Annotated in this window: 60 protein-coding genes (1 of these 60 cut by a window edge); 31 read left to right on the top strand and 29 right to left on the bottom strand. The window is 31.6% G+C overall.

The genetic code is table 11. The features are described from left to right. Positions 1-742, bottom strand: partial view of a transcription-repair coupling factor gene (gene mfd / locus SLH33_RS06710; RefSeq protein WP_320418313.1) — the 5' end (the start) only. The gene continues 2,594 nt to the left of window position 1, outside the view; 742 of the gene's 3,336 nt are visible here — the first part of the coding sequence; its start codon is at positions 740-742; the stop codon falls past the left edge of the window. 93 nt (positions 743-835) lie between these two features. Here mfd and SLH33_RS06705 point away from each other — a divergent pair, with 93 nt between their 5' ends. Then, positions 836-1,270, top strand: a complete 435-nt coding sequence (locus SLH33_RS06705) for a TerB family tellurite resistance protein (RefSeq protein ID WP_320418312.1) — start codon at positions 836-838, stop codon at positions 1,268-1,270. A gap of 58 nt (positions 1,271-1,328) precedes the next feature. Beyond that, positions 1,329-1,922 carry an outer membrane beta-barrel protein gene (locus tag SLH33_RS06700; protein ID WP_320418311.1) on the top strand — a complete coding sequence of 198 codons (594 nt, stop codon included), beginning with the start codon at positions 1,329-1,331 and terminating at the stop codon, positions 1,920-1,922. A 31-nt stretch (positions 1,923-1,953) separates the two neighbouring features. On the opposite strand, the gene SLH33_RS06695 is transcribed toward SLH33_RS06700, so the two are convergent. Continuing rightward, positions 1,954-2,676 carry a DUF481 domain-containing protein gene (locus SLH33_RS06695; RefSeq protein ID WP_320418310.1) on the bottom strand — a complete coding sequence of 241 codons (723 nt, stop codon included), beginning with the start codon at positions 2,674-2,676 and terminating at the stop codon, positions 1,954-1,956. Between the two features lie 33 nt (positions 2,677-2,709). Continuing rightward, on the bottom strand, positions 2,710-4,227 hold the full coding sequence (gene gltX, locus SLH33_RS06690) for a glutamate--tRNA ligase (protein WP_320418309.1): 1,518 nt from the start codon (positions 4,225-4,227) through the stop codon (positions 2,710-2,712). Positions 4,228-4,335: 108 nt separating this feature from the next. On the opposite strand from gltX, the gene SLH33_RS06685 reads away from it, so the two are divergent. The 8 genes from SLH33_RS06685 (at position 4,336) to SLH33_RS06650 (ending at position 14,541) form a co-directional block, all read left to right on the top strand. Next, on the top strand, positions 4,336-5,283 hold the full coding sequence (locus tag SLH33_RS06685; protein WP_320418308.1) for an alpha/beta hydrolase: 948 nt from the start codon (positions 4,336-4,338) through the stop codon (positions 5,281-5,283). Positions 5,284-5,286: 3 nt separating this feature from the next. Continuing rightward, positions 5,287-5,967 (top strand): TatD family hydrolase, encoded by a 681-nt coding sequence (locus tag SLH33_RS06680; protein ID WP_320418307.1) that lies wholly within the window; start codon positions 5,287-5,289, stop codon positions 5,965-5,967. Beyond that, positions 5,960-6,679: a tRNA threonylcarbamoyladenosine dehydratase gene (locus tag SLH33_RS06675; protein ID WP_320418306.1), complete on the top strand. Its 720-nt coding sequence runs from the start codon at positions 5,960-5,962 to the stop codon at positions 6,677-6,679. The genes SLH33_RS06680 and SLH33_RS06675 overlap by 8 nt, the downstream gene beginning before the upstream one ends. A 38-nt stretch (positions 6,680-6,717) precedes the next feature. Beyond that, entirely contained in the window at positions 6,718-7,362 is a 645-nt protein-coding gene (locus SLH33_RS06670) for a hypothetical protein (protein ID WP_320418305.1), read from the top strand. 67 nt (positions 7,363-7,429) lie between these two features. Further along, positions 7,430-10,726, top strand: a complete 3,297-nt coding sequence (locus tag SLH33_RS06665; protein ID WP_320418304.1) for a DUF4175 family protein — start codon at positions 7,430-7,432, stop codon at positions 10,724-10,726. Between the two features lie 11 nt (positions 10,727-10,737). Next, on the top strand, positions 10,738-11,148 hold the full coding sequence (gene ybeY / locus SLH33_RS06660; RefSeq protein ID WP_320418303.1) for an rRNA maturation RNase YbeY: 411 nt from the start codon (positions 10,738-10,740) through the stop codon (positions 11,146-11,148). A 37-nt stretch (positions 11,149-11,185) separates the two neighbouring features. Continuing rightward, positions 11,186-13,063, top strand: a complete 1,878-nt coding sequence (gene mnmG, locus SLH33_RS06655; RefSeq protein WP_320418302.1) for a tRNA uridine-5-carboxymethylaminomethyl(34) synthesis enzyme MnmG — start codon at positions 11,186-11,188, stop codon at positions 13,061-13,063. Positions 13,064-13,686: 623 nt separating this feature from the next. Beyond that, positions 13,687-14,541, top strand: a complete 855-nt coding sequence (locus tag SLH33_RS06650; protein ID WP_320418301.1) for a class I SAM-dependent methyltransferase — start codon at positions 13,687-13,689, stop codon at positions 14,539-14,541. A 150-nt stretch (positions 14,542-14,691) separates the two neighbouring features. Here the strand turns inward: SLH33_RS06650 and SLH33_RS06645 are convergent, their stop codons facing one another. Both SLH33_RS06645 and SLH33_RS06640 read right to left on the bottom strand, forming a co-directional pair. After that, positions 14,692-15,279, bottom strand: a complete 588-nt coding sequence (locus SLH33_RS06645; protein WP_320418300.1) for a porin family protein — start codon at positions 15,277-15,279, stop codon at positions 14,692-14,694. Between the two features lie 105 nt (positions 15,280-15,384). Beyond that, positions 15,385-15,783: a DoxX family membrane protein gene (locus SLH33_RS06640; protein WP_320418299.1), complete on the bottom strand. Its 399-nt coding sequence runs from the start codon at positions 15,781-15,783 to the stop codon at positions 15,385-15,387. A gap of 122 nt (positions 15,784-15,905) precedes the next feature. On the opposite strand from SLH33_RS06640, the gene SLH33_RS06635 reads away from it, so the two are divergent. From SLH33_RS06635 to SLH33_RS06625, 3 genes are read left to right on the top strand one after another with little or no spacing between them, the layout of a single operon-like run. Next, the gene (locus SLH33_RS06635) at positions 15,906-16,832 is read left to right on the top strand and encodes an SPFH domain-containing protein (protein WP_320418298.1); all 927 of its coding nucleotides are present in this window, start codon (positions 15,906-15,908) and stop codon (positions 16,830-16,832) included. A gap of 41 nt (positions 16,833-16,873) precedes the next feature. Continuing rightward, positions 16,874-17,965, top strand: a complete 1,092-nt coding sequence (locus tag SLH33_RS06630; RefSeq protein ID WP_320418297.1) for a serine hydrolase domain-containing protein — start codon at positions 16,874-16,876, stop codon at positions 17,963-17,965. A gap of 1 nt (position 17,966) precedes the next feature. Next, positions 17,967-18,284: a heavy metal-binding domain-containing protein gene (locus SLH33_RS06625; RefSeq protein ID WP_320418296.1), complete on the top strand. Its 318-nt coding sequence runs from the start codon at positions 17,967-17,969 to the stop codon at positions 18,282-18,284. A 52-nt stretch (positions 18,285-18,336) separates the two neighbouring features. Here SLH33_RS06625 and SLH33_RS06620 read toward each other — a convergent pair whose 3' ends face one another. The 3 genes from SLH33_RS06620 to SLH33_RS06610 all read right to left on the bottom strand — a co-directional run bounded on the left by SLH33_RS06620 (position 18,337) and on the right by SLH33_RS06610 (position 21,585). After that, a complete protein-coding gene (locus tag SLH33_RS06620) occupies positions 18,337-18,516 on the bottom strand; it encodes a twin-arginine translocase TatA/TatE family subunit (RefSeq protein WP_320418295.1) in 180 nt (59 codons plus the stop codon). A gap of 37 nt (positions 18,517-18,553) precedes the next feature. Next, positions 18,554-19,234: a head GIN domain-containing protein gene (locus tag SLH33_RS06615; RefSeq protein WP_320418294.1), complete on the bottom strand. Its 681-nt coding sequence runs from the start codon at positions 19,232-19,234 to the stop codon at positions 18,554-18,556. 92 nt (positions 19,235-19,326) lie between these two features. Then, positions 19,327-21,585, bottom strand: a complete 2,259-nt coding sequence (locus SLH33_RS06610; RefSeq protein WP_320418293.1) for a ribonuclease R family protein — start codon at positions 21,583-21,585, stop codon at positions 19,327-19,329. 872 nt (positions 21,586-22,457) lie between these two features. Between SLH33_RS06610 and rpiB the strand changes: the two genes are divergently transcribed. Both rpiB and SLH33_RS06600 read left to right on the top strand, forming a co-directional pair. Then, positions 22,458-22,892, top strand: a complete 435-nt coding sequence (gene rpiB / locus SLH33_RS06605) for a ribose 5-phosphate isomerase B (protein ID WP_320418292.1) — start codon at positions 22,458-22,460, stop codon at positions 22,890-22,892. Beyond that, positions 22,892-23,332, top strand: a complete 441-nt coding sequence (locus SLH33_RS06600) for a GNAT family N-acetyltransferase (protein ID WP_320418291.1) — start codon at positions 22,892-22,894, stop codon at positions 23,330-23,332. Before rpiB ends, SLH33_RS06600 begins: the two co-directional genes overlap by 1 nt. 151 nt (positions 23,333-23,483) lie before the next feature. Here the strand turns inward: SLH33_RS06600 and SLH33_RS06595 are convergent, their stop codons facing one another. After that, positions 23,484-24,059, bottom strand: coding sequence for a pseudouridine synthase (locus tag SLH33_RS06595; protein ID WP_320418290.1), 576 nt, complete (start codon positions 24,057-24,059; stop codon positions 23,484-23,486). A 111-nt stretch (positions 24,060-24,170) separates the two neighbouring features. Here SLH33_RS06595 and recA point away from each other — a divergent pair, with 111 nt between their 5' ends. Next, entirely contained in the window at positions 24,171-25,178 is a 1,008-nt protein-coding gene (recA, locus tag SLH33_RS06590; RefSeq protein WP_320418289.1) for a recombinase RecA, read from the top strand. A 77-nt stretch (positions 25,179-25,255) separates the two neighbouring features. Beyond that, positions 25,256-25,795, top strand: a complete 540-nt coding sequence (locus SLH33_RS06585; RefSeq protein ID WP_320418288.1) for a GNAT family N-acetyltransferase — start codon at positions 25,256-25,258, stop codon at positions 25,793-25,795. 67 nt (positions 25,796-25,862) lie between these two features. On the opposite strand, the gene dut is transcribed toward SLH33_RS06585, so the two are convergent. Continuing rightward, positions 25,863-26,294: a dUTP diphosphatase gene (gene dut / locus SLH33_RS06580; protein ID WP_320418287.1), complete on the bottom strand. Its 432-nt coding sequence runs from the start codon at positions 26,292-26,294 to the stop codon at positions 25,863-25,865. Between the two features lie 95 nt (positions 26,295-26,389). Between dut and SLH33_RS06575 the strand changes: the two genes are divergently transcribed. The 3 genes from SLH33_RS06575 to SLH33_RS06565 all read left to right on the top strand — a co-directional run bounded on the left by SLH33_RS06575 (position 26,390) and on the right by SLH33_RS06565 (position 29,058). Then, positions 26,390-27,385, top strand: coding sequence for an NAD(P)H-dependent glycerol-3-phosphate dehydrogenase (locus SLH33_RS06575; RefSeq protein WP_320418286.1), 996 nt, complete (start codon positions 26,390-26,392; stop codon positions 27,383-27,385). Between the two features lie 235 nt (positions 27,386-27,620). Continuing rightward, a complete protein-coding gene (locus tag SLH33_RS06570; protein ID WP_320418285.1) occupies positions 27,621-28,280 on the top strand; it encodes a hypothetical protein in 660 nt (219 codons plus the stop codon). Between the two features lies 1 nt (position 28,281). After that, complete coding sequence (locus SLH33_RS06565) at positions 28,282-29,058, top strand: patatin-like phospholipase family protein (RefSeq protein WP_320418284.1); 777 nt, start codon at positions 28,282-28,284, stop codon at positions 29,056-29,058. Here the strand turns inward: SLH33_RS06565 and SLH33_RS06560 are convergent. From SLH33_RS06560 to SLH33_RS06530, 7 genes are all read right to left on the bottom strand, one after another. Further along, a complete protein-coding gene (locus SLH33_RS06560; protein ID WP_320418283.1) occupies positions 29,051-30,697 on the bottom strand; it encodes a glycerol-3-phosphate dehydrogenase/oxidase in 1,647 nt (548 codons plus the stop codon). The two genes, SLH33_RS06565 and SLH33_RS06560, sit on opposite strands and share 8 nt — an antisense overlap. Positions 30,698-31,042: 345 nt before the next feature. Next, complete coding sequence (locus SLH33_RS06555) at positions 31,043-32,245, bottom strand: alcohol dehydrogenase catalytic domain-containing protein (protein WP_320418282.1); 1,203 nt, start codon at positions 32,243-32,245, stop codon at positions 31,043-31,045. After that, positions 32,226-32,726 (bottom strand): cupin domain-containing protein, encoded by a 501-nt coding sequence (locus SLH33_RS06550; RefSeq protein WP_320418281.1) that lies wholly within the window; start codon positions 32,724-32,726, stop codon positions 32,226-32,228. The genes SLH33_RS06555 and SLH33_RS06550 overlap by 20 nt, the downstream gene beginning before the upstream one ends. Positions 32,727-32,736: 10 nt before the next feature. Next, positions 32,737-33,111 carry a cyclophilin-like fold protein gene (locus SLH33_RS06545; protein ID WP_320418280.1) on the bottom strand — a complete coding sequence of 125 codons (375 nt, stop codon included), beginning with the start codon at positions 33,109-33,111 and terminating at the stop codon, positions 32,737-32,739. A gap of 71 nt (positions 33,112-33,182) precedes the next feature. After that, positions 33,183-33,746 (bottom strand): sugar O-acetyltransferase, encoded by a 564-nt coding sequence (locus SLH33_RS06540; RefSeq protein ID WP_320418279.1) that lies wholly within the window; start codon positions 33,744-33,746, stop codon positions 33,183-33,185. A 68-nt stretch (positions 33,747-33,814) separates the two neighbouring features. Then, positions 33,815-34,690 (bottom strand): helix-turn-helix domain-containing protein, encoded by an 876-nt coding sequence (locus tag SLH33_RS06535; protein WP_320418278.1) that lies wholly within the window; start codon positions 34,688-34,690, stop codon positions 33,815-33,817. Between the two features lie 216 nt (positions 34,691-34,906). Then, positions 34,907-35,881, bottom strand: coding sequence for an acyl transferase (locus SLH33_RS06530; protein WP_320418277.1), 975 nt, complete (start codon positions 35,879-35,881; stop codon positions 34,907-34,909). Between the two features lie 87 nt (positions 35,882-35,968). Here SLH33_RS06530 and SLH33_RS06525 point away from each other — a divergent pair, with 87 nt between their 5' ends. The 5 genes from SLH33_RS06525 to SLH33_RS06505 are packed head-to-tail and all read left to right on the top strand — an operon-like array spanning position 35,969 to position 39,379. Beyond that, on the top strand, positions 35,969-36,370 hold the full coding sequence (locus tag SLH33_RS06525; protein WP_320418276.1) for a hypothetical protein: 402 nt from the start codon (positions 35,969-35,971) through the stop codon (positions 36,368-36,370). Between the two features lie 10 nt (positions 36,371-36,380). After that, positions 36,381-37,082, top strand: coding sequence for a hypothetical protein (locus SLH33_RS06520; protein WP_320418275.1), 702 nt, complete (start codon positions 36,381-36,383; stop codon positions 37,080-37,082). 11 nt (positions 37,083-37,093) lie between these two features. After that, positions 37,094-37,651, top strand: coding sequence for an RNA polymerase sigma factor (locus tag SLH33_RS06515; RefSeq protein WP_320418482.1), 558 nt, complete (start codon positions 37,094-37,096; stop codon positions 37,649-37,651). Continuing rightward, entirely contained in the window at positions 37,651-38,994 is a 1,344-nt protein-coding gene (locus SLH33_RS06510; RefSeq protein ID WP_320418274.1) for an outer membrane beta-barrel protein, read from the top strand. Before SLH33_RS06515 ends, SLH33_RS06510 begins: the two co-directional genes overlap by 1 nt. Positions 38,995-39,019: 25 nt before the next feature. Beyond that, positions 39,020-39,379: a DUF6970 domain-containing protein gene (locus SLH33_RS06505; protein WP_320418273.1), complete on the top strand. Its 360-nt coding sequence runs from the start codon at positions 39,020-39,022 to the stop codon at positions 39,377-39,379. Here the strand turns inward: SLH33_RS06505 and SLH33_RS06500 are convergent, their stop codons facing one another. Next, on the bottom strand, positions 39,380-40,420 hold the full coding sequence (locus SLH33_RS06500) for an isoaspartyl peptidase/L-asparaginase (RefSeq protein ID WP_320418272.1): 1,041 nt from the start codon (positions 40,418-40,420) through the stop codon (positions 39,380-39,382). A gap of 107 nt (positions 40,421-40,527) precedes the next feature. Here SLH33_RS06500 and SLH33_RS06495 point away from each other — a divergent pair, with 107 nt between their 5' ends. Continuing rightward, on the top strand, positions 40,528-42,069 hold the full coding sequence (locus tag SLH33_RS06495) for an aldehyde dehydrogenase family protein (RefSeq protein WP_320418271.1): 1,542 nt from the start codon (positions 40,528-40,530) through the stop codon (positions 42,067-42,069). Between the two features lie 76 nt (positions 42,070-42,145). Here SLH33_RS06495 and SLH33_RS06490 read toward each other — a convergent pair whose 3' ends face one another. Next, positions 42,146-42,526 (bottom strand): ankyrin repeat domain-containing protein, encoded by a 381-nt coding sequence (locus SLH33_RS06490; protein ID WP_320418270.1) that lies wholly within the window; start codon positions 42,524-42,526, stop codon positions 42,146-42,148. A 269-nt stretch (positions 42,527-42,795) separates the two neighbouring features. Here SLH33_RS06490 and SLH33_RS06485 point away from each other — a divergent pair, with 269 nt between their 5' ends. Both SLH33_RS06485 and SLH33_RS06480 read left to right on the top strand, forming a co-directional pair. After that, complete coding sequence (locus SLH33_RS06485) at positions 42,796-43,719, top strand: OmpA family protein (RefSeq protein WP_320418269.1); 924 nt, start codon at positions 42,796-42,798, stop codon at positions 43,717-43,719. A 20-nt stretch (positions 43,720-43,739) separates the two neighbouring features. After that, positions 43,740-44,306 (top strand): hypothetical protein, encoded by a 567-nt coding sequence (locus tag SLH33_RS06480; RefSeq protein ID WP_320418268.1) that lies wholly within the window; start codon positions 43,740-43,742, stop codon positions 44,304-44,306. Positions 44,307-44,348: 42 nt separating this feature from the next. Here the strand turns inward: SLH33_RS06480 and SLH33_RS06475 are convergent, their stop codons facing one another. The 5 genes from SLH33_RS06475 to SLH33_RS06455 all read right to left on the bottom strand — a co-directional run bounded on the left by SLH33_RS06475 (position 44,349) and on the right by SLH33_RS06455 (position 48,746). Continuing rightward, positions 44,349-45,488 carry an ATP-binding protein gene (locus SLH33_RS06475; protein ID WP_320418267.1) on the bottom strand — a complete coding sequence of 380 codons (1,140 nt, stop codon included), beginning with the start codon at positions 45,486-45,488 and terminating at the stop codon, positions 44,349-44,351. 3 nt (positions 45,489-45,491) lie between these two features. Then, positions 45,492-46,361 carry an aldo/keto reductase gene (locus tag SLH33_RS06470; protein ID WP_320418266.1) on the bottom strand — a complete coding sequence of 290 codons (870 nt, stop codon included), beginning with the start codon at positions 46,359-46,361 and terminating at the stop codon, positions 45,492-45,494. After that, positions 46,351-47,109, bottom strand: coding sequence for an SDR family NAD(P)-dependent oxidoreductase (locus SLH33_RS06465; protein WP_320418265.1), 759 nt, complete (start codon positions 47,107-47,109; stop codon positions 46,351-46,353). The genes SLH33_RS06470 and SLH33_RS06465 overlap by 11 nt, the downstream gene beginning before the upstream one ends. Before the next feature lie 131 nt (positions 47,110-47,240). Further along, entirely contained in the window at positions 47,241-48,176 is a 936-nt protein-coding gene (locus SLH33_RS06460) for a hypothetical protein (RefSeq protein WP_320418264.1), read from the bottom strand. A gap of 99 nt (positions 48,177-48,275) precedes the next feature. Then, positions 48,276-48,746: a hypothetical protein gene (locus SLH33_RS06455; RefSeq protein ID WP_320418263.1), complete on the bottom strand. Its 471-nt coding sequence runs from the start codon at positions 48,744-48,746 to the stop codon at positions 48,276-48,278. A gap of 96 nt (positions 48,747-48,842) precedes the next feature. Between SLH33_RS06455 and SLH33_RS06450 the strand changes: the two genes are divergently transcribed. Together SLH33_RS06450 and SLH33_RS06445 are read left to right on the top strand one after the other, a co-directional pair. Beyond that, a complete protein-coding gene (locus SLH33_RS06450) occupies positions 48,843-49,949 on the top strand; it encodes an FAD-dependent oxidoreductase (RefSeq protein ID WP_320418481.1) in 1,107 nt (368 codons plus the stop codon). Further along, on the top strand, positions 49,946-50,395 hold the full coding sequence (locus tag SLH33_RS06445) for a 3-oxoacyl-ACP synthase (RefSeq protein ID WP_320418262.1): 450 nt from the start codon (positions 49,946-49,948) through the stop codon (positions 50,393-50,395). Before SLH33_RS06450 ends, SLH33_RS06445 begins: the two co-directional genes overlap by 4 nt. On the opposite strand, the gene SLH33_RS06440 is transcribed toward SLH33_RS06445, so the two are convergent. The 5 genes from SLH33_RS06440 to SLH33_RS06420 form a co-directional block, all read right to left on the bottom strand. Then, complete coding sequence (locus SLH33_RS06440) at positions 50,388-51,311, bottom strand: ABC transporter ATP-binding protein (protein WP_320418261.1); 924 nt, start codon at positions 51,309-51,311, stop codon at positions 50,388-50,390. The two genes, SLH33_RS06445 and SLH33_RS06440, sit on opposite strands and share 8 nt — an antisense overlap. A 59-nt stretch (positions 51,312-51,370) precedes the next feature. Further along, entirely contained in the window at positions 51,371-52,243 is an 873-nt protein-coding gene (gene rimK / locus SLH33_RS06435; RefSeq protein WP_320418260.1) for a 30S ribosomal protein S6--L-glutamate ligase, read from the bottom strand. 2 nt (positions 52,244-52,245) lie between these two features. After that, complete coding sequence (locus SLH33_RS06430; protein ID WP_320418259.1) at positions 52,246-52,659, bottom strand: ATP-dependent zinc protease; 414 nt, start codon at positions 52,657-52,659, stop codon at positions 52,246-52,248. Between the two features lie 91 nt (positions 52,660-52,750). Next, positions 52,751-54,868, bottom strand: a complete 2,118-nt coding sequence (locus SLH33_RS06425; protein ID WP_320418258.1) for a M13 family metallopeptidase — start codon at positions 54,866-54,868, stop codon at positions 52,751-52,753. A 59-nt stretch (positions 54,869-54,927) separates the two neighbouring features. After that, positions 54,928-57,084 (bottom strand): prolyl oligopeptidase family serine peptidase, encoded by a 2,157-nt coding sequence (locus SLH33_RS06420; protein ID WP_320418257.1) that lies wholly within the window; start codon positions 57,082-57,084, stop codon positions 54,928-54,930. A 144-nt stretch (positions 57,085-57,228) separates the two neighbouring features. Here SLH33_RS06420 and trxA point away from each other — a divergent pair, with 144 nt between their 5' ends. After that, positions 57,229-57,588, top strand: a complete 360-nt coding sequence (gene trxA / locus SLH33_RS06415; RefSeq protein ID WP_320418256.1) for a thioredoxin — start codon at positions 57,229-57,231, stop codon at positions 57,586-57,588. Positions 57,589-57,671: the final 83 nt, after the last annotated feature.

Raw genomic sequence — 57,671 nt, 5'->3', positions numbered from 1 at the left:
AAGAAATATATTTCAAAAAGCTTTCACGATTTTCCTGCAACGTTTTATTTTCAACATTAGGCATAATGCTAATTTTCTTAAGCTTTTCAGTAGAAAGTTGCGTTTCTACATCAAACGTACGAATGCTGTCTACCTCATCACCAAAAAACTCGATACGATATGGTTCATCATGAGAAAACGAAAACACATCTACAATTCCTCCACGCACTGAAAATTCACCAGGTTCTGTTACAAAATCTACACGTTTAAACTTGTATTCAAACAGTACTTCGTTTACAAAATCGAGCGATACATTTTCACCAACTGTAACTTTTAACGTGTTTTTTTCCAACTCTTTTTTGGTCACTACTTTTTCAAATAAGGCAGTTGGATAGGTAACAATAATCGCCGGTTTTTTGCGCGAGTTAATTCTGTTTAACACCTCAGAACGCAACAAAACATTGGCATTGTCGGTTTCTTCTATTTGATAGGGACGACGATACGAACCCGGATAAAAAAGTACATTTTTATCACCCAGTAATTGTTCTAAATCGTTCAAATAATAAGCCGCTTCTTCCTTATCGTTAAAAATTAACAAGTAAGGTATATCTGCTTCTTTAAAAGTTTCTGAAATAACAAATGACAACGACGACCCGACCAAATTCGCAATTTGAAAATGGTTTTGTTCGCGTTGTATCTCCTGTAAAATCTGCTTAGTTTTAGCCGATTTTTGGTAGTGGTTTACAATCGTTTGCTTACTCAACGTACAGTGATTTTAAGCAAAGGTAAAGTTTTTCCTATATTTTATTTCTTTATAAAATTCATTTTCCTTTATTTTTGTTCAAAACAAAATATTATGTCAATATCAGATTTATATTCAAGTGGTCAGCAAAAACAAGCTTTAGGTCATTTTGCTAGCATTGTTAAAATTGCAATGACAGATGGTATTATTGCAGAAGGTGAGCAAAAATTATTAGATAGAACAGCTGATAATTTAAATATTGAAGAACTAGAATACAAAGAAATTTTAAAGAGTCCAGAAAAGTTTCCGGTAAACTCACCTGTGAGTTACGATGAAAGAATAGAACGTTTATACCGTTTAGCTAAAATGATTTTAGCAGATGATAATGTAAGTAAAGATGAAATGTTATTAATGAGAAAAATTGCTGTAGCTTTAAACTTTCCTATAGACAACGTAGAAAAAGTATGCGATGAGGCTATTCATTTAATTATAAATGACAATGATCTTGAAGATTTTACAGTTGCAATTAAACGTGTAAATGCTGTTTAAACAGCATGTTTACCTACTAAATTTGTAAAAAATAAGTTAAACATTAAATATTCCCCGCATGATGATTTTTAAAAAACTTTTATTCTTTACTGTGATCATGGTTGGTTTATGCAGTTTTGCACAAACTAAAAATAATACGTGGCAATTAGGTGTTGGTACTGGTGTTGTTAAATTTGCTGAGGAAGATGCTGCTTATATTGGCGATCAATATATGTTTCAAGTACCACGATTAAATTTAACCATTCCTATTTCTCATAGTTTAGCTTTTGATGGGGCACTATCTTTTAACACTTTTGATGTAGGGTTTATTACAAATTCTGCTAAGTATTTTTCTATGGATGGATCCTTACGCTATACCTTTAATTTTGATGAAAAGTTTTTTCCTTATGTGTTTGCTGGGGGGAGTATTGTAGACTCTGAAAGAAAAATGACTCCAACCATGAATATTGGTGCTGGTGCTAACTACTGGATTACAGATTCATTTGGTGTAAACAGTCAGTTATATTATAAACATTCTTTAGATTCTTTTGAAAGTATGCGCTCGCATATACAAGTAACTCTAGGTGTAGTTTTTGCGCTTAAAATCAAAGGACTTTCCTCTGGAGGCAGTAATAGGGTATCTCGAAGTGGATGTTATTACAATCCGTTATAAAAAATTAAAGCGCCATAAGGCGCTTTTTTATTTAATTAAACGAATACATCAATCCGTTTGTTAATACATATTGTTCATTAGGAATACCTATTACAGGAAATTTGTCATATTGATATGAAAAAGTAGCTGTAAACGATAAATTCTTTATAACTTCTACAGCTAAATAGGTTTGACTAGATACTCTAAAATCTGAAAACTGATCTAATCTTGGTTGAAAATATGTTGTGCTTACAATAGTTACATTCTCTTTTGGATATAAACTAAAAGAAAAGTAGGAGCTATTTCTCCAATCGTTTCGAATAGGTTCAGTTTCTCTATTTGATTTTTCATGTTCAAACATTAACAAACTTCCTAAATACAACTTATATTTCTCTGATTTGGTAAGCTTAAATCGTAACCCTGAACCCAACAAACCTCTAAAATTAATTGCTGAAATTTTATCTTGTTGTGATTGTGCAAATGTCTCAATTATAATTTGTGGTTTTAGTTTGTAATTAAAACGTAGATGTTGCGCATTTTTACTAACTAAAGTATTCGAATTTGCTTCTCTAAAATCAAGATCATTGATAAACAGCCAAAGCGTTTTTTCTTTTTTATGTTGAACACGAATTCTGTTAGAAAAACTAAAAATTTTATTGGTGTTTTTAATCAGCTGAAAATTAACTTTTGCATATCCAGACCACCCCGAAGTATCAGTTACTCTACGTAAATTTTCAACATTTATTATCTGAGACTGAGCAAAAAAACTGCTCAATAAAAGCAATATTACGAACAGTTTTTTATGCATTTATGATAGTTTTTCTATTGCGTTGTTTATTCTTTCTATAGTGGTTTCTTTACCAATCATGCTCATGATATCAAACAAATCGGGTCCAGCCAATCTACCTACTAGGCTTAAACGAAGTGGTTGCATTACTTTACCAAAACCTATTTCTTTTGATGTAATCCAGCCTTTAATTTCGGTTTGTGCATTTTCTATAGTAAAATCATCAATCTTAGAAATTATGACAACTAGTTCTTTCATTAAATCAGAAGTTCCTTCTTTCCATTGTTTTTTTACTGCTTTCTCATCATATTCAGTTGGATTTTCGAAGAAAAAATCAGATAATTCCCAAAAATCAGCTACAAACGTTGCACGTTCTTTGATTAATGAAACAACTTTTTGAACATAGTTTTTATCTATAGTTATTTCTTTATCAGCTAAAATTGGCAAAAATAAATCTGTCAATTCCTCATCCGATTTTAACTGTAAGTATTGCTGATTGAACCACTTGGTTTTATCCGGACTAAATTTTGCTCCTGATTTGCTTACACGAGCTAAATCAAATACCTCAACTAATTCTTCTAACGAGAATATTTCTTGCTCCGTTCCAGGATTCCAACCTAACAAGGCTAACATGTTTACAAAAGCATCAGCGAAATATCCGTCTTCTTTATATCCACGTGAAACATCACCAGTTTTTTCATTGGTGTATTCTAACGGAAAAACCGGAAAACCTAATTTATCACCATCACGCTTACTTAATTTTCCTTTACCAACTGGTTTTAAAATTAATGGTAAGTGTGCAAATTTTGGTGCTTCCCAACCAAAGGCTTTGTATAGCAATACGTGCAACGGCATTGACGGTAACCACTCTTCACCACGAATTACGTGTGAAATTTGCATTAAATGGTCATCCACAATATTTGCCAAGTGATAAGTAGGCATTCCATCAGATTTGAACAATACTTTATCATCTAACGTATTTGTATCAATTTTAATAGTTCCACGGATTTCATCTTGCATGATCAAGGTTTCATCTTGCGGTGTTTTAAAACGAACCACAAATTTTTCACCAGCTGCAATTTTTTGCTGAACTTCTTCCGCAGATAATGCTAACGAGTTTTGTAATTTTTCACGATTGTGCCAATTGTAAATAAACGTTTTGCCTTTTTCTTCATGATCTTTACGGTGCGCATCTAGTTCTTCCGCAGTATCAAAAGCGTAATATGCCCAACCTTTTTCAATCAATTCATCAGCATATTTCTTATACAACTCTTTACGTTCTGATTGACGGTACGGTCCGAACTTCTCATTCTTTCCTGGTCCTTCATCAAACGGAATGTTACACCATTCTAAAGAATCAATAATATACTGTTCAGCATTGGCAACATAACGGGTTTGATCAGTATCTTCAATACGTAGCACAAAGGTTCCGTTGTGTTTTTTTGCAAATAAATAATTGAACAAAGCGGTTCTTACACCACCCATATGTAAAGGTCCGGTCGGACTCGGCGCAAAGCGTACTCTTACGTTTTCTGACATTTTTATTCGATTTGAAAGCGCAAAGATAATTATTACATAGATTTTGATTGTTTTTTGACTAAAAAAAGGTGAACTTAGCCATAACTGTATTTTAAAAACTTAGTATTCATGAAAAACATTGGTAAATTTTTAAAAATAGTGCTTGTATCTATTCTCCTTTTATTCATTGCTATTTTGTTACTTTTCGGGTATGGAGACAAATCTGTTGGAGAACTTAAAGCTACCTATGCCACAACGCCTTCTCAGTTTATTTCGGTAGATGGAATGCAAGTACATTATCGTGATGAAGATAATCCGTTAGATAGTTTACCTCTGGTTTTGATTCATGGTACGGGAGCTAGTTTGCATACTTTTGATGCTTGGACGGAACAATTAAAAACAAAAAAAAGAGTCTTGCGAATGGATATTCCCGGGTTTGGATTAACCGGTCCTTTTCCGCATAAAAACTATTCTATTGATAGTTACGCTACTTTTATCAACAGTTTTTTAGAAGCAAAAAATATTGAAAAATGTGTAATTGGTGGAAATTCATTAGGCGGACAAATAGCATGGAATTTTACGGTAAAATATCCGCAGAAAATAGAAAAATTGATTTTGATTGATGCTGCTGGATATCCGTTTGAATCGGAAAGTGTTCCTGTAGCGTTTAAAATAGCTAAGACACCCGTTGTAAACCAATTACTCACATACTTAACGCCACGTTTTATGGTGAAAAAAAGTGTGGAAGATGTGTATGCTGATAAAACCAAAATCACTCCTGAATTGGTAGATCGCTATTTTGATTTAACCCTACGCAAAGGGAACCGACAAGCCTTGGTAGATAGAATGATGATGGAAAATCAAACCCCGAATATTGATAAAATTAAAACCATTCAACAACCCACATTGGTGCTTTGGGGTGATCAAGATTTTTTAATTCCTGTGAGTAATGCACATCGTTTTCATGAAGATCTACCTAATGACACATTAGTTATTTTAAAAGATTTGGGTCATGTACCTATGGAAGAAGATCCGGGAAGAAGTTTAGTTCCAGTTATAGACTTTTTAGAATTGTAGTTCATGCATCAACATCCTTTTGAAAATATTACATATTTAGATTTTCATACCCATCGAATGTGCAGGCAGAATGATGCAGAAATACTAGAAATTGTATCCATCCACTTAGGAAAAGAAACTGAATATGATTGGTATACCGTGGGAAAACATCCTTGGTGGACAGAAGAAGTGCTTTCAGAAGATGAAAAAGGTCAATTTTTAGCGCATTTAAGCAACAAGTATTGTTTAGCGATAGGAGAGATAGGTTTAGATAAACTTAAAGGCCCTGAGCTTACAAAACAGCTAGAAATTTTCAAAAGTGTGTTAGCAGTGGCTAATGAGCATCAAAAACCTGTAATTATTCATTGTGTTCGCGCTTTTGATTCTTTGATCAAAGTAAAAAAAGAATTTCCTGATATTCCGAATTGGTATATCCATGGTTTTTCTCGTCATACCGAATTAGCCAAACAATTGATTGATCAAGGATTTTATCTATCTATCATGCCCGTTTTTGAGGTGACTGAAAAATACCAAACGCTGTTACAATCACTACCAAAAGACCGGTTTTTTTTAGAGACCGATAGTATGCCCAATATCAAAATAGAGGATATATATTTGCAGGCGTCAAAAATTTTGAATGTTTCACAAGAAACATTGCAACAACAAATCATACAAAACGCAAAAACATTCTTTGGTTATGAGTAATTGGTTAGAACGTACAGAACTGTTAATAGGTAAAGAAGCTTTACAAAAGTTACAAAACACCCATATTTTAGTAGTGGGATTAGGCGGAGTAGGTAGTTATGCTGCTGAAACAATGGTACGATCGGGTGTTGGAAAAATTACGATTGTAGATGGTGATGATGTAGATCCTACTAATAAAAACCGTCAGTTGCAAGCGTTAGATTCTACTGCTGGTTTACAAAAAGCTGAAGTGTTACGAGATCGTTTTTTAGATATCAATCCGGAATTAGACATTACTGTGTATGATGAGTTTTTAACTCCGGAAGCCATGGAAAATCTATTAACACAAAATCCATTTGATTTTGTGATGGATTGCATTGATAGTGTGAGCCCCAAGTTGAGTTTGATCCTTACGTTACGCCGTATGAAATGTAAGTTTATCTCTTCTATGGGCGCAGGTGGTAAGTTAGATCCAACCAAAATTAAAATTTCAGATATTAAAAAAACACGCGAGTGTAAGTTTGCGCAAACCCTAAAAAAACAATTAAAAATTAAGGGGGTACGCGATGGTGTGTTAACCGTGTATTCTGAAGAAATACAGAAAAAAGAATCGTTACAACTAACAGATGGCAGCAACTTTAAAAAATCGTTTTATGGTACGATTGCCTATATGCCCGCTATGTTTGGGATGACCATGGCATATGAGGTAATTAGAAGATTGACGAGGGTTTAGTTTGATTTTGATATATTTGAATTCACAAAAAATGAAAAATGAAAAAAATTAAAAATTTTGCTATTTTATTAACTGTTTTAGTAATTGTTTCGTGTAAATCAAAAACTAATAATAATTTTGATTATGGTGGTTTTGAAGATAACACCTATATCAACAACTTCTTTAAAATCAAATTCGATTTACCTGTTAATTGGGTTATTCAAAGTAGGGAACAAACAGAAGCATTAGCTAAAAAAGGAAGAAAATTGATAGTTGGTGATGATGATAATTTAAAATCTATAATTGATGCTTCAGAAATTAATACAGCAAATCTTTTAACTGCATTTAAATACGAACAGGGTGCGGCAGTTGATTATAATCCAAATATAGCAGTTGTTGCTGAGAATATTAGTAATGCCCCTGGAATCAAGACAGGAGGAGATTATCTTTTTCATGCTAAAAAATTCTTGTCTCAAGGAAGTTTTAAATATGATTATTTATCTGAAAATTTTGAAAATGAAAAAATTAACGGTTTAGATTTTTATAGAATGGACGCAAGTATTAACCAATTGGGTATACTTATTAAGCAATCTTATTATTCTACTATTATAAATGGTTTTTCTTTAAACTTAATTGTTTCCTATTCGACAGAGCAACAAAAAAATGAGTTATTAAAAAGTTTGAATACTATTTCTGGTATTTAATCACAAAACTTTCTCAATACTAAAAATCAACTAACTAACCGGATTTTGCTAACTTTACGTGTTAGTTATGAGCGATTTTACCCTAATAGAACAAAAATTACAGCAATTTAGCCGTAAATATTACACCAATGAGTTAATCAAGGGAAGTATTTTATTCCTTGCTTTTGGCTTATTATACTTACTTTTTACAGTATTTATAGAGTATTTTTTATGGTTAAAACCTACTGCGCGCACCATTTTATTCTGGTTGTTTGTGGGAATTGAGTTGTTTTTAGTAGTCCGTTTTATTTGGTTTCCAATATTTAAATTATTCGGATTACAAAAAGGAATTTCATCTGAAGAAGCTTCAAAAATAATCGGGAGTCACTTTCCGGAAGTACAAGACAAATTACTGAATGTATTGCAATTACAACATTCCAACCAACATTCCGATTTGTTATTGGCTAGTATTGAACAAAAATCCAATGAATTACAACCAATTCCGTTTACCAAAGCAGTAGATTTTAAAACGAATACTAAGTACATAAAATACGCTTTTATTCCTATATTTATTTGGTTAATTACCTTATTTACAGGAGCTAACACAAAACTAAATCAAAGTTTTCAACGTGTTGTAAATCATCGTGTTGCCTACACACCTCCAGCGCCTTTTATATTGAGTTTGACCAACAATAATTTAGAAGTTATTCAAGGAAAACCGTTAACCATTTATGTAGAAGCGGTGGGAGAAGTTGTTCCACAAGAAGCAAAGATTTTTTATAATAATCAGCAATATTTTATAGAAAATAACGGAGCTGGATTATTCTCGTACACTTTTGAAGAGGTGAATGAATCTATTAACTTTTATGTTGAAGCAAACACCATACAATCAATTGATTATCAAATAAATATAATTAAAATTCCTGCAATTCAAAATGTGAGTATGCAATTAATATATCCGCGTTATTTAGGTAAAAAAAGTGAGATTTTACCAAATACAGGGAATATTACAGTTCCACAAGGAACAACGATTAAATGGAACGTAGCTACAACACAAACCGATAAAGTTTCTTTTATTTCTGATGAAAAAAGAGAAGATTTTATTTCGAAGGAAGCCAATTCCTTTGAATTTACAAAACGAATTTTACATAATGCGAATTATCAAATCACTACATCTAACAACAAACTAGAAGATTACGAGCAATTGCAATTTTCTGTAGATGTTATTAAAGACGAATTTCCTCAAATTGAGGTAAAATCTAATATTGACAGTGTTTCACGTGGATCCGCATACTTTGCTGGACAAATTTCTGATGATTACGGATTACAAAAGCTTCAATTAGTATATTATAACTCAGAAAATACTCAAAATCAACAAGTTAAATCAATTTCTATTACAAAAGAAGCCGTTCAAAGCTTCTTTTATGAATTTCCTGACGGATTAGAGTTAAAAGATGGTGTGAATTACGAAATGTTCTTCCAGGTTTTTGATAACGATGCTATTAATGGAAACAAAAAAGCTACTAGTAGAAAGTTTTCGTATCGACAAAAAACCAATCAAGAAGTTGAAGAAGAATTATTGGAAGAACAACGAGATTATATTCAAAACTTACAAAATTCATTAGAAAAACAGCAAAAAAGTAAAGAAGACTTGGAAAAAATTCAGTTTAATATTCAAAACAAGAAGAACATGAACTGGAATGATCAAAAAAAGGTAGAAAATTTGATTAAGCGTCAGCAACAATACAAACAAATGATGCAGCGTCAAACAGAACAACTGCAAGAAAATTTCTCTGAAAAGAAAGAAGAAACAGAAAGTTTACAAGAAAAGAAGGAAGAATTACAAAAGCGTATTGAAGAACTTAAAAACTTAGAAAAACAGCAGAAATTACTGGATGAGTTGATGAAAATGGCAGAGAAACTCAATAAGGAAGATCTGTTACAAAAGGCTAAAGAATTAGCACAACAAAACAAACAGCAAGAACGTAGTTTGGAACGTATTTTAGAATTGACAAAACGTTTTTATGTTGAGCAAAAAAACAACCAATTGGCCAATAAATTAGATGAATTAGCTAAAAAGCAGGAAGAATTAGCTAATAAGAATTCCACTGAACAAGAACAAAAAGAAGTCAACAAAGAGTTTAATCAGCTTAAAAAAGACCTTCAAGAATTACAAAAAGATAATCAGAAATTGCAAGATCCAATGCAAATTCCTGAAATGAAAGATTTACAATATCAAACTCAAGAAGAATTAAATAAAGCAGAACAAAATTTACAGCAAAATCAAGAGCAAAACGCAAAACAAAATCAGCAAAAAGCAGCAAAAAAAATGCAGCAAATGAGTCAGCAAATGCAACAATCGATGCAAATGATGAGTGATGAAATGGCTGAAGAGAACATGGAAGATATGCGTAAGATTTTAGAAAACTTGTTAACTTTTTCGTTTGATCAAGAAGCATTGATGGAAAAATTCAGTGGTTTATCATCTTCGCATCCTGATTTTGGTGATAATTTAAAGAAACAATACTTGCTTAAATCCTACTTTGAACATATTGATGATAGCTTGTTTGTATTGTCTATGCGTGTACCAAAAATATCATCTGAAATTCAAGATCATTTGGCAACGGCACATTATAATTTAGATCAGTCGTTAGAAAATTTTGCCGAAAGTAGATTTAGAAACGGTATTTCTAATCAAAATTATGTAATGACCTCTGCAAATACCTTAGCCGACATGTTAAGCAATACTTTGGATGCTATGCAAAATGCAAAACCAGGTAGTGGAAAAGGAAAGGGTAAAAAAGATTCTTTTAGTTTACCGGATATCATTCAACAACAAAATGAATTGATGGAAAAAATGAAAGAAGGGATGCAGAAACAAAATCAGCAAGGAAAACCCAAAGAAGGTGAAAAAGGAAAAGAAGGCAAGCAAGGTAAAAGTGGCAAGAATGGTGAAAATGAAGATTTGAATGGAGAATTATATCAAATTTACAAAGAACAAAGTGAGTTGCGTCAGCAATTAGAAAATGCAATTAAAGAAGGTGGCGATGGTAATGGGCAAGCTAAAAAAGCCCTCAAACAAATGCATCAATTAGAAAATGAAATTTTAGAAAAAGGGTTTAATCAAAATACATTGCAACGTATGCAGCAATTAAACTATCAATTACTAAAATTAGACAAGGCAACTTTTGAACAAGGAAGAGAAAAACAACGAAAATCCAATACCAATTTACTTCAGTACAACAAAAATAATGTTAAAGCATTAGAATTTAAAAAGTTGTTTTACAATCAGACTGAAATATTAAACCGACAATCCTTACCTTTGCGCCAAAATTACAAAAAGAAGGTTCAAGAGTATTTTAGTACTCCTAAAACCGACAAATAGAGCCAAAAAGAATGATAGCTTTTAATTATGAAACCGACTTTCAATTAGAGAATGAAGAAAAAACCTCTAATTGGATTTTAGAGTGTATAGAAAAGGAAGGGTTTGAACTAGGTGAAATCAACTATATTTTTTGTGATGATGCTTATTTACACAAAATCAATGTTGAGTTTTTAAACCATGATACCTTAACCGATATTATCAGTTTTGATTACACCATGGGAAAATTAGTAGGAGGAGATATTTTTATTTCAGTTGAAAGAGTTGCAGAAAATGCTAATGATTTTAATGTTTCCTTTGAAAACGAATTACACCGTGTAATTATGCACGGAGTTTTACACTATATGGGTTTTAAAGATAAAACTGAAGAGCAAAAGCAAGAAATGAGAGCAAAAGAAAATGAGTGTTTAGCACTTATTTTTTAAATTAAAAAGTATAAAGTTTCACGTGGAACTATAAAATATGAGTTTATATACAACAACATACGATGTAATTGTAGTAGGTGGTGGTCACGCAGGAAGTGAAGCCGCAGCAGCGAGTGCAAATATGGGCGCAAGAACATTATTAATAACTATGAACTTGCAAAACATAGCACAAATGAGTTGTAATCCGGCAATGGGAGGAATTGCTAAAGGGCAAATTGTACGAGAGATTGATGCGTTAGGTGGTTATAGTGGAATTGTAACCGATAAAACCGCTATCCAATTCAAGATGCTGAATAAATCAAAAGGACCTGCAATGTGGAGTCCGAGAGCACAATCGGATAGAATGCAGTTTGCAGAATGCTGGAGAACGATGTTAGAACAAACAGAAAATTTAGATTTTTATCAAGATTCTGTTAATGGATTAATCTTTGACGGAGATGCTATCGTGGGTGTAAAAACTGCTTTAGGTTTAGAAATAAAAGCTAAAACCGTTATTGTAACCGCAGGAACTTTTTTAAACGGATTAATCCATATCGGAGAAAAAACGTTTGGTGGAGGAAGAGCAGGAGAAAGTGCTTCAACAGGAATTACAGAAGATTTAGTTGCAAAAGGGTTTGAATCGGGTAGAATGAAAACCGGAACGCCACCACGTGTTGATGGTCGTTCGTTAGATTATTCTAAAATGACCGAGCAACCAGGTGATGAAAATCCTGAGAAATTCTCATATTCAAATGTTACGAAACCATTACAACAACAACGCTCTTGTTGGTTAACGTATACCAACCAAGAAACGCATGATTTATTACGTGAAGGTTTTGATCGTTCACCAATGTTTAATGGTAGAATAAAATCTACAGGACCACGTTATTGTCCTTCGGTAGAAGACAAAATTAATCGTTTTGCAGAGAAGGAGCGTCACCCAGTTTTTGTAGAACCAGAAGGATGGAATACAGTTGAGATTTATGTAAACGGTTTTTCTACATCTTTACCAGAGGATGTTCAAGATAAAGCAATTCGTGCGATCCCTGGTTTTGAAAATGTAAAGTTTTTCAGATACGGTTACGCTATTGAATACGATTATTTTCCGCCAACACAATTAAAACATTCTTTAGAAACAAAGTTAATTAATAACTTATTCTTTGCAGGACAAATAAACGGAACTACAGGATACGAAGAAGCAGCGGCTCAAGGATTGATGGCAGGAGTAAATGCTGCATTAAAAGTTCAAGAAAAAGAACCTTTTGTTTTAAAAAGAAGTGAAGCATATATCGGAGTTTTAATTGACGATTTGATTACAAAAGGAACAGAAGAACCTTATAGAATGTTTACTTCACGTGCAGAGTATAGAACTTTGTTACGTCAAGATAATGCTGATTTACGTTTAACTGAAAAAGCTTACAATATTGGTTTGGCTTCTCAAGAACGAATGGATAGAGTAGCAGAGAAGAAAACAAAAACGGAGAACTTAATTCAGTTTATAAAAGAATTAAGCATTACCCAAGAAGATGTGAATCCTTTATTAGAATCAAAAGGATTAGCAACTATAAATCAGTCAATGAAATTATTTAAAATCGCAGCAAGACCACAATTAGAATTTAACGATTTTAGAGTTATTGAAAAGCTTGAAAACTATATTGAAGAAAACGAAATTGATAATGAAATTATTGAACAAGTTGAAATTTACCTAAAGTATTCTGGATATATTGAAAAGGAAAAGAGCAACGCTGATAAGTTAAATAGATTAGAAAACGTTCCGATTCCATCAAAGTTTGACTATACAAAAGTAAAATCATTATCCTTTGAAGCTCGTGAAAAATTAAGTAAAATTCAACCCACGAGCATTTCACAAGCGAGTAGAATAAGTGGAGTATCTCCAAGTGATATTTCCGTTTTACTGGTTTATATGGGTAGATAAAAAATAAAAATATCTTTCAAAAAATTAAAACGTTCCACATGGAACGTTTTTTTATTTATAGTAATTTAATAAATCATATTAATCTATCCATATAAATAACAATCTTTAGTAAAACTTTTAAGAAAAGAAGTTATCTTAAATATAACACTATTACAGTTATATTACTCTTTAATTTATCTATCTAAAACATAATCTACTTAAATATATTTTAAACTATAGAAATGTTCCATGTGGAACGTTTTATAATTGATAGTAGTTTTATAAAAAATAGTGATTTGTATAGTAACATTACATATCTAAAATTAAAAAAAGAAAAAGAGAAATTACAACTTGTATTTACATTAAATAATAGAAGAAGAAACACTATTTTTGACAGCGATCATATTTTAAAGTTTTAATCTTGTATGTAAAAATATGATTCAATAATTATAACAATAGAAGAGAAGAAATAAAAAAATAAAAAACTAATAATAGGTGTTAGAATAAACAGAATTACAATTAAAAATCCTGACGATTATAATATCACCATCTCAAAGAAACAAAATGTTCCCCGTGGAACAATAGAACTAAAAATAAAAACCAAACATGTTCCACATGGAACATTTAAAATATATAACAGATTGATGACACAATCAGAACTAGAAAAAAACTTACAACCATTCTTAATATGTAGAGATCATACGGTATCTCAACAAGATTTTAAAGTAATGACAAATGAAGAGTGGGAGCTTTTAGTCACACAACCGATACCAGAAAATCTTGGAGATTTTTATAAAAGTGAAGATTATATATCACATACCGATAGCAAAAAAACTCTAATAGATAAACTATACCAAGCTGTAAGAAATCACACGTTAAAAAAGAAATTAAAACTCATCAATTCTTTTAAAACTGAATCGAAATCATTATTAGATATTGGCTCAGGAACAGGCGATTTTTTAATTACCTGTAAAAATAATGGATGGCAAGTAAAAGGTGTTGAACCTAATGAAAAAGCTAGAAACATATCATTAACTAAAAATTTAGTTATAAATAGTAGTTTAGAGGAAATTAAACATGAAAAATTTGATGTAATTACACTGTGGCATGTTTTAGAACATGTACCAAATTTAATAGAGTACATTACTAAAATAAAATCGTTATTAAAAGATGATGGTGTATTGATAATTGCTGTTCCAAACTATAAAAGTTACGATGCTAAATATTACAAACAATTTTGGGCTGCTTATGATGTACCAAGACATGTTTGGCATTTTTCAAAGAACTCAATCAAAAAAATATTTTCTGATTTTAATATGAAGTTGGAAAAAGTATTACCCATGAAATTTGATTCATTTTATGTTTCATTATTGTCAGAGAAATACAAAACAGGAAAAATGAATTCAATCAATGCTTTTTACCAAGGTTTATTATCCAATTTAAAAGCAATATCAACAAAAGAGTATTCATCACACATTTATATCCTTAAAAAACACTAAAATTAATTTTAAATAATTAATAAACCATCTTTATAAGATAAACGATAAAACACCTTACTTAAAAATAAAAACCTCTTAAAACGTCAATTTTAAGAGGTTTTTTAATTACCATAACTAATAACAAATAAACTAACTATAAATATATTCTATTTACAGATTAAATCCTAATGATGCAGCAAATACACTATTTTTTGGGTTTGAATCTGAATCATTTTCTAATCCATCAAAAACACCATTAAGTCCAAATCCATAACGAGCATTTAAGAAAACTTTTTCTCCCAATTTAAAACCTAAACCTAAGTTCATAGAATAGTCAACACTATTAAAAGTATCATCATCATTAAAAATAATATTTCCAACTTCAATATCATCATTAACTAAAAAACCAATTTGAGGTCCAGATTCTAAATAAAATCCTTCAGTTAAGTAAAATTTAAGCATTACAGGAACGTTAATATAATCTAATTGTACTTTTCCATCAATACCATCAGATTCGTTATTTACACCTTGAGATGAATATAAGACCTCTGGTTGAATGCTAAAATGATCGCTTACTTTAAATTCATTAAAAATACCCACATGGAAAGAAGTTCTGATACTTTCTGATTCTACTTCTTCTTCAAATGATTTTTCAAAATTGGTAAGATCTGATAAGTTTAAACCACCTTTAATACCAAATCCTTGTGCACTCAACATAGTAGTAAAAAGAGCACATATAATAAAAATACCTTTACTCATAATAATCTTGTTTTTAAATTAATATACAGCAAAAGTATTTTTAAATAAGTTTAAGAATTAACTTAAAAAAAATTAATGTTGACTCATACAATAAGAAGATGGATGTTATTTCTGCAATAAATACATACCTAAAACAGTTACTATAAAATATACTGCTAAACTCATAGCACCAGCATAATCTTTTGCTAAACGTTGACCAATTAATAAGAAAACCAAAGTTAAAGCAGAAAGTTGAACACCGTATAAGGCCATTTCTGAACTACCAACAGTAGCCAATTGAAAAACACCCACAAACATTAAAGCGCCGGCTACTAATTCCATTACCAAGATAATTGCCAATAACAAAGGAACAGAGTTTTTAAAAGGTGAATTTTTAAAATGATCTTTTATGAATGATAAGTTTCCATTCCAGTCAGTCACTTTATCAATACCTGATTGTAGAAAAGTAACGATTAAGAAAAGTAATATTAAAATTTCTGTAGCGTGTTTTAGTAATAGTTCCATATGATTGATTTTTAACAAATATAATTTTTATTATAAGAGTATGTAACATTTCTTAAAAATTGCGTCATATAGCTAGCTATATAAATAGTATCTTTAACAACAATAAATTAAAAAATTAGACTATGCCATTCATTATCCCAATTCTATTTTTAGGTTTAATTATCTTATTTTCTGCTTTTTTCATTGTAAAGCAACAAACAGCTGCTGTTATGGAGCGATTTGGTAAATTTCATAGTATTCGTCAATCCGGATTACATATAAAAATTCCGTTAGTTGATAGAATCGCTGGTAAATTAAGCCTTAAAATTCAACAATTAGATGTAATTGTTGAAACAAAAACCTTAGACGATGTATTTGTACGTTTAAAGGTATCAGTACAATATAAGGTAATTAAAGACAAAGTATATGATGCTTTTTATAAGTTAGACTATCCTCACGACCAAATTACTTCATATGTATTTGATGTAGTACGTGCAGAAGTACCAAAAATGAAATTAGACGATGTGTTTGTAAAGAAAGATGATATTGCTATTGCTGTAAAAACTGAATTAAATGATGCTATGATTGAATATGGTTATGATATCATTAAAACATTAGTAACAGATATTGATCCGGATGCACAAGTAAAAGCAGCTATGAACCGCATTAATGCAGCAGAACGTGAAAAGATTGCTGCTCAATACGAAGGTGATGCACAACGTATTTTAATTGTGGAAAAAGCAAAAGCTGAAGCTGAAAGTAAGCGTTTACAAGGACAAGGTATTGCAGATCAACGTCGTGAAATTGCACGAGGTTTAGAAGAATCGGTAGAAGTATTAAATAAAGTAGGTATTAACAGTCAAGAAGCTTCTGCATTGATTGTTGTTACGCAACACTATGATACGTTACAAGCCATTGGTGAAGAAACCAATAGTAACTTAATTTTATTACCAAATTCACCTCAAGCGGGTAGTAATATGCTAAACGATATGGTTGCTAGTTTTGCCGCAAGTAATCAAATAGGAGAAGCGATGAAAAAACAAAATAAAAAGAACGATAACGACGAATAATAACTCTAAATCCCGAAGCTAATCTTCGGGATTTTTTTATCATGAAAAACATCAAACTACTACTCATACTATTTATAAGTGTAATATTTAATAGCTGCTCTTCTGAAAAAATAAAAAAGCCAGAAAGTGACTTAAATATAGGTAATGATGATCATCTTGAACTTATAAACAAATACGTAGCAAATTTTCCAAATAAAACTAACATAGCAATTGCTATTATTAATGAAAATGGAACAAATTACTATGGGATTTTAAGAGAAAATGACACCTTAAAAAGCATTATTAATAAAGACAAAGTTTACGAAATTGGTTCTATTTCAAAAGTGTTTACCAGTACTTTATTATCATATAATATATATAAGAAAACAATTAATTTAGATGATAAATTAGGTAGTTTCTTTAATTTTGAACTTAATGAAGGTGAAAATATTACTTTACAACAATTAGCTAATCATACATCTGGTTTAGCAAGAATTCCTAGTAATATGCCTATAAAATCAATGATTAGCAAAAACCCATATAAACAATATACTTCTGAAAATATTGAAGAGTTTCTAAAAGAAAAGGTAAAATTAAAATATAAAACCGGAGAAAAAAACAAATATTCAAATTTAGGTGCAGGTCTTTTGGGTTATATTCTAACTAAGAAGAATAACAAAAGTTATGAAGAGCTATTGCAAGAAATTATTTGTAAACCTTTACAAATGACCAATACAACAACTTTAAGAGAAAAAATTAAAGAGGAAAATTTAGTAAAAGGATTGAATAAAAAAGGAAAAGAAACCTCTAATTGGGATTTTACAGATGCTCTAGTAGGTGCTGGAGGTATTAAATCATCAGTAGTTGACTTAGAAAAATTCGTTCGTAAAAACTTTGAAAATGATTCTATTTATAACTTAACACATCAAAAAACGTATGCTGTAAATGATAAAATGGAGATTGGTTTAGGTTGGCATATATTTGGTGGGGATAGTGTATTATGGCATAATGGTGGTACTGGCGGATATAGGTCTTGTATGGCTTTTAATAAGGATAAAAAAACAAGTGTAATTGTCTTATCCAACGTTTCATCTTTTAATAAAAAAAGTAATAATATTGATAAACTATGCTTTGAATTAATTAAAAATAATTAACATGATTATAACAACCACACATACTATAGAAAATCAACCTGTACAACAGTATTTAGGTATTGTAACCGGTGAAACTATTATTGGTGCAAATTTTATTAAAGACTTTTTTGCAGGTATTAGAGATATTGTTGGAGGTAGATCTGGCTCGTATGAAAAAGTATTAAGAGAAGCCAAGGACGGTGCAATGAAAGAAATGATAGAAAGAGCAAATAAACTAGGTGCTAATGCAATTGTAGGTATTGATTTAGATTATGAAACTGTGGGACCTAATGGAGGAATGCTTATGGTAACTGCTTCAGGAACTGCCGTAAGAGTATAACACAAAAAAATCCGAAGTAAATTACTTCGGATTTTTATTATGTTTAGAAAGCTTATTCTTCAGTTTTCTTTTCATCTTCTTTAGTAGCATCTTTAAATTCTTTGATACCAGAACCTAAACCTCTCATTAATTCAGGGATTTTCTTTCCACCAAATAATAATAAAACAAGTACAACCACAACAGCAATTTGCCAAGGTCCTACCATTCCTAAAAATATAAATAATGCGTTCATTTGATCTTAATTTAGAGCTACAAAGATACTAAATTCTTTAGTTACGTTGTTCAATTGTACCACCAATCACAGTTTTTTCTTTAAAAACCTCAGGATTTCCTTTGTAAAAAATAGTTCCACCAAAACTAACCTTAGCATCAACTGTTTCTCCTGCTAAAATTTCTGCTTTAGCTCCTGATCCTGCTTTTACCATAGATACATCAGAAACTTCCATATTATAACCATGATAAGTACTACCTAAATCAACATTGATATCTTGGTTTTTAGATGTACCTGAAAGCTTAATTACACCTCCTGAAGATGCTTTTACATACAAATGTTTAGTGTTTATCACCAAATTAATAAAAGCTCCTTCTTGTGCCTTTATATCAATTTTTGGTTGATCAATCTCTTTTCCTGTAATAGTTGCTCCTTCATTGGCATCAATTACTAAAATATCTTTATTAAAAAATAACGTTGCTTTTACTTCGCCTTCTGCCATCGTTTCAGGAAAACGTAAAGATATTTTTAGCGTTCCATCGGTTTCTTCTTTGATTTTTACCTTTTCTGCCTTTGACCCGGTAATTTCAATACTTTGTTTATCTGACTTTACCAATTCTAAGTCTATACCATTATATACTTTTAACGTAGTAAAATCATTCAAAACCTTGTTAATTGTAGTTTGTGCATGTGTATTAACTATTACTAGTAACACACTGAAAAACAATAACTTTTTCATAATATATACATTTATGTTTTGATAAACTCTCAACAATTATACCAACTCAAAAATTTACTGATTAGTATTAAAAAGTGGAAATATAATTTAAATTAATGAGAGATCAATTCAAAATCTAAATGTTTACGTTCTAAATCTGTATGTTTTACTTTTACTACTACTTCATCTCCTAACTGAATGATATCTTGTGTAGCTTGACCTACAACAGCATACTGCGCTTCATCATAAATATAGTAATCATCTTTTATATCACGAATACGAACCATTCCTTCACACTTATTTGAAATGATTTCAACATACAATCCCCATTCGGTAACTCCAGAAACTACCCCAGCAAATTCTTGATCTTTATGATCTTCCATATATTTTACTTGCATGTATTTGATAGAATCTCTTTCGGCTTTAGAAGCTAATTCTTCCATTTTTGAAGAATGTTTACACTTTTCTTCATACACTTCTGCTTTTGGCGATTTACCGCCATCTAAGTAATGTTGTAGCAAACGATGTGTCATCACATCAGGATAACGACGAATAGGTGATGTAAAATGACTATAATAATCAAAAGCTAATCCGTAGTGACCAATGTTTTGTGTGGTATATTCAGCTTTACTCATCGATCGGATTGCTAAGGTTTCTACCATATTTGCCTCTCCTTTTCCATGAACATCTGCTAATAATTTATTTAAACTCTCAGATGTTGATTCACGAGTTTCGGTATCAATCTTATATCCAAACTTACTTACAATGTTTTGCAAAGAAGCTAATTTTTCAATATCGGGTTCGTCATGCACACGATATACAAACGTTTTATTACTTGGTCTGCCTTTGTCTTTACCTATAAATTCTGCTACTTTTTTGTTAGCAAGTAACATAAATTCTTCAATCAATTTATTAGCATCTTTAGCTTCTTTAAAGTAGACACCTATTGGTTCAGAATTTTCATTTAAATTAAATTTTACTTCAACTTTATCAAATGAAATAGCACCAGCTTTCATACGTTTTGCACGCATTTTTTTTGCTAATTCATCTAATTTTATAATAGCTTCAACAATTGGCTGATCAACTGTATATTCTTCACTGGTTAAAGAAACATCGGCGGGAATACTATTTTTTAAAGATGAGATTCCTACCTTCGCAGGAATGACATTATTAGATTTATCTTGATTCTCTAACACGTTTTGTTCAATTAACGCTTGTGCTTCTTCATAAGCAAAACGCTTGTCAGAATACGTTACCGTTCTACCAAACCATTGTTTGATAACATTGGCTTTTTCATCCATTTCAAAAACCGCAGAAAACGTTAATTTTTCTTCATTAGGTCGCAGTGAACATACGCCGTTACTCAACATTTCAGGTAACATTGGCACTACTCTATCAACTAAATACACCGAAGTTGCTCTATCATATGCTTCATCATCTAAAATAGTTTTTGGTTGTAAATAATGAGAAACATCAGCAATATGAATTCCTATTTCATAGTTTCCATTCTCTAATTTTGTGAAGGATAAAGCATCATCAAAATCTTTTGCATCTTTAGGATCGATAGTGAAAGTTAAATCACCACGCATATCTCTTCGCTTTGCAATTTCTTCTTGTGTAATTTCAATTGGTAAACTTTGCGCTTCTTTTTCAACTTCAGTTGGAAATTCATAAGGAAGTCCGTATTCTAATAAAATAGAATGAATTTCTGTATCATGTTCTCCTGGTTTACCTAAAACTTGTGTGATTTTTCCAAACGGATTTTTAGAATTATCAGGCCAATCAGTAATTTTAGCTAACACTTTGTCTCCATCTTCTGCACCACCTAATTTACTTTTAGAAATAAAAATGTCGGCATACATTTTATAATTATCAGGAATGACAAAACCAAAATTTTTACTCATTTGAAGTGTTCCTACAAACTCAGTTTTAGCTCTCTCTAAAACTTCAACTACATCGGCTTCCAGTTTCTGGTTTCTACGTTTATGATACACATATACCCTTACCGTATCATCTTGTAATCCTTTGTTTAAATTTACAGCTGGAACGAAAATATCTTCTTCAAAATCATCACAAATAAAATATCCATTACCATTTGATGTTAAATCAAGTGTACCAACATGGTATTTTCTATCCTCGTTGATTTTATATTTTCCTTTCTCAACTTCAACCACTTTATGATTAGCTGCTAATTCTGCCAATTTTTTAATGATCTGATTTCTACCATCAGTGTCTACTACTCCAATTTTAGAAGCAATTTGCTTGTAGTTATAAGTTTTGTTGCTATCTTCATTCAAGATTTTGAAGATCTTTCTTGTGAGATCTTTAATTACTCTTCCTTTCTTTTTATATATTTTTTTCTTTTTAGACATCTATTTTTATTGTGTTTATAACTTCAACCAAATTACGAAGAATTTATGGGATACCACTTTCTTAAAAAAATCTTAATAAAAATGTAACGTTTCTTAAATTTATTCGTCTTTACAGTATAATCAACTACTTCATAGTGAAAAACTTACGTAAAATAATACTTTTATTTGTTCTGATATTCATAACGGGTATCATTATAACTGTTGTAAGTATAAACACTACGCTTAACAAAAAAAGTCCGTCGCAAACCTTAAAAACAAAACAAGACACACTTTTATTGATCAAAGCTGAAAAGAAATCAGTTTAATTTCTTTTTAATCTTCATTTCAAACAAAAAGGATATTAACAGTTATCAACACTTAATAACATTATTATTTTTCTTCTTTAAAAATTTAAAAAAAATTTGATTGTTATTATAGGTTGTTAATTTGTAGAATAAATTGTGTTTTTAAAATTTTGATTTTTGATTTATTAAAACTATTTAACAAGTTATTGAAATAATAATATCTTTAAAATCAATATAAAATAAGAGTTATTAACAAAAGTTATAAACAGTAATTCACTAATTTTTATGAAAAGAAAACTTCAGATTTTATGTAAAGAACTAGTTAATTTTTTGTTGATAAATGTTCATTAAAATCTCAAAAAAAAAGTTGCATAACTAAAGTTAATTCTTGTATTGTAATTTTTTTTAAATAACTCAAATATATTTTTAAAAATATATGATTAGTTCTTAACAATTAAAGAATGCTTGTTAATTCCTTTATTTTTAAGAGGTTATTAAGAAGCGTAAAAAAAGCATTGTTAATTACTGTTGATAACCGTTAATAACTGTATTTTTGTGTAACATAACACAACTTAAAATCAATACATTATGACAATTGCCATTGGAAATGACCATGCAGGTACCGAATACAAGTTTGAAATTATAAAATTATTAGAAGAAATGGGTCATAAAGTTATCAACTTTGGAACTAATGATACCAACAGTATGGATTATCCAGATACCATTCATCCAACTGCAGAAGCTGTAGAAACAGAGCAAGCAGATTTAGGAATTATTTTATGCGGAAGTGGTAACGGAGCTCAAATGACTGCTAACAAACACCAAGGGATTCGTGCTGCTTTGTGTTGGAATAATGAATTGGTTGCTTTAGCACGCCAACATAATAATGCTAATATTTTAACCATTCCAGCTCGTTTTGTTTCTCTTCAACAAGCCTTGGAGTTTGTAAAAATATTTCTTACTACAGAATTTGAAGGTGGTAGACATCAAAATAGAGTTGAAAAAATAGCGTGTGAATGTTAATGAAATTTAAAGTAAAAACATTTAACCAATTAACAACTTCAGAACTGTATGATATTTTACAATTACGTTCTGAAGTTTTTGTTGTTGAACAAAATTGTGTGTATCAAGATATTGATGGCAAAGATCAAAAAGCGCTTCATATTTTAGGTATTAAAAATAATAAATTAATAGCGTATACACGTTTATTTAAAGGTGGAGATTATTTTGATGAAGCGAGCATTGGTAGAGTTGTTGTAAAGCAATCAGAAAGAAAATATGGTTACGGACATGATTTAATGAAATTTTCTATTGAAACCATAGAAGAAAAATTTAATACTTCTACAATTAAAATTGGAGCACAAACTTATTTACAAAAGTTTTATGAAAGTCATGGTTTTAAAAAAATAGGTAAAGAATATATTGAGGATGGAATTCCGCATATTCATATGGTAAAAGAGTAACTATTTTTTCTTGTTCATCTTATAAATAAGGTAGGCAAAACCTACTATAAAATGAAATACAATAATTCCGGCAACTATATAAATAAAAGTGTTTGAGTTGTTCATAATACCCAAAATTACTTCTAATTTATATGAAATAAAGTGATAAATGTTACATTAAAGAATCAACCTCTCTAACTTCTCCTACTTGCAAATCACCTAACAAAATTGATCCTACTCTAACTCTAACTAAACGAAGAGTTGGATGCCCCACGGCAGATGTCATTTTACGTACTTGTCTAAATTTTCCTTCGGTTAAGGTAACCGATATCCAACTTGTAGGTCCGTGTCTGTCATCACGAATTTTTTTAGAGCGTTCAGGAAAATTAGGAATGTCAATCTTTTTAACAATACATGGTTTAGTTATGTATTTTTTACCATCAAAACCAATTTCTACACCTTTTTGTAATTCCTTAACGTCTTCCTCAGAAATTTCTCCGTTCACCTGTACATAATATTCTTTTTCAACATTGCCAGATGTGGTAAAATAATCGCTTACTTTACCATTAGTAGTTAATAATAATAATCCTTCAGATTTTACATCTAATCTACCCACCGCCATTGTATTTTCAGGAAAATCAAAATCTAATTCGCCTAATAATTTATGTTTATTTTTTGCCTGATTCGTAATAAACTGTGATAAAAAACCATACGGTTTATGAATGATAAAATGACGATGTTTTTCCATAAAAAATAACAACTATAAGCAACAAAAATAACAAACAAAAAAGTATAAAAAAGGTAGCATACTTTTTCATAACTTAGCATCTCTTATTTATGAACATTTTTAGCAAATTTTATGGCAGCAGATAAAGAAAAAGAAGCGAAACTAAAAGCGCTTCAACTTACATTAGATAAATTAGATAAGTCTTACGGAAAAGGAACCGTAATGAAAATGGGTGATAAAGTGGTTGAAGAGGTAGATGCTATTTCTTCAGGTTCTTTAGGGTTAGATTTAGCTTTAGGTGTAGGAGGATATCCTAGAGGAAGAATTATTGAAATTTACGGACCAGAATCTTCAGGTAAAACTACCTTAACTTTACATGCTATTGCTGAAGCTCAAAAAGCAGGAGGTATTGCTGCTTTTATTGATGCAGAACATGCTTTTGACCGTTTTTATGCACAAAGTTTAGGAGTTGATATTGATAACTTAATTATTTCGCAACCAGATCATGGTGAGCAAGCTTTAGAAATTGCTGATAATTTAATCCGTTCAGGAGCTATTGATATTGTAATTATTGACTCGGTTGCTGCCTTAACACCAAAATCAGAAATTGAAGGTGAAATGGGTGATTCTAAAATGGGATTACATGCTCGTTTAATGTCACAAGCGTTACGTAAATTAACAGCAACCATTAGTAAAACCAATTGTACGGTAGTATTTATCAACCAATTGCGTGAAAAAATTGGTGTTATGTTTGGTAATCCAGAAACAACAACGGGTGGTAATGCTTTAAAATTTTATGCATCGGTTCGTTTAGATATTCGTAAGAGAACTCAAATTAAAGACGGAGATAGAGTTATTGGAAACAGTACAAAAGTAAAAGTGGTAAAAAATAAAGTAGCACCACCTTTTCAAACAGCTGAATTTGATATAATGTATGGACAAGGTATTTCTAAAGTTGGTGAAATTTTAGATATTGGTGTGGAATTAGGAATTGTTAAAAAAAGTGGTTCTTGGTTTAGTTATGGAGATACAAAATTAGGTCAAGGAAGAGATGCTGTAAAAGGATTAATTAAAGATAATCCTGAATTAGCAGAAGAGCTTGAAAATAAGATTAAAGAAGCTATTGAAAATCAAGAGTAAAATATAACACAAGATATTTTATAGTTCAAAATTTAAACTGTTGTGAATTTCTCACAGCAGTTTTTTATTTTTAATAAATGATTACCATTTCAAAAAACCTATTGTTACAACCTATTACAATTAATAATTATAAAGAATTGTATAAGTTGATGCAGAAAATATATCCACCGGCATATGCTAACTATTGGAAAGATGGAGGTAAATGGTATGTTGAAAATCAATATTCAGAAGAAAATATAACACAAGAACTAACACAAGATAATTCAGACTATTTTTTTATTTTTTTTAATAATAAAATCATCGGAATTTTACGATTAGTTTGGAATTTAAATACGGATTATAAACAGGATGAAAGTTTTGTAAAATTACATCGTTTATATATAGATCAACAAATTCAAAACCAAGGAATAGGAAAAAAAATTATGATTTGGTTAGTCAATTATATAACTGAAAAAGGTTTTGAAAAGCTATGGTTAGAAGCTATGGAAAAACAACCACAAGCACTTCATTTTTATAAAAAATATAATTTTAAGGAAGTAGATAAAGTTTTTATTGAATTTCCTTTGGTTTATGATGATTACCGAGGAATGTATAAAATGGTAAAAGAACTAAAATAAAAATCCGAAGTTTTAGCTTCGGATTTTATGTCACCTTGAGCGAAGTCGAAAGGTCTCATATTAGATTTTATACTCCAGTACTACCAAAACCTCCTGCACCACGATCGGTTTCGTTTAAAATAGCTACTTCTTGCCAGTTTACACGTTCGTGTTTTGCAATAACCAACTGAGCAATGCGTTCACCATCATTCACTATAAAATCTTCATTAGATAAATTCACTAAAATCACTCCTATTTCACCTCTATAATCGGCATCTACAGTTCCAGGTGAGTTTAATACAGTAATTCCTTTTTTGGCAGCGAGTCCGCTTCGCGGACGTACCTGTGCTTCATACCCTTGCGGCAATGCTATAAATAACCCTGTTTTAACAATAGCTCTTTCCAAAGGTTTTAAGGTAATAGCTTCTTCAATATTGGCGCGTAAATCCATACCAGCAGATCCTTCTGTTTCGTATGTAGGAATCTGATGTTTAGATTTGTTAATTATTTGTACGTTCATTTGGGTTGTTTTAATAATCTTTCAAAGATAATATATCTTAAAGTACTTCGCTTAAATTTTAGATTTCTTAATTTTGTAATACAAACAAACAAATAATGAGTAATCAACCCAAAATAGCAGTTTTAGGAGGAGGTAGTTGGGCAACAGCAATTATTAAAATGTTGTCAGAAAATTTAGAAACTATCGGGTGGTATATGCGCAGTGTATATGCTATTGAGCATATAAAACGTAATAAGCACAATCCTAATTATTTAAGTTCTGCAGAGTTGCATCCTGAGCAGCTAGATTTGTCTGATGATATGAATAAAATTATTGATAATTATGATGTATTAATTTTTGCAATACCTTCAGCATTTTTATATACTGAATTAAAAAAGCTTACAGTTTCATTAGAAAACAAAATTGTGTTTTCAGCAATTAAAGGAATTGTACCAGAATCTGGTTTGATTGTGGGTGAGCATTTTCATGACCACCACAATATACCTTTTGAAAATATAGGTGTTATTACTGGACCATGTCATGCAGAAGAAGTTGCTATGGAACGTTTATCATATTTAACATTAGCATGTCAAGACGAAGAAAAAGCTAAAGAACTTAGTAAATATATATCGGGAAGATATATTAAAACAAAAATTTCGGATGATATTATTGGTACTGAATATGCAGCTATGTTAAAAAATATTTATGCTATTGCAGCAGGTATTGCTCATGGTTTAGGGTATGGAGATAATTTCCAGTCGGTATTAATGAGCAATGCTATAAGAGAAATGAAACGTTTTATAAAAAAGGTTCATAAAATGAAACGAAATATTAATGATTCTGCTTATTTAGGAGATTTATTAGTAACAGGTTATTCCGTTTTTAGTAGAAACCGAATGTTTGGTAATATGATTGGTAAAGGCTACACGGTAAAATCAGCAATGATGGAAATGAGTATGGTGGCAGAAGGTTACTATGCTACTAAAAGTGCCTATGAAATTAACCAAGAAAACGGTGCTAAAACCCCAATTATAGATGCTGTTTATAACGTTTTATATGCAAAAAAAGAAGCGAAAGACGAGTTTGAAAAGTTAACAAATAAGTTAAATTAATCATTTACATATTTGACTTTGTGGTAGTTTAAGTATTAAACCCTTCATAAATACTTAAAAAATTATAACTCGCCTATCGCAAAAAATTGTTTTAGTTGTATTGCGTCTATTAACAATAAATCAAAGTTAACTTAAAAAACGAATTATCAAAATAATAATACTTTTATTTTTAAATGTAACTTATATTATTAAACTTATTATATTTGTTTTACTACAAAAAGTTTAATTTTAAACAATGAAAACTATTCAGGAAGCGGTAGAAATAACTATCCGTAAAACACCTTTTATTGAAGAGGCTTTAAATGAAAAGCTTATCAATGTTTCTTCACTAGCTCGTATTATTATGCCAGAAGTAGCAAAATTGCTAAAAAAAGATGTTAAAGTAGGGGCAGTTATGATGGCTATTAATAGGTTATCTCCTGTTAATGAGCTTAGAATAAGAAAGAACATAAAAAAACTAGCTTTAAATTTAGGAGATGTTATAGTTCGCTCAGATTTATGTGATTTTACGTTTAAAATTTCACCAACTTTATTCAAAAAAATCGCCGCTATTTTAGGAGAAGCATCAGATAATAATGATTTATTTTTAACAGTTTCTCAAGGGATTTTTGAAACCAATATAGTAGCTAGTAAAAGCTTACAACCAATGATTAATAAAATCTTTGAAAAAGAACAATTGATCAATAATGTAAACGATTTAGCCTCTATAACTATTAAATTACCTAAGGAAAACTTAGAGCAATCAGGAATTTATTATTTTATTCTAAAACAATTTGCTTGGGCAAATATTTCGGTACAAGAAGTTATTTCTACCACTCATGAAATGACTATTGTGGTTAAAGAAGAAGATGTAAATGAAACGTTTGCTATTTTAATGGATCTAAAACTGAATTAAAATGCCATTTCAAAAACCATTTTGTTTAGCATTATCGGGCGGAGGAACAAAAGGATTAGCTCATGCCGGTGTTCTTCAATTTTTAGATGAACAAAAAATAACAATTGATAAAATTTCAGGTACCAGTGCAGGTTCTATTGTAGGAGGGTTGTATGCTGCTGGAAAAAAACCAGAAGAAATTTTAGAGTTTTTTAAATCGGTACCCTTATTTAGTTGGAAGCATTTTACCATTTCTAAACCAGGAATTATTGATTCTAAAGCATTTAAACATTATTTTAAAAATTTTATTGGTAATGATATTTTAATAGGAGAAACCAACATTCCTATATATATCACAGCCACAGATTTGGTGAGTGGTAACTTGAAAATTTTTAATAAAGATGAAAGATTAATCGATGCTATCTTAGCATCATCCTCTGTTCCAGGAGTATTTTCGCCAGTAAAAATTGGAGATAACTTGTATGCTGATGGCGCTATTTTAAATAATTTTCCTACAGATCTTTTACAAACCGATTGTAACTATTTATTAGGCGTTTATGTAAGTCCGTTACAAGAACTTTCAGTAAAGCAGATATCTACCATTAGAGCAGTAACTTCACGCTCTTTTGAGTTGTTAGCAGTAAAAGAAATGATACTGAAAAGAAAATATTGTGATGAAATTATTGAGCCAAAAGCATTGAGTAAATACAATACGTTTGAAACCAATGCTAAGAAAATGGATGAAATTTTTGAGATTGGTTATCAAGAGGCAAAAAAAGTTTTAACTCCTGTTATTTAAAATTGATAGCTAATTCTATTTTCTCATTCAGTTCCTCGGTATATTTTTTGATTTGTGAAGCATCCCATGAAAAATAGTTTGTAAACTCCTGTTGTACAAAATCTTTATAAGTATCTACACTTGGTTTGTCAAAGAATAATCTACCTGTTCTACGCATAAAAAAGTCGGTTGGTGTACAAGTCATTTCATGTTGCACAGTAAACCAAACTTCCGCTTTTAGTAAGCGTTTTTCAGCATTTTCTTCAGTTAATTCATCAAACTTGTCTAATACAATATCGGTTTGTTTTCCGTAGTTATGCACCAAATATTCAGCATCTTTTTTACTTAAACCATCTTGTTTAATTTGTTTATAAACTTGTTTGATGTACAGATTTACCGATTTATAATTTTGAAAAGGACCGCCAGCTAAAATGATATCTTCTGTTTGAATAGGTTCAAACTCGGTTTCGTACTTCTTTTTATACTTTTTAGCAACCAAATCCACAATACGTTCCGACATTTTTCGGTACCCGGTTAGCTTCCCTCCTGCAATGGAAATCAACTCGCTATCCGAAACAAAAATTTCGTCTTTTCTTGATAATTCTGAAGCCGATTTTCCTTCTTCATGAATCAACGGACGTAGTCCTGCCCAAGAAGATTGAATATCTTCCATGGTTAATTCAATATCAGGGAACATATTATTTACTGCGGAAATTAAGTAAGCAGCATCTACCAATTCGGTTTTAATAGCATCTAAACTGTCGCTGTAATTTGTATCTGTAGTACCAAAATAGGTTACTTTTCCTCTTGGAATAGCAAACATCATTCTACCATCAGGAATATCAAAATATACCGACTGTTTTACAGGCAATTTTTCAAAAGGAACCACTAAATGTACCCCTTTGGTTAAGTGCAAACGACTTCCGTTTTTAGACTTGTTAATTTCACGCAGATCATCCACCCAAGGTCCGCAAGCATTCACCACATATTTAGCGTTGATGTTGTAGGTTTCATCCGTAAAAACATCTTTAACTTTTGCTCCTGTAACACGTTTTTTAGTGTAGATAAAATCCGTTACTTCTGTATAATTTACAATGGTAGCGTCGTACTGACTAGCAGTTTTCAAAATTTCAATAGTTAAACGAGCATCATCGGTTCTATATTCTGCATAAAAACCGGCTCCGTTTAAAATTTCTTCTGGTAGCAAAGGTTCTTTTTCTAATGCCTCTTCTTTGTCTAACATTCGGCGTTTATCATCACCTTCTACCGATGCTAAAATATCGTATACTTTTAATCCGATGGATGTTAACCACGAACCGTAGGTTCCGCCTTCAATAAGTGGTAAGATCATTTTCTCCGGAATTACCAAATGAGGCGCTAACTTATGCACAATTGCACGCTCTGTACCTACTTCTTTTACCAACCAAAAATCGAACTGTTTTAAATAACGAAGTCCGCCATGAATAAGCTTGGTAGACTTGCTGGAAGTACCTGAAGCAAAGTCGTTTTTCTCTACCAAGGCAACTTTCATTCCTCTGGATGCTGCATCTAAAGCGATACCTGCACCGGTGATTCCACCACCAATAATTAAGAGATCAAACTCGGTGGTTTGCAGTTCTTTTTTAATGTTTTTTCGGTTGAAGAAAGAAAAGTTGTTCATAGTCTTTTTTACAAAAATAAAGTCCTTAAAAATAAGGACTTTTCTACGAAACAAAAATGTTTTTTTGATTATTAAAATGATTGTGTTTCGCTATTAGGCTCGCATAAACGCAATAGTGGATTTAAAGAAGCATAATTTTAGGAATACAAGTTACTTAATTTAAAGCAAAAACGGTTCGAGTTTACACTCAAACCGCTATTGCGTTGATACATTGTTAGTTACTGGATTTTTTATTCAGTCCGATGCTTTTTGGTCGGTAGAAGTAAGCTCTTTTCAATTTTTTGATTCTACGATGGCTCGAGCGAATTGCAAATGTGCTTACTTATGTGTCGGGTTTTGTATTGTTTAAAATGTAGAAGCATCAATTACATATCGATAGCGAGCTTCTTTATTTACTACTTTTTTCCAAGCCTCATTAATTTGGTCAGCTTTAATGATTTCGATTTGTGGATAAATTTTATTTTCTGCACAGTAGTCCACGACCTCTTGTGTATCCTTGATTCCTCCAATTAATGAGCCGTTAAAGTTTACTCGATTGAAAATCATATTAAAATTGTTTATTTCCAATGCTCCGCCAACAGGCTGTCCAACTTGAGTGAAATAACCGTAAGGTTTAACACAATCAATGTAGGGCGACATTTCGTAGGCGTACGGAACTGTAGAAATCATATAGTCCAATTTTCCTTTCCAAGGTGCTAAATCTTCTGAATTGGTAACTACAACGGCTTCCTTTGCTCCAAACCTTTTTATGTCCTCAATTTTCTCTTGTGAAGTCGTAAAGGCATACACTTCCGCACCTTTAGAAACTGCCAACTGAATCGCCATATGTCCTAAACCACCAATTCCGACAACACCGACTTTATGATTTTCTTTCATTGCGTCAAATTGCATCATTGGTGAATATGTTGTAATGCCAGCACAAAGCAATGGTGCAGCATACTTTAACTCGATACTTTCAGGGATTTTTATGGCATAATGGTCTCTTACCACCACGTTGTTTGCGTAACCGCCTTGGGTAATACCACTTGGCTCTCTTTTGTCTGGGTAGCCATAAGTGAACAAAGTATCTTGCTGATACTGTTCTTCATTTTCACAAGTGGTACAGCCGTCAACCATACAACCAACGCCTGCCTTATCGCCAACTTTAAATTTGGTTACATTTCGACCTACTGCGGTTACGATGCCTGCAATTTCGTGTCCTGGAACTTGTGGGTATTGTTGCGGACCCCAATGACCCTGTATTTGGTGGATATCTGAATGACAAATGCCCGAAAACTTAATTTCAATTAAAATGTCGTTGTCGCCAACGGGTCTGCGTTCAAATTCCCAAGCAGTTAACGGATTTTTATCGTTTGTTCCTGCATAACCTTTTGATTTAATATTATTGCTCATTGTATTATTTTTTTGATTTTGTGAAAAGAGTGAAAATGTTGGCACGATTGCTAATCCTGCACCTACTACTGCCGAAGTTTTGATGAAATCCCTTCGGCTTTTGTCCTGATTTGATATTTTTTTCGCTTCCATTTTTTTACTTTTTGTATTGTTCATCTGTTACAGCTTCTTGCCAATCAACAATTCCTTTTTCGATATTGGGAACGATGTAAAGTTGCTGTAAACCAACATCAGGACTTGCTCCGTGCCAATGGCGAGCGTTTGGTGGACATTTAATTACATCTCCTTTTTTGATGGTCTCAATAGATTGACCCTCAATTTGATGATATCCAACGCCATCGGTAATAATCAAAATTTGACCTGCTGGATGCGAATGCCAATTGCTTCTTGCTCCTGGTTCAAAATACACGTTGCCTACAGCTGTAGTAAATGTAGAATCAGGTGCTACCAAACCAATATTGTAAGCATTTCCTGTAAATAAGTCGGCTGAACCTTTTTCGCCTTTTGGAAAAATAGCATTCAGTTCTTTGTTGTCAGTTTTCATATCGTCTTCTTTTTTTTTGGTGTTTGAATTGCAAGCAGAAATCATTAATAGAATTCCTGTGAATGCTGCTATTACTTTGATGTTCGTTTTCATTTTTAATAATTTAATTTTCTAATTCGATTTTTACAGTTACAGAACCATTTACCTTAAAATGCTCTATTCCGTCTATTATTTTTCCTAAAGAAATCAGTCCATTTGCATAGCCAAAATCTTTATAAAACAAGGCAATATTTCCCCAAGGTGCATAATAGGTTAAATCGCCTACTGATGGGTCAAAGCCTTTTGGTGCATCTTTGGTTGTCAATTTTTTAGAGGGCGTAAAGACTTTTTCTGTATTTGCGTAGTCATCTAACTGAACTGTTAAGGGAAACATAGAGACAAAATCTCTGCTTGTTGGGTTGTCGTATAAAATGGCGGTTGCTATTTTATCGTTTATGGTGATTTTTAGTTTCATAGTATCTTGTTTTGCAATGTTCATTTCTGTTCGCTTTTCAAAGGCATAAAGTTGTGTGCAACACAAAGCGAAAATCAATATGTAAAACAGTTTCTTCATTCTATATTCTTTATGAGTTTCGCAGGAATTCCTCCCACAATTGCATTGTCCGGTACATCTTTAGAAACTACCGCACCTGCGGCAACTATTGAATTCTCGCCAATAGTTACACCCTGCATAATTGTAGCGTTTGCTCCAATCCAAGCGTTTCTTTTAATATGAATAGGTTTAGAAAGAAGTGCGTGTCTTTCAGTTGGGTTAATAGGATGCCCTTCTGTAAGCAGGCTTACATTCGGTGCAATTAATACATCATCTTCAATGGTGATGCCTCCCAAATCTAAAAACGTACAATTGAAATTGATAAACACATTCTTTCCGATTTTGGTGTGTTTACCATAATTGATATACAAAGGCGTGAAAATAGCTGTGCTTTTGTCTATTTCTGAACCAATTATTTGTTCCAATAGCTCTCTTACATCATTAAGATTGGTGGAGTTATTCATTTTGGCTACCAACTTAATGGTTGCGAAGGAAGCATCTCTCAACTCTTTGCGTTCAAAGTCGTTGGCGGAAATGGTTTCTCCGTTCTTTAGTCGTGTGAAAATTGTTGATTGTTCCATCTTTGTATTTAATGATACAAAGTTGGTGACTTTTAAAGGCTATTTGTTAATGATATTCAAACCAAGGATTAAGAATTTAAAACCTTTTCAAGTCTAATAGCAGAAGGATTCGTGCCTGTTTGTTTTTTGAAAAAGTTGTTGAAGTAGGTTGGATATTCAAATCCCAAAGCATAGCCTATTTCAGAAATGTTCCAATTGGTATGCTGTAAAATAGCTTTTGCTTCATTTATAATTCGTTCCGAAATGAGTGTGGTTGTAGTTTTTCCAGTTACGTTTTTTACAGAACGATTTAAATAATTTACATGTACCGAAAGGGTTTTTGCATAGTCCCTTGCGGTTCGCAATTGAAGTGGATTTTCTGGACTTTCAACTGGAAATTGACGTTCCAACAATTCCATAAAAACGGTGGTCAGTCGCTCTGCTCCACTTTTTTCTTGGTTGAAGTTTTCCGAAGGTTTTAGTTTTAAGGATTCGTGTAGAATCAACTCGATGTAATTTCGTATCAACTCGTCTTTATGTTCATATTCAGATTGTTGTTCCTCAATCATTTTCTGAAAGATACTATTTAGAAACTGCCTTTGATTTTCAGAAATTTCTAGAATAGGTGTTCCACCCATTTTAAATAAGAGTGATTTTTGCAATTTCTCCGAATGTTTTGAAGGCATTAAAAAATCTTCTGAAAACAATACCGTATAACCAACGTATTTAGTGGAAAGAGTTTCCCAAGAATAAGGAACATTTGGGTTTCCGAAAAATAAGATTGTTCCATCAGCTTCATAACTTCTGTGGGAATAATGAATTTTACTTTTCCCAGTTGTCAAACAGATTTTATAGAAATCTTTTCTGCTGTAAATTCGTGTTGCATTTCTATCATCTTCTATTTGGAAGACGTTGAAACCTTTTAGCTTTAATTCATTATTGTATATAGACAAACTTCTTGACATAATGCAAAGTTAAGGAATTCAAATCAGTAATTCTGTTATTGGATGAAATTGGGTTTTTTGGTTTTTGAGAGTTGGATTTAGCATTGGAAAAAAACAAATGTGACAATGTGCGGCTGGTTTAAGCTTGCAGCTAACTTTTAAATACTATGGTTTATTATAACGAAACCATAGTCACCAATAGCGAATATAAAGTTTATAAATTTATAAAATAAAAAACTACAACACCATCAAATTACATCCTCGGATATCCGAATTATCAAAACGACCAATAATTTCAAAGCTACCATCGTTATACACTTTTCCTAGATCTTGCGTAGCAATAAAACTACACGAATTGTAGTTGGCTAGGTCTATAACGTTAATTCCGCCTGTTTTACCGTTGTTTTGAATAGTTAATGGGTCTTCGGTATCACGTGTGAGAATTTTCATCCAAGGCGGACAGTTAAAAACTCCGTTTCCTTTGGAATATCCTTGGCTCAATAATTCAGTCATACCATATTCTGAGTGGATTTCAGTAACACCAAAGCCTTCGCACAATATTTTATGCAACTCAGCACGAATGAGCTCTTTTCTGCGTCCTTTCATACCTCCGGTTTCCATCACAATGGTATTTTGTAAACTGAATTGGTGTTTTTCAACCAAATCTAACAACGCAAAAGAAACGCCAATCAGCAGTACTTTTTCACCTTTTTTATCAAGAGTTGTAAGTTTTTCTGCTAATGCATCCAAATTGTTGAGGTAAAATCCGCTATCAGGCTTTTGAGAACGTTTAATTAAATCGTCCACCATATACACCAAAGAAGACCCCGTTCTTTCTAAATAATTAGGCAACAACGCTAATATGGTGTACTCTTCTATGTTTCCGTAGAAATGTTCAAAACCTTTTAAGTAACTTTTCTCGTACCAGGTTACATCCGTTACATGATGGTTGCTGGTTACACTTCCTGTAGTACCCGAACTAGTAAACGTTTGCTGAATTTCATCCAACGAACTCACAACTTCTCGCGATTTAAAAAACTGAATAGGTAAAAATGGAATGTCTTCCACCTTTTTAACATCCGAAGGATGCACATACAACAAATCACAAAACGAACGATATACACGATTGTTGGTAAACTGGTGTTTAAAAACAGCTAAGGCAGCTTGTGTAAAATCGGATTGAGATTGTATATTGAAAATTTGGTTTTGCATAAACTTTTGCAAAAATAAAGATTATTGTACGCAACCTTTTAAAAAAGATAACATCTTACTAGTATAGAATCAAAAAAATAATTTACCATGAAAAAAATTGTTCTTCTTTTAATGAGTGTCATTTTATTTTCTTCTTGTATAGATGATGACGGGCCTAAATATGCATATGAAATTTTAACGATTGATGAAGCTACAGTACCGGAAAGCTTTACGTTTGGCGAAGTGTATGATATAACGGTAAAGTATACTTTACCAAATAGCTGTTACTCATTTCATAGTTTGTATTATGAATATCAAGATACTACCAGAGTGGTTGCAATTAATGCACTTGTAAGAACAGATATAAATTGTACTGAGGAAGCTATTGAAAGAGATTATACTTTTGAAGTGAATGTAACACAACAAGAAGATTATATTTTTAAGTTTTGGAAAGGTGAAGATGCTGATGGAGAAAATATTTTTGAAGAGGTAGTAGTACCAGTAAATTAAACAAAGAAAAATGAAAAATACAGTAACACATATAATTATATTATTAGTAGCAATTTGTTTAACTGCTTGTCAGCAAAATAAAGAAATAGATACAAATGCAAATAATTTGCTATTAGGAACTTGGGTTGAACCTAGCTATGATGGTGAAAAAACAATCTATAAAAGAGCTGTTAGTTTACAAGAAAATGAATACGGAATATCATTTTTAAACAACGGAGTTCTTATTGAGAGAACTTCTGGATGGTGTGGTACGCCACCACTTTCATTTAATGATGTAGAAGGTAGTTATGCTATTAAAAATTCAGTAATTGAAATGGATTTAGGATACTATCCTGGAGATACTCATTGGAAAATACTTTCTGTTTCAGAAGATGAGTTACAAGTAACTCTTGAATTGACAGAGCAAGAAAAAGATAATCAAGAGCTTTTACAATTATTTTCAGAAATTGAAAGTATAGCTTCTAGCGTTTCTTGTACTAGCACAAATGATTGGGCTTTTACAGCATATGGTGCAAAAGCCTGTGGAGGAGCACAAGGGTACATAGCTTATTCAACAAATATTGATGTTGAAGATTTTTTAAATAAAATAGATACATATACTAATTTAGAGCAAGCTTACAATACAAAATGGAACATAGTTTCTACCTGTGAAGCCTTAGTGCCACCTAAAGAAGTTGTATGTGAAAATGGTGTGCCTGTGTTAAAATATTAGTTTATTTTTAAATAAACTTTTTCAAAATCAATCTATTAGAACTCATACAAAAATGCAAGCAAAACAATTTGCAGGCACAAGCACAAGTTTACCAGCTTTTTGCAGGTAAGCTTTTTGCGTTGAGTTTAAAATATTCAAGAAACAGAGAAGATGCCGAAGATGTATTACAAGACAGTTTTTTAACAGCGTTTAATAAAATACATCAATTTAAAAATAAAGGCTCTTTTGAAGGATGGTTAAAACGTATAGCTGTAAATACGGCTTTACAGAAATACAGAGAAAAATCACCCTTATATCTTGTAAAAGAAGAACAAGATATTGTTGAAGAGGAAGAAGTAGTTGTTGATGATGCCAAGGTAGATATTAGTTTTTTATTACAATTAATTCAAGAATTACCAGACAGGTATCGATTGGTTTTTAATTTATATGTTCTTGATAATTTTTCGCATAAAGAAATAGCCGAAATGCTTGATATTTCTGAAGGAACTTCAAAATCTAACCTATCTAGAGCCCGATTGATTTTAAAGCAAAAGGTAGAAAAACATCAACAAAAAGAAGAAAACGCCTAATGTTAGAAAATAAAAATATTGACAGATTGTTTCAAGAGAAACTAAAAGATTTGGAAGCAGTTCCTAATCCGAAAGTTTGGCAAAATATTGAAGCAAAACTCAAAAAGAAAAAGAGAAGAATTTTTCCTATTTGGTGGCTTTCTAGCGGAATTGCGGCTATGTTATTACTTGGGCTATTTTTATTCCCAGATACAACAAATGAAGTAGAAAATATTCAGCAGGAAAAACCAATTATAATTCTTCAACAAGAACAAGATGAATTAAAAGAAGAAATGATTCTTAGTTCAGAAAATGATATTGAAGAAATCAAGAGTTCATCAATCAATAATAAAAAAAGTGAAAAAGATTCAAATACAGAAAAACTAAAAGCAAACAGAAGTGTTAGTAACAACACCTCTAATATCATTTTAGCTGATCAAAATAAAGCGCTAAAAAGAGTAAATGATTCTTTCCAGGAAGAGACCATGAAGGGGGTTTCTTCCGATAAAAAAATTGTTATGGAAAAGATTTTAATCAATGAAAAAGAAGAAGAAAAACTAGAAACAAAACAAGGGAAAGAAGAGAAAAAGAAGGATTTTATTGCTGAGGTTACTAAAACAAAAAGTGAAGAAGAAAATGAAAGAACAGATCAAAAATGGAGTGTTGCTCCGGTTTTTGGTATAGTTAAATCGAATTCATTTTCACAAGCCTCAGCAATAGATTCTAATTTAAAAGATAACAAAGTGTCTGGAGAAAACACTATTTCTTACGGAGTAAACGTATCTTATAAACTAACAAAAAAATGGACAGTTCAATCGGGACTTCGTGTTCAAAAAATGGAATTTACCACCCAAAACGTTACAGTTATACCTAATTCGGCCATAAATAACAATCTTCAAAATGTAGCATTTAACACAAAAACAAGAAATTTTTTATTTGCAAGCTCATTAGAGAATGCAGATGCTTTTTTGCTAAGTAATAGCTATGCTAGCAGTTTTGAAGAAGGAAATTTACTCCAAACAGTTGGTTATATTGAGTTACCTGTAGAAATAAAATATGAAGTTTTATCTTCAAAAAAAATAAAAACTCATCTTGTAACAGGAGTTAGTTCTTTATTTTTAAATGAGAATTCAATTGTAGCAAAAACAGATTCGTTCAACCAAAAAGTAGGTGAAGCTAATAATTTAAATTCTGTGAATTTTAGCGGAAATTTAGGTGTAGATTTTGATGTGTTTTTGTCAAAAAAAATACAATTGAATATTAACCCTATGTTCAAAACACAATTAAATACTTATTCTAAAAACTCAAACGGATTTAAGCCTTACACTATTGGGGTGTATGGTGGATTAAAATATGATTTTTAATTGTAACTTAGCTAAAAAAATAAATATGAAAACATTAACAACACTCATCAGCCTATTAATTTTAACTTCTTGTGCACAGCAAAAAAAAGAAGCAAACAATCTAAATCCTATTGAAAAAACTCAATGGATGAAAGATTTTATAAAACAAACGGAAGAAAATCCTTTTCCAACCAAAGCTATGATTGTTCAATATACCTATAATAACGAAACAGTTTATTTGGTAGATCAATGTTATCAATGTCCAGATGCTATTTCAACGTTATATAACATCAAAAAAGAAAGATTGTGTACGTTTGGAGGTATGATTCCTAACACAAATAATTGTCCTGATTTTTTTGATAAAGCGACCAACAAAAAAATATTGTGGAAGAATTTTGATAAGTAATTACTCTTTATAAATCTTAACGCCCAATTCACCTTTATCGTTCATACTGGCACGATACATACCGGCAGTATTAAATTCAAAAACCATATTCCCGTTTTTGTCAATAGCAATAACGCCACCATCACCGCCAATTTTAGTTAGTTTTTGCTGAATAACTTCTTTAGTAGCATCTTTTAAAGAAAGGTTTTTGTATTCCATCAAAGCTGAAATATCATGAGCAACATTCAATCGGATAAAATATTCACCCCACCCTGTTGAGGAAACTCCACAAGTTTTATTATTAGCATACGTACCCGCACCAATAATTGGCGAATCTCCAATTCGGTTCCAACGTTTATTGGTAATTCCACCCGTTGAGGTTCCTGCGGTAATATTTCCGTTTTTATCTAAAGCAACACAACCTACGGTTCCGAATTTACTGTCTTTAATTTCGGCATCATAAAATGCTGTTTTTCCATCATGATCTAATTCGGCTTTCATTTTTTCTTTTACACGTTGTAAAGAGTTGAATCGGTTTTCAGTATAAAAATAGCTTGGATTTACTATTTCCAATCCTTTTTCTTTTGCAAATACAGAAGCACCTTTACCAGAAAGCATCACATGAGGTGAATTTTCCATTATTTTTCTAGCTAGCGAGATAGGATTTTTTACATCTTTTACCCCAGCAACGGCACCAGCATTTAAATCATTTCCAGTCATTATTGAAGCATCTAATTCATTCGTTTCTTCATTGGTAAAAACAGCTCCTTTGCCTGCATTAAACAACGGAGAATTTTCCATAACATGAATGGTTTTTTCTACAGCATCCATGCTAGATCCTCCATTTTTTAAAATGTCATATCCAACTTTTATAGCTTCTTCAAGTTTTGTTTTATAAGCTTGTTCCTTTTCCGGAGTCATATTCTTTTTCAATATAGTACCAGCACCACCATGAATAACAATAGCAAACTCATTTGTTTTTACTTCGGATGTTTTTTTTGGCTCGTTTTTACATCCTAAAACAATAAAAATTAACACGAAAAATAATAGAAAATCTTTCATAAAAAGTTTAATTTTAAACAAAAAACAAACAAATTGTTTAATTTATTTAATTGATGATTTATTTGTAAATTTGACGTCAATTTAAACAACTAAAACGTAAACACAAAATGACAGATTTTGGAATACAAGAAGCACTCACTACATTAGGTGTAAAAGATATAAACGAAGGAACATCAACAGGTTCTAAATGGTTTTCTAGCGGTGAAATAATTGAAAGTTACTCACCAGTAGATGGAAAATTAATAGCAAAAGTTAAAGCTTCAACAAAAGATGATTATGAAGCTGTAATGAAATCAGCTACAGGAGCTTTTAAAACTTGGAGATTAATGCCAGCGCCTCAACGTGGAGAAATTGTACGTCAGTTTGGTGATAAATTACGTGAAAAAAAGGAAGCTTTAGGTAAATTAGTTTCATATGAAATGGGTAAGAGTTACCAAGAAGGTTTAGGTGAGGTTCAAGAAATGATCGATATCTGTGATTTTGCAGTAGGTTTATCTCGTCAGTTACATGGTTTAACCATGCACTCAGAAAGACCAGGACACAGAATGTACGAGCAATATCATCCGTTAGGAGTGGTAGGAATTATTTCTGCGTTTAACTTCCCAGTGGCAGTTTGGTCATGGAATACAGCATTAGCATGGATTTGTGGTGATGTTTGTGTTTGGAAACCGTCAGAAAAAACTCCGTTATGTGGTGTAGCTTGCCAAAATATTATTGCAGAGGTATTAAAAGAAAATGATTTACCAGAAGGAATTTCTTGTTTAGTAAACGGAGATTACAAAGTAGGTGAATTCTTATCAAAAGATACTCGAGTACCTCTAGTTTCTGCTACAGGATCAACAAGAATGGGTAAAATTGTTGCAAAAGAAGTAGCAGGACGTTTAGGTAAATCGTTATTAGAATTAGGAGGAAACAACGCAATTATTGTTACTCCGGATGCAGATATTAAAATGACGGTAATTGGAGCCGTATTTGGAGCCGTAGGAACAGCAGGACAACGTTGTACTTCTACACGTCGTTTAATTGTTCACGAATCAATGTATGATAAAGTGAAAAAAGCACTAGTAGATGCTTATAAACAATTACGTATTGGTAATCCGTTAGATCAAAATAATCATGTAGGACCGTTAATTGACAAGCACGCTGTGGAAATGTATAATACTGCTTTAGAAAAAGTAGTTGCTGAAGGAGGAAAGATGATTGTTGAAGGAGGAGTTTTAGAAGGAGAAGGTTATGAAAGCGGATGCTATGTAAAACCCGCTATTGCAGAAGCAGGTAATTATTATGAAATCGTTCAGCATGAAACATTTGCTCCGGTGTTATACTTATTAAAGTATACAGGAGATGTAGAAAATGCAATTGCTTTACAAAATGGCGTTGCACAAGGGTTATCATCAGCAATTATGACGAATAATTTACGTGAAGCAGAACGTTTCTTATCTGTGGCTGGTTCTGATTGTGGTATTGCTAACGTAAACATTGGAACTTCAGGAGCAGAAATTGGTGGAGCTTTTGGTGGAGAGAAAGAAACCGGAGGTGGACGTGAGTCTGGTTCTGATGCATGGAAAGTGTATATGCGTCGTCAAACAAACACGATCAACTACACAACAGAGCTTCCATTAGCACAAGGAATAAAATTTGATTTATAATCAACCAATTGATTTTAAAAAGTAAAAGCCTCACATTTGTGAGGCTTTTTTAATTCAAATAATTATACACAGTATTTTAACTGTCTAAAGCTTCTTTAATTACCGTTAAAGCATCGTAGGCTTTTGCTAATTCTGCCCATTTTAAAGCGGTATGTCCGTTATCTGATTTTGTTTTAAGCTTAGCTCCTTTATCAATTAATAATTGAGCAATTTTTGCTCTGTTATAACGAGCAGCAAACATTAATGGAGTTAAGCCTCCCGATTTTTTGTTTACGTCTTCGCCATTATCAATCATGGCTTTTACAGCATCATAATTACCTGATTGAATTAATTTACAAAACGGACTTACTTCCGTATACGTTAGAGCAACATCTGCTGTTTTGTGCTCAAAATTTGTTGCTGAAATAGAAAAAGAAACAGCAAAAACTAGTAGAATAGATAAAACAACTTTTTTCATGGTTTTAGAGTTTAAGTTAATAGTAGTGTTTGCCTAAAAGACGTATATTTTTTAAAAATGTTTCACCCAAAAAACACTATTAACAGAAACATAACAGATATAAACAATTAATTAACATTATTGATTATCAAATAATTATGGATTATTTTTATTGTATTTGTATATGATTTCTTAAAAACACAACATATTGAAAAGCAAAGAGTTAAATAATGTTAAAATTTTTAAAATATTTTTAATAACTTCACCTTCAATAAATTAAACTAACCAATATGAGTAAAAAATTAATGTATCTGTTAGGTATTGTGTTAACAATACTTTTGGGCACATATTTTTACTGGAAGCTATGTTGTAATACTTGTACTGATACAAGTAATTCTGAGCATAAAGAAGAAATTGAAAATAATGTGACCAGTACCCAAAAGACACCAACGTATTTGCCATTTATGGTAAAAGATGCAAATGGAAACTTATCCATTACCATTAATGAGAATTTTAATTTTAAAGAATCAGGGTTGAATTTTGTCCGTCCTGTTTCTGCGGAATTAGATGAGCAAATCATCAATCTTAAAAACTATTTAACCTCTATTGATGGAAAAACTCTTTCCATTACAGGTTACTACACTAGTAATGAGGTTAACACTTCGGCATTTCCAAATTTAGGATTGGCAAGAGCTAATTCGGTTAAAAATTATTTAACCTCCAAAGGAATTCCATCAAGAATTATTGACACCTACGGAAAATTAAATGATAATATGGTGACAGATTCACTAAAAGTGTATCACGGACCTTTATTTTTTGATGTTTTAGAGTTTAAAGATGATAGTGATCAAATAACTGTATTAGGAGAAGAGTTAAAAGAAAACCCAATAGTATTGTATTTTAATACAGGAGAGGCAAGTATCAATTTAACTGCAGATCAACGCGAGCGAATGGCAAAAATTTCAAGATATCTTGATAAAGTAGAAGGAGCTTGGTGTATTGTTACCGGGCATACAGATAACACTGGAGATCCTACTTTGAACATCAAATTAGGTCAAGATAGAGCCAATTTTGCTAAAAATTACTTAATAAGTAATGCAATACCTGAAAGTAAAATTACAGCCATATCTAAAGGACCATTACAACCTATTGCAGATAATGCTACTGAAGAAGGTAGAGCCAAAAATAGAAGAACAGTAATAACAATAAAATAACTAATCAAAAAACTTTAATTATGAACTGGTGTTTATTAATTCCTTTACTAGTAGGTCTTTTTTCAGCTTTATTAGGATATTTATTAGGAAAATTATTAGGAGGAAGCGACGACCAAATACTTACTTATAAAAATAGAATAGCACAATTAGAAGCCGATTTAGAAGCTTGTAAAAAGAGCAGAAGTGGATTAGAAAATGATTTAAAAAGTGCTAAAGATAGTTTAACCAAATTATCATCAGATGATAATTTAGGTGTTGCCTCGTTTGCAGCCCCAGCAGCATTTATAGCTTTTGATGCAGATGGAGCAAAATTAGCATTTGGTAAAAAAATAAAACAAGACGATTTAAAAATAATAGAAGGTATAGGGCCTAAAATAGAGCAATTATTTCATGGATTTAATATTAAAACATGGAAAGAGTTAAGTGAAACTTCTGTAGAAAAATGTAAAGAAGTATTAATTAGTGGAGGAAATCGTTTTAAAATGCACAATCCTAAAACATGGCCTCAACAAGCAAAACTAGCTTATGAAGGTAAGTGGAAAGAACTTGTAGAATGGCAAGACCAACTGGATGGGGGAAAAGCCTGATGATAAAGAGAAGTATAAAAGCCACATTTTAATGTGGCTTTTTTAATGATATTTTACTTTTCGTAGAACCCTAATTACATCTTTATATTTGATATAGGTAGTTTTGTCAGGTAAATTTTTAATATACTCTTTGGCTTTTTCTAATTGCTCCTTAGCATCTAAAAATCCGTTGAGATAACAAATCAAATAATTATATGGTAATCGATATACATCTTCATGTTCTGTTACAGAAAGTGGAATATTCTTTTCTAAATGATTCACAATGGTATTGCAATTTTCATAAATATGCTCAATAATTACTGGGTCATATTTTGGCGGCTCAAACAAAAATTCTTTTATAATTTCTAGCTTACCATTTTCTTTAAAATGAATAATGGTTTTTTCTAACGGATAGTGAATTTCTTTTTTTTCTAAACCCAATAAAATAAATTCGGTAACAATAAAAGAATGCTCGTTGTATTTGATTTGAACTTCATCTAAGGAAGAATAAAATAATTGCACTTGCTCATTGATGAGCTCAATATCAACTCTTGAATAAAATTCTTGTCCGTTCCTACCTGATTTTTTTCCTGCCCAACACAACACAAATTGCTCTGTAAATACTTTGTATTGTGGATTATATTCGTCTTTATGATTATTAAAAAAGTCAAAAACACCATCTAAGGTAAGTTGAATATTATTTTTGGCATTTTTTTCAATGGCTTCAACAATATGTTTATTAGTATTTACAAGATCAAAAGAGTTTTCAGCAATCATTGAATTGCTCCCTTGACGGAAAAAAACGGTTCCTTTTCTATATTTCCAAGCATTTTTAGCTAAAGAAGAAATGTTATTGTTTGGATAAATGGTTACCAATCCTACCACTTTATACCTTGGTAAACCAGGAAAAGGCACATTTTCGTATTCTATTTTTGGTGGATTATAAAGGTAAGCATTTACCAAATTTTGAATTTTACTATCATCAAAAAAGTCAACCCCTACAATAATATTTGCTTCATCTTCAATACCAATAACGATGTACGAATTGTTTTCAGGATTAGAATTTGAAAGCGCACAAATATGCTTTATAAATTTGGCTTTTCCTTCTTTACTATCTAATAACAAACGCTCTTTTTTATCATAAAAACTATTTTCATCATTATGAGAAAGCAAATTTTTAATCAAAAGACGTTTGTTAATCATACACTACGCTGTTTTTTTTCCTCTACTTTTTTCTAGTAACCAGAACCAATCTTCAAGAGATAAATCAATTTTAGAAGCAACTGCGGCATTTTTTATTCTATCTGTATTGGTAGTGCCAATTACCGGAGTAATTTGTGCAGGATGTTTATAAATCCAAGCTAATAATAGTTGATCTGGCGTTGCGTTATATTTTTTAGATAAATCGATAAGCGCTTCCATAATTCTATTGGTTTGTTCTGAACTTTCTTTAAAAACAGTTCCTAAAGGGCTCCAACACATAGGTTTTATGTTATTGATCATGAAATAATCTAAAGTTCCATCATCTAAGGAAGTATTTTGAGTTAATGAAAACTCAATTTGATTGGTAGTTATAGGTGTTTTTTGCTGAATTAAATCCATTTGACTAGGTGTAAAATTAGAAACACCAAAATTAATTATTTTTCCTTGTTTTTGAAGTAGTTCAACAGCTTCCGATATTTCATCAGGATGCATTAACGGACTTGGACGATGTAATAATAATACATCTAAATAATCAGTTTGTAAGTTTTTAAGAGATTCTTCTGCACTCCAAATAATATATTCTTTTGAATAATTATAATGCTTTACCCTATTGCTTCTTGTATTCCCCACATATTGAATTCCGCATTTAGAAATGAGTTGTACTTTTTCTCGGTCTACTCCACTTTGTATAAAAGCTTTTCCAAAAGCTGTTTCTGTGGTATAATCACCATAAATATCGGCATGATCAAAGGATGAAATTCCTTGATCTAAACAAAAATGAATAAGGCTGATCATTTCAGAAGTTGAATGCTGCTTTCCCCAAGCACCCCAAGACATACAACCAATAATAATTTCTGATAATTTAGTTAGCATCTTTATGTAAAATTGTAGCACTAGCTTGTGCGGTTGGATAAATAATTAAATCTTCAATATTTACGTGATATGGACGGGTAACTACAAAGTGAATGATATCAGCAATATCTTCTGCTTGCAGCGCTTTGTAACCTTGGTATACGGTTTTTGCACGTTCAGAATCTCCTTTAAAACGAACATCTGAAAATTCTGTTTCTACCAATCCTGGATGAATAGCGCTTACACGAATATTATGTTTGTTTAAATCGATTCGCATCGCTTTATTTAAAGCATTTACTGCGTGTTTAGAGGCACAATATACATTTCCGTTAGGATATACTTCTTTACCGGCAATAGAGCCTATATTTACAATAAATCCGTTGTTTCTTTCAACCATTTGCGGAATAATGACTTTTGAAACGTATAATAAGCCTTTAACATTTCCATCAATCATAGCATCCCAATCATCCAATGAACCTTCTTGAATCGGACTTAAGCCATGGGCATTACCCGCATTGTTAATAAGAATATCAATTTTTTTAAAATCGTTAGGCAAACTATCAATAGCTTTTTGAACTTCTTCTTTGTTTCTAACATCAAATTGTAATGTGTAAACCTTAGTAATTTTTGAAAGTTCTTGTTGAAGTTGTTCTAATTTTTCTTGACGTCTGCCACAAAGAACCAAGTTGAAATTATGTTTAGCAAATAATTGCGCGGTTGCTTTACCAATTCCGGAAGTAGCACCTGTTATAAAAGCGGTTAAACTCATTTTTTAATTGTTTGTATAAAGGTAAAATTTTTAATGTAAATAGTATGTTATAAAAAAGAAAACCGCTCCATTAGGAGCGGCCTCTTTTGAATTGGTTAAAAATAACCAATCAAAAATCAACTAACCAAACTTTATTTTAAAACTTTTCTATCAACTTTTTGTCTTATTATTTTAGTACGTTTTCTACCACTATTCCTTACAGGAGGTTTAGCAGTTAAAGCATTTTCGCTTTTTAGGTACTGTACAAAACCTTTACCAGTATAAACATAGGTTGTTCCTGAATTTATGTGATACAACTCTATATTTTGATCGTTTAAAACGCGTAACTCAAATTCTTCTTTATCTCCTCCATCATAATATAGCGTTAATAGCTTTACATTATTTGCAGAAGTATAATCGTAAACACTATAGCTTCCTACAAAATCCCAATTAATTAATTCAATATTCGTGCCAAAAGAATCTGAAGAAGAATAGAACGTAGTATTATTTTCTGGCGTAAATTGTAAATATCTTTCTTCATCAAATACATTTGGAGTTCCGCCAACAGTATCGGTTCTTTCCCAAGCAATGTACTCTTGTAAAAAGTATTCAATGTTTTCATAGAATAACTTATCGTAATCAAAATTATTGCGTTGATATCCTATTAAATGATAGCTAACATTTTGATGTATATCATGAATTGTAATTTCATTTGAAACTCTTCTGTTTATCTCCACTTCAAAATCAAAATAACCATCTAAATCATGATGAGTTTCTAAGATACCATTATAAGTATTGTATTCTCCTACAACAATTCCAAGTCCGTTACCCGTTATACCAATATCAGCTATATTGTTATTAGCATACAACCTTCCGTTTATAAAAGAAACGGTAAAAGCTTTTGATAAATAAGGGACATCTCCCGTACCTGTTGTACTATGATAATCTATATACCATAAATCGTAATTAGATACTACTTCTTCTAAAGAAACATAATCATCTACTATTATAGTATCATCAACCCTAACACACGAGGTTAACATTGTTCCTGTTATTAGTGTTAAAAAGAGTAATTTTAGAGCTTTCATAAGCATTCGTTTTTATGGTTATACTTACTTAAATTCAAAATACGTGCCAAAATAAAAAACCACTCGGTTAGAGCGGTTTAATATGTGATTATAAATATTTTATTGATGTGGTTTTTGTTTTCCTTTTTGTAGGTTTTCTATCTTAAAATATTTGATTTTACCACCTTCAAGATAACTTACAACAGCTTCATCATTTTTAAGCTCAAAAGGAAATTTTTCTTGAGTGTTGGGAGGTTGGTTACCATATTCTTTAGCACCATTGCTATGTAATTGTAAATCTCTTTTATTTTGAATAGCAGAAGTGTTAAATTGTGCCATGATATATTTTTGATTATCACTCCCTTTGTAACTAATTTTGGCTTTTCTTCCTCTAAAAAAAATACTATCAAAATTTACGTTCTCATCGGCTGTGTAGCCAATAATTACATTGGTTCCATTAACGCCTTCAACTCCACCTGCCCAATTTGTATAAGTAGCTGAGGTTATTGTAAAAGAAGGGTTTTTATCAAATTGAGTACTGGCACATTGTATAAAGCCAATAGCTAAAACTAAAACACTTAATATTTTCATTTTTTTCATATATATTATTTATTTTTTTATTCAATCTTTATGCCAAGGTACAAATTAATGTTAAAATCAAAAGGTTTTACTTAGTTTTACTGCATGATGAATTTTAGTTACTGGGAACTTAAACAATGGTTCACAAATGTTGATTTTGCTATTGTGGGTAGTGGAATAGTTGGATTAAATTGTGCTTTAACATTACAACAAAAATATCCTAAAGCAAAAATTGTAATTCTTGAAAAAGGAATTTTACCTCAAGGAGCTAGTACAAAAAATGCAGGATTTGCTTGTTTTGGAAGTTTATCTGAGCTGATTGACGATTTACAAACACATACCGAAGAAGAAGTAGTGAATTTGGTTGTGAAACGTTGGGAAGGACTCCAGTTATTACGTAAAAATTTAGGGGATACCCAAATTGATTTTCAACAAAACAAAGGTTATGAGCTGTTTTTAGAATCAGGATTATATGAGGAATGTTTAGCTCAAAAAGAGGCTATAAATAATTTGTTGAAGCCTATTTTTAAATCAGAAGTATTTTCTGTTTCTGATAATAGTTTTGGTTTTAAAAAGATCCAACAAAACTATATTGTTAACAATTTTGAAGGTCAGATAGACACCGGTAAAATGGCTCATCAACTTTTATTGAAAGTTCAACAAGCAGGAGTTACCATTTTGAACGGAATTGAAGTTGAAGAGTTTACCAATACCGAAGGTTCTGTAAAAATTAAAACCAATGTAGTTGAGTTTAAAGCTAGAAAATTATTGATTGCTACTAACGGATTTGCACAACCATTACTGCAAGAAAATGTGCAACCGGCAAGAGCACAAGTTTTAATTACGAAGCCTATTGAAAATCTACATATAAAAGGAACTTTTCATTTAGATAAAGGATATTACTATTTCCGAAATATTGATAACAGAATTTTATTTGGTGGAGGAAGAAATTTAGATTTTAAAGGAGAAGAAACCTCAGAATTTGGATTAACATCACTCATTCAAAACAAACTTGATGAAATACTAAAAACAATAATTTTACCTGAAACTGAGTTTGAAGTTGAACATAGATGGAGCGGAATTATGGGCGTTGGAAATCAAAAGAAATCGATTGTAAAACCAATTTCAAATAATGTTTTTTGTGGTGTTCGTTTAGGAGGAATGGGAGTTGCTATTGGTAGTCTGGTTGGAAAAGAATTAGCTGATTTGGTATGAGTTTAAAACAAGTTTTATACAAACAATGTTTAGCGTATGTTTTACAACGCGAGCAAACTATAAACGATATTATTTCGTCAAACAAAAAGGCGTTGTTGTCAGAAACCAAAAGTTCTGCGGGAGATAAACATGAAACTGGCAGAGCAATGTTGCAATTAGAAATGGAAAAAGCGAGTCAGCAAATTGCGGTTGTACAACAAATGAAAGAAATGCTGGCTAAAATTAACTTAACTAAAGAAGCCGTAAAAGCTAGTTTAGGCAGTATTATAATAACCCATAATGCCAACTATTTTTTATCGATTAGTGCGGGTCAACTAACTGTTGATCATTGCAATTATTTTGCTATTTCTGTTTCATCACCAATTGGAAAGCTATTGTTAGGAAAACAGAAAAACGATGAATTTGTTTTCAATGGAAAAAATGTGAAAATTATAGAGATTATATAAAATCGAAGAATATTTCTGTTTTCGGCTCTATTTGTTCATGATTTGAAATAAACAGTTTTTTACTGTTGTAATCCACTTCAATCAACCAATAAAAACCTTTGAAATAGGAATTTGTAACGGTTGCTTTAAAATTAGATTTTTCAACAAATTTTAATTGATGTGGATATAGTAATCTACTTTTTTCATCAACAATTAATTCATTAACGTCATCAAATAATGATGCAACGTATTTCATTTTTGGATTTTTATATAATTCCTTCGGATGTGCATCTGCAATAATTTGATTGTCTTTTATAACAATCATTTTATCTGCAAATGAAAGCGCATCATTTCCATCGTGCGTGGCAACTATACAAGCTATGTTTTTTTCTTTTAAATATGAGAATAGTTTACGTCTTAAAGAATTCTTTTTAAAATTATCTATTTGACTGAAAGGTTCGTCAAGTAAGAGTAATTCGGGTTCTTTAGCTAAGGCACGCGCAATAGCAACGCGTTGTTGTTGCCCGCCACTTAAAGTTTTTACTTTTTCGTTAGCAAACTCCGTCATTTCAATTACCTCTAACAATTCTTCCGTTCTTAATTTTGCTTCTTCAGGATAAAATCTAGATAAGAATTTTGAAATATTTTCAGATACCGAAGTATATGGCATCAAATCAAAATTTTGCGGAACATACTTAAAAAAGCCCATTCCTGGAACTAAGTGATGCGCAGGACCAAGAATTTGTGTATCTTTCCAAAACAAGTCACCTTCATTAACATCAACTAATCCATAAATAGTTTTTAATAAGGTAGATTTTCCGCAACCACTTTCACCCATTACACATAAATGTTCACCAGCTTTTAGGGTAAAATTGATGTTTTCTAACACTTTCTTATGTTGGTTATATTGAAAGGATATGTGGTTTACGTGTAGCATAAGTTAAAAGTAGAGGTTATTTTTAAAAGAAAAACCGACACTTTCGTATCGGTTTAAAACTATGCGTTTCTTTCTATATATCGAATGATGCTTTTTGCAATATCTTTTTGAGTAGCTTTTTCAATGCCTTCTAAACCAGGAGAAGAGTTTACTTCTAGAATTAAAGGACCCCTTTCAGATTGTAACATATCAACCCCGGCAACCCCTAAGCCCATTACTTTAGCAGCTTTTAAAGCCGCATTTTCTTCTTCATCAGTTAACTGAATGATTTCTGCGGTTCCACCTCTGTGTAAATTAGATCTGAATTCACCTTCTTTTGCTTGACGTTTCATGGCACCGACTACAACACCATCTACCACAAAAGCTCTAATATCTGCTCCTTTAGCTTCTTTGATAAATTCTTGTACAATAACACGAGCTTGTAAACCATTAAATGCTTCTAAAACAGATTCAGCCGCTTTTTTAGTTTCTGCTAATACCACACCTAAGCCTTGAGTTCCCTCTAATAGTTTAATAATTAAAGGAGCTCCTCCAACTTTTTTTATAATTTCTGAAGTGTCTTTTGAATAGTTTGTAAAAACGGTTTTTGGTAAGCCTAAATTTGCTCTTGATAGAATTTGTAAACTTCTTAGTTTGTCTCTAGATCTTACTAAAGCTTGTGACTCCACTACAGAGAAGGCTTTCATCATTTCAAATTGCCTAACTACAGCAGTACCATAAAAGGTAACAGAAGCACCAATTCTTGGTATTACTGCATCAACATCAGTTATTAACTCATGCTTGTAAACAATAGCGGGCTTTTTTTTCTCAATAATTAAATCGCATTTTGTGTGATCTAAAATTAACATTTCATGCCCTTTTTTCACTCCTGCTTCATATAATCGCTGAGTTGAATAAAGTTTTGGATTTCTTGAAAGGATTACAATCTTCATTTTTAATCTTCGCCTATGGCTATATTTTTTTTAGAAACATCCACAATAAATTTTTTAGTCAAGAACTTTCTTCCTAGTAATACCGGATAATTCATTTTAGATCTATTGGCTAAAGAAAACTGAACTCTATAGCGCTTACCAAAAAAAAGAATTGTGGTTTTTACAATATATCTTTTTTGTTTTTTACCGTTTGAACTACGAACTGATTTTATTTGATAGTTGGCAGTTTTTATAAGTTTATTGTTATATTTTTCTGTTTGAGGACAAAGTAATTTAAATTCTAAATACCCATCTTTTTCTACAATATGTTTACAATGTATAGAAGAGGTGTAAGCACCAGTATCAACTTTAACAGGTAAATCTTCAATTTTCCATACTGGAAAAGTTGCTGTTTCAACACGTCCTATTATTTTCATTTAAAATAAGTAAATATATAAACCTATAACTTTGGTATAAAAAAAACCGATACAAATGTATCGGTTTTTATTTGTTTAAAAAATAAGGAAACTACCAAATTTTTACTCTTTCTTCAGGTTTTAAGTACATTTTATCTCCTTCTTTAATATCAAAAGCTTCATAAAAAGCATCTACATTTTTTAAAGGAACATATGCACGAAATATTCCAGGAGCATGAGGGTCTGTTTTAATTTGGTTTTTCAATGCCTCAGGACGCGATTTAATACGCCACACAGTTGCCCATGACATAAAGAAACGTTGTTCTGGAGTGTAGCCATCAATATTTTCGGGTTTTCCATTCTTTTCAAAGAAAATTTGTAATCCTTCATATGCAGCATTTACACCACCTAAATCACCAATATTTTCTCCTAATGTAAAAGTACCGTTTACATGAACATCATCTACAGCAACTAAATCATCAAATTGTTTCACTAATGCTTTTCCTTCTGCAGCAAATTTTTCTGCATCTTCTTCAGACCACCAGTTGTTTAAGTTTCCATCACCATCAAAACGAGAACCAGAATCATCAAAACTGTGTGAAATTTCGTGTCCGATTACTGCTCCAATTCCACCATAGTTTACTGCTTCATCAGCTTTGTAATTGTAGAAAGGAGGTTGTAAAATAGCTGCAGGGAACACAATTTCATTGTTTACCGGATTAAAGTAAGCATTTACTGTTTGTGGAGACATTCCCCATTCAGTTCTATCAACTGGCTTACCTAATTTTTCCATATTTCGGTTATAGTTCCATTTAGTTACGTTCATGGCGTTTTCAAAGTAACTACCTCCGTTTTTAACTCCGTTAACTTGTAATGCAGAATAGTCTTTCCATTTATCAGGATATGCAATTTTAACGGTTAACTTGTTTAATTTATCTAATGCTTTTTGCTTAGTAGAATCACTCATCCAAGTTAAACCAGCAATACGTTTTTCAAAACCTAAACGCACGTTAGCAATCATTTCCTCTGCTTTTTTCTTCGCTTCTGGCGGAAATTTTTCATCAACATATAGCTTTCCTAATGCTTCACCAACAGATCCGTTTACAGATGCTAACGCTCTTTCGTCTCTAGGGCGTTGTTCTTTAGCTCCACGTAAGGTTTTACTATAAAACTCCCAACGTGCTTTTTCTAAATCGGTAGTTAATAAACCAGCAGCACCATTAATAGCATCCCAACGTAATAAGGTTTTGATATCTTCAACAGAACGTTGTGTAAAGATATTGCTCATTGCTTTGAAGTAGTTAGGGTCAGTAACAATAACTTTGTCTAATTTATCAGTTTTATCTGAATTGTCATCATTAACTAGGTCATAAACACCAATTCCTTTTAAATGCGCATCCCAGTTAATTGCAGGAGCTAAATCTTGTAACTCTGCTACAGACATTGGGTTGTACATTTTACGAGCATCTCTACGATCTTCTTTTGTCATTCTTGGTTTTGCTAAGCTTGTTTCAAAAGCAACTACTGTTGCTGCATTTTTAGTAGCTGTTGCTTCATCATCACCAAATTCAGCAAACATTTTAGCTACAAAAGCTTCATACTTTTTTAACTTTTCTTTGGTGTCATCATCTTCATCTACATAGTAATCACGAGAAAGACCTAATCCACCCGAGCTCATGTAACCTGCATTCATTTTGCTGTCTTTTAAATCGTTAAAAACACCAAAACCGTAAAAAGGACCACCACCGTAAGGAGCGATGTTGGTGATATAGGTTTCTACATCATCTTTAGTTTTAATTTCATCAATTTTAGCTAAAAATGGTTTTAAAGGTTCAACTCCTTGTTGGTTACGAGTAACGGTATCCATAATACTTTCAAAGTAGTTTACCGCTTTTTCTTGATCGCTGTCTATTTCGTTTCCTTGAGCATCTTTTACTTTCGGAAAGCTTCCTTCTTTAATAGCTTCATCTAAAATAGCTAATACATCTGCATCGGTTTTTTTACGTAATTCAGCAAAACTTCCCCATGAAGTTCTATCTGCTGGAATTTCTGTATTTTTTTGCCAAGTACCGTTTACAAAATGGTAAAAATCATCTGTTGGTTTTACTGCCGTGTCCATATTTTCTATGACAAGACCTGGCACTTTTTCTTCAGTTTTATCTGTTTTACAAGCCACAACCGCCAGAGAAACAACTGCTGTGCTTAATAAGACTTTTTTAAAGGTTTTCATTGTTATTATAGATTGATATTTAAATAATAGTAACTATTTGAATGTAAATGTTACAGATTTTAACTTTTAATTTTAGTTTTCGGCGGATTTGGTAAAGCATCAAACCCCATATTATATAATGTAAACCCAAAGATATCTGCATATTGTTCAATGGTTTTTGCAACTGGTGTTCCTGCTCCATGACCCGCATTGGTTTCAATTCTAATTAAAACTGGATTTGCGCCTTTATGTTTGTCTTGTAACTCAGCAGCAAACTTAAAACTGTGTGCTGGTACAACACGATCGTCATGATCTCCTGTTGTAACCATGGTTGCTGGATATTCAACACCTTCTTTTACATTGTGTACAGGTGAGTATCCTTTTAAGTATTCAAACATTTCTTGACTTTCTTCTGAAGTTCCGTAGTCATAAGCCCAACCAGCTCCTGCTGTAAATGTATGATAACGTAACATATCTAACACTCCAACAGCTGGTAAAGCCACACGCATTAAATCTGGACGTTGTGTCATGGTTGCGCCTACTAATAAACCTCCGTTAGATCCACCTCTGATTGCTAAATATTCTGAAGAAGTATACTTGTTTTCAATTAAGTATTCTGCAGCAGCAATAAAATCGTCAAACACATTTTGCTTTTGTGTTTTGGTACCAGCAACGTGCCATTTTTTACCATATTCTCCACCACCTCTTAAGTTTGGAACTGCATAAATTCCGCCTTGTTCCATCCAAACAGCATTAGCAATACTAAAACTTGGTGTTAAACTGATGTTGAATCCACCATAACCATATAAAATAGTTGGGTTTTTACCATTTAATTCTGTTCCTTTTTTATAGGTGATAATCATCGGAACTTTAGTTCCATCTTTTGAATTGTAAAACACTTGCTTACTTTCATAATCATCAGCATTAAAAGAAATAGCAGGTTTCCAATACAAATTATATGTTCCTTCTTTCGGATTGAATTTATATGAAGAACTTGGTGTGTTGTAGTTTGTAAAAGAAAAGTATAATTCTTCAGCATCTGTCTTTCCTCCAAAACCACCTACAGAACCCACTCCAGGTAATTTTACTTCACGAATTAAATTTCCATCAAAATCATATTGAAAAACTTTTGATACCGCATCTACCATATATTCTGCAAAGAAATATCCTGCTCCTGTTGATGGACTTAATACGTTTTCTGTTTCAGGAATGAAGTCTTTCCAATTATCTGGAGTTGGATTAGCAGCATCTACCGTAACCACTTTTTTATTAGGAGCATTTAGGTTAGTAACCAAATATAACTTGCTGTCTCTATTATCAATTACATAGGTGTCGCTATCAAAATTATCTAAAATAGGAATCAATTTACTGTTTGAATCAGACAAATCTTTAATAAATAGCTTGTTTCCAGAAGTTGAGGTAGATGCAGTGATGATTAAATATTTGTCATCTTCTGTTAAATAACCACCAATATATCTGTGTTTTTCTTCTGGTGTTGCACCAAATACAACTTCATCAGTTTTTTGTGGAGTTCCTAACTTATGGTAATATAATTTGTGTTGATCTGTTTTTGCAGAAAGCTCACTTCCTTTAGGTTTATCATAGCTTGAGTAGTAAAAACCTTCGTTTCCTTTCCATGAAATTCCAGAGAACTTAACATCTACTAACGTATCTTCTTTAATGGTTTTTGAATCGGCATCCATTACAATAATTTTACGCCAATCACTACCACCTTCAGAAATAGAATAGGCAACTGTTTTACCATCTTTGGTAAAACTAACTGAACCTAAAGAAGTGGTTCCGTCTTCAGAAAAAGTGTTTGGATCTAAAAAAACCTCTTCATTTCCATCTTTGTCTTTTCTGTATAAAACATATTGATTTTGGAGTCCGTTGTTTTTATAAAAATATGTATAATCTCCCTCTTTAAAAGGAGTTCCTATTTTTTCATAATTCCATAGTTCTGATAAACGATTTTTAAGTTGTTCTCGGTATGGAATTTTACTTAAATAATCAAAAGTAACTTCGTTTTCAGCTTTTACCCAAGCTTCAGTTTCTTTACTTCGATCATCTTCTAACCAACGATAATTGTCGGTAACTTTTGTGCCAAAATATTCATCAACCACAGGTTGTTTTGTAGTTTCGGGGTAATTCACAGTAATATTTCTTTTTTGATTTTCTTGTTTACAAGCCATAAATAAAAGACTTGCACTTAAAATGGGGAATAGTAGTTTTTTCATTTTAGAGTATGATTAGAGAATTCTCTCAAAGTTAGAAGAAAAAACGAATGAAATGTTACAAATTAAGAGGATTTTAACATATAAGTAGTTAGTTTGTAATGTTTCAGAATTAAAACGTCTAACTTTACAATAAAATAAACAAAGATGACAGAGTTATTAACAAAAAGCACATTTTTAGAAAAAATATTTAATTACGAACAAAATAAAGAATGGAAATTTGAAGGAAAAGTACCAGCAATTATTGATTTTTATGCCGATTGGTGCGGACCTTGTAAAATGTTAGCTCCAGTGTTAGAAGAACTAAGTGAAGAGTATGGAGATAAATTAACTATTTATAAAATTGATACAGAAGCAGAACAAGAATTAGCAGCGGCATTTGGTATTCGAAGTATTCCTTCAATGTTGTTTTGCCCTACAGATGAACAACCACAAATGGCACATGGCGCATTACCCAAAAAGCAAATTGAAGAAATTATTGAAGATGTTTTAAAAGTAAAAAAATAAAGATCAAAAAAACACAAAACAAATACCAGTTATACGATTTTTTTTACAGCTTATACAAATTGAATAGAAAACATCAAAAAGTA

The sequence above is a fragment of the Tenacibaculum sp. IB213877 genome (assembly GCF_034043975.1).
Taxonomy (GTDB): domain Bacteria; phylum Bacteroidota; class Bacteroidia; order Flavobacteriales; family Flavobacteriaceae; genus Polaribacter.
Note: the sequence above shows the minus strand (reverse complement) of the source record. Positions and strands in the feature narration are given on the sequence as shown.

Excerpts from the sequence above, each read along its gene's own strand:
- SLH33_RS06705 (WP_320418312.1), top strand. The coding sequence starts at position 836 with ATGTCAATATCAGATTTATATTCAAGTGGTCAGCAAAAACAAGCTTTA.
- SLH33_RS06700 (WP_320418311.1), top strand. The coding sequence starts at position 1,329 with ATGATGATTTTTAAAAAACTTTTATTCTTTACTGTGATCATGGTTGGT.
- gltX (WP_320418309.1), bottom strand. The coding sequence starts at position 4,227 with ATGTCAGAAAACGTAAGAGTACGCTTTGCGCCGAGTCCGACCGGACCT.
- SLH33_RS06685 (WP_320418308.1), top strand. The coding sequence starts at position 4,336 with ATGAAAAACATTGGTAAATTTTTAAAAATAGTGCTTGTATCTATTCTC.
- SLH33_RS06680 (WP_320418307.1), top strand. The coding sequence starts at position 5,287 with ATGCATCAACATCCTTTTGAAAATATTACATATTTAGATTTTCATACC.
- SLH33_RS06675 (WP_320418306.1), top strand. The coding sequence starts at position 5,960 with ATGAGTAATTGGTTAGAACGTACAGAACTGTTAATAGGTAAAGAAGCT.
- SLH33_RS06670 (WP_320418305.1), top strand. The coding sequence starts at position 6,718 with ATGAAAAAAATTAAAAATTTTGCTATTTTATTAACTGTTTTAGTAATT.
- SLH33_RS06665 (WP_320418304.1), top strand. The coding sequence starts at position 7,430 with ATGAGCGATTTTACCCTAATAGAACAAAAATTACAGCAATTTAGCCGT.
- ybeY (WP_320418303.1), top strand. The coding sequence starts at position 10,738 with ATGATAGCTTTTAATTATGAAACCGACTTTCAATTAGAGAATGAAGAA.
- mnmG (WP_320418302.1), top strand. The coding sequence starts at position 11,186 with ATGAGTTTATATACAACAACATACGATGTAATTGTAGTAGGTGGTGGT.
- SLH33_RS06650 (WP_320418301.1), top strand. The coding sequence starts at position 13,687 with ATGACACAATCAGAACTAGAAAAAAACTTACAACCATTCTTAATATGT.
- SLH33_RS06645 (WP_320418300.1), bottom strand. The coding sequence starts at position 15,279 with ATGAGTAAAGGTATTTTTATTATATGTGCTCTTTTTACTACTATGTTG.
- SLH33_RS06640 (WP_320418299.1), bottom strand. The coding sequence starts at position 15,783 with ATGGAACTATTACTAAAACACGCTACAGAAATTTTAATATTACTTTTC.
- SLH33_RS06635 (WP_320418298.1), top strand. The coding sequence starts at position 15,906 with ATGCCATTCATTATCCCAATTCTATTTTTAGGTTTAATTATCTTATTT.
- SLH33_RS06630 (WP_320418297.1), top strand. The coding sequence starts at position 16,874 with ATGAAAAACATCAAACTACTACTCATACTATTTATAAGTGTAATATTT.
- SLH33_RS06625 (WP_320418296.1), top strand. The coding sequence starts at position 17,967 with ATGATTATAACAACCACACATACTATAGAAAATCAACCTGTACAACAG.
- SLH33_RS06620 (WP_320418295.1), bottom strand. The coding sequence starts at position 18,516 with ATGAACGCATTATTTATATTTTTAGGAATGGTAGGACCTTGGCAAATT.
- SLH33_RS06615 (WP_320418294.1), bottom strand. The coding sequence starts at position 19,234 with ATGAAAAAGTTATTGTTTTTCAGTGTGTTACTAGTAATAGTTAATACA.
- SLH33_RS06610 (WP_320418293.1), bottom strand. The coding sequence starts at position 21,585 with ATGTCTAAAAAGAAAAAAATATATAAAAAGAAAGGAAGAGTAATTAAA.
- rpiB (WP_320418292.1), top strand. The coding sequence starts at position 22,458 with ATGACAATTGCCATTGGAAATGACCATGCAGGTACCGAATACAAGTTT.
- SLH33_RS06600 (WP_320418291.1), top strand. The coding sequence starts at position 22,892 with ATGAAATTTAAAGTAAAAACATTTAACCAATTAACAACTTCAGAACTG.
- SLH33_RS06595 (WP_320418290.1), bottom strand. The coding sequence starts at position 24,059 with ATGGAAAAACATCGTCATTTTATCATTCATAAACCGTATGGTTTTTTA.
- recA (WP_320418289.1), top strand. The coding sequence starts at position 24,171 with ATGGCAGCAGATAAAGAAAAAGAAGCGAAACTAAAAGCGCTTCAACTT.
- SLH33_RS06585 (WP_320418288.1), top strand. The coding sequence starts at position 25,256 with ATGATTACCATTTCAAAAAACCTATTGTTACAACCTATTACAATTAAT.
- dut (WP_320418287.1), bottom strand. The coding sequence starts at position 26,294 with ATGAACGTACAAATAATTAACAAATCTAAACATCAGATTCCTACATAC.
- SLH33_RS06575 (WP_320418286.1), top strand. The coding sequence starts at position 26,390 with ATGAGTAATCAACCCAAAATAGCAGTTTTAGGAGGAGGTAGTTGGGCA.
- SLH33_RS06570 (WP_320418285.1), top strand. The coding sequence starts at position 27,621 with ATGAAAACTATTCAGGAAGCGGTAGAAATAACTATCCGTAAAACACCT.
- SLH33_RS06565 (WP_320418284.1), top strand. The coding sequence starts at position 28,282 with ATGCCATTTCAAAAACCATTTTGTTTAGCATTATCGGGCGGAGGAACA.
- SLH33_RS06560 (WP_320418283.1), bottom strand. The coding sequence starts at position 30,697 with ATGAACAACTTTTCTTTCTTCAACCGAAAAAACATTAAAAAAGAACTG.
- SLH33_RS06555 (WP_320418282.1), bottom strand. The coding sequence starts at position 32,245 with ATGAACAATACAAAAAGTAAAAAAATGGAAGCGAAAAAAATATCAAAT.
- SLH33_RS06550 (WP_320418281.1), bottom strand. The coding sequence starts at position 32,726 with ATGAAAACGAACATCAAAGTAATAGCAGCATTCACAGGAATTCTATTA.
- SLH33_RS06545 (WP_320418280.1), bottom strand. The coding sequence starts at position 33,111 with ATGAACATTGCAAAACAAGATACTATGAAACTAAAAATCACCATAAAC.
- SLH33_RS06540 (WP_320418279.1), bottom strand. The coding sequence starts at position 33,746 with ATGGAACAATCAACAATTTTCACACGACTAAAGAACGGAGAAACCATT.
- SLH33_RS06535 (WP_320418278.1), bottom strand. The coding sequence starts at position 34,690 with ATGTCAAGAAGTTTGTCTATATACAATAATGAATTAAAGCTAAAAGGT.
- SLH33_RS06530 (WP_320418277.1), bottom strand. The coding sequence starts at position 35,881 with ATGCAAAACCAAATTTTCAATATACAATCTCAATCCGATTTTACACAA.
- SLH33_RS06525 (WP_320418276.1), top strand. The coding sequence starts at position 35,969 with ATGAAAAAAATTGTTCTTCTTTTAATGAGTGTCATTTTATTTTCTTCT.
- SLH33_RS06520 (WP_320418275.1), top strand. The coding sequence starts at position 36,381 with ATGAAAAATACAGTAACACATATAATTATATTATTAGTAGCAATTTGT.
- SLH33_RS06510 (WP_320418274.1), top strand. The coding sequence starts at position 37,651 with ATGTTAGAAAATAAAAATATTGACAGATTGTTTCAAGAGAAACTAAAA.
- SLH33_RS06505 (WP_320418273.1), top strand. The coding sequence starts at position 39,020 with ATGAAAACATTAACAACACTCATCAGCCTATTAATTTTAACTTCTTGT.
- SLH33_RS06500 (WP_320418272.1), bottom strand. The coding sequence starts at position 40,420 with ATGAAAGATTTTCTATTATTTTTCGTGTTAATTTTTATTGTTTTAGGA.
- SLH33_RS06495 (WP_320418271.1), top strand. The coding sequence starts at position 40,528 with ATGACAGATTTTGGAATACAAGAAGCACTCACTACATTAGGTGTAAAA.
- SLH33_RS06490 (WP_320418270.1), bottom strand. The coding sequence starts at position 42,526 with ATGAAAAAAGTTGTTTTATCTATTCTACTAGTTTTTGCTGTTTCTTTT.
- SLH33_RS06485 (WP_320418269.1), top strand. The coding sequence starts at position 42,796 with ATGAGTAAAAAATTAATGTATCTGTTAGGTATTGTGTTAACAATACTT.
- SLH33_RS06480 (WP_320418268.1), top strand. The coding sequence starts at position 43,740 with ATGAACTGGTGTTTATTAATTCCTTTACTAGTAGGTCTTTTTTCAGCT.
- SLH33_RS06475 (WP_320418267.1), bottom strand. The coding sequence starts at position 45,488 with ATGATTAACAAACGTCTTTTGATTAAAAATTTGCTTTCTCATAATGAT.
- SLH33_RS06470 (WP_320418266.1), bottom strand. The coding sequence starts at position 46,361 with ATGCTAACTAAATTATCAGAAATTATTATTGGTTGTATGTCTTGGGGT.
- SLH33_RS06465 (WP_320418265.1), bottom strand. The coding sequence starts at position 47,109 with ATGAGTTTAACCGCTTTTATAACAGGTGCTACTTCCGGAATTGGTAAA.
- SLH33_RS06460 (WP_320418264.1), bottom strand. The coding sequence starts at position 48,176 with ATGAAAGCTCTAAAATTACTCTTTTTAACACTAATAACAGGAACAATG.
- SLH33_RS06455 (WP_320418263.1), bottom strand. The coding sequence starts at position 48,746 with ATGAAAATATTAAGTGTTTTAGTTTTAGCTATTGGCTTTATACAATGT.
- SLH33_RS06450 (WP_320418481.1), top strand. The coding sequence starts at position 48,843 with ATGAATTTTAGTTACTGGGAACTTAAACAATGGTTCACAAATGTTGAT.
- SLH33_RS06445 (WP_320418262.1), top strand. The coding sequence starts at position 49,946 with ATGAGTTTAAAACAAGTTTTATACAAACAATGTTTAGCGTATGTTTTA.
- SLH33_RS06440 (WP_320418261.1), bottom strand. The coding sequence starts at position 51,311 with ATGCTACACGTAAACCACATATCCTTTCAATATAACCAACATAAGAAA.
- rimK (WP_320418260.1), bottom strand. The coding sequence starts at position 52,243 with ATGAAGATTGTAATCCTTTCAAGAAATCCAAAACTTTATTCAACTCAG.
- SLH33_RS06430 (WP_320418259.1), bottom strand. The coding sequence starts at position 52,659 with ATGAAAATAATAGGACGTGTTGAAACAGCAACTTTTCCAGTATGGAAA.
- SLH33_RS06425 (WP_320418258.1), bottom strand. The coding sequence starts at position 54,868 with ATGAAAACCTTTAAAAAAGTCTTATTAAGCACAGCAGTTGTTTCTCTG.
- SLH33_RS06420 (WP_320418257.1), bottom strand. The coding sequence starts at position 57,084 with ATGAAAAAACTACTATTCCCCATTTTAAGTGCAAGTCTTTTATTTATG.
- trxA (WP_320418256.1), top strand. The coding sequence starts at position 57,229 with ATGACAGAGTTATTAACAAAAAGCACATTTTTAGAAAAAATATTTAAT.